This window comes from Aquimarina sp. 2-A2 (assembly GCF_045505135.1).
GTDB classification, from domain to species: Bacteria; Bacteroidota; Bacteroidia; order Flavobacteriales; family Flavobacteriaceae; genus Aquimarina; species Aquimarina intermedia.
This window is the reverse complement of record NZ_JBJKFI010000005.1, coordinates 230,687-288,357: the sequence shown is the minus strand read 5'-3', so window position 1 is coordinate 288,357 and position 57,671 is coordinate 230,687. Positions and strand designations below refer to the sequence as shown.

The following is a 57,671-nucleotide window of genomic DNA, read 5'->3' as shown; positions in this document are numbered from 1 at the left end:
TTCTATGCTTTGATTATATGCTTCTTTATACTCTGCAAAAGATCGTAACTGTAATGTGTCTCTAACTTTCATAGTTTTAATATTATCAATTTATATTTTCAACGAGTCTAAATCGTATTACTCAGTTAATAAGGGCATCGACTTTTTTTACTAGTTTTTTTACTGAAAAAGGTTTGGTTACATACGCATTGACACCCATGGCTAAACCCTTCTCAATATCACTATTTTTATTTTTGGCTGTCAGGAAAATTACTTTAACCTCTTTATATGCTTCATTTGTCTTTACAAATTGTAACGTTTGATAACCATCAACTTTGGGCATCATAATATCCAATAATATAATGTCAGGTACTTCTGCTTTCAAAATAGCTATCGCCTCACTACCGTCTCTGGCAATAAAAACATCATACTTATGTTTTTTAAAAGTGTATTCTAATGACATTACAATATTAGGCTCATCATCTACTATTAAAATTTTTTTACTCATGCAATCAAATTCTTAAAATATACGGCTACGCTCTGTTAGTATTACATTTATTTACAAGGCAATTTAATATTAAATCGTGCACCAGTAATTACTTCTTCATCTACCCATATCTTTCCTTTATGGTTTTCAACAATATGTTTGCTTATGGCTAATCCAAAACCACTTCCAACTGGTTTTTGCAAATTTTGGTTTTTTGATTGGTAAAATTTGTCAAAAATATGAGGGACATCCTCTTTGGGAATACCTTTACCGTTATCTTCTATTTGAATTAAAACGTTATTAGCACCACGCTTATACTGTATAGATATCTCCCCCTTTTCCTCTTCTACAAATTTTATTGCATTTGATAAGATATTAGTAAAAACCTGAAGCATCCGATCCTCATCATAGTGACTTTTGATTATGTGAATCTCTTTTGACACCTTTATCCGAACCTGCTTTTCTTTAGCTATCGGAAGTATGCCCTTTACCGCGCGATCAATGGTTTTCTGCAGATTATGTTCTTTTTTATCGAATATTTCTCTGCCGGATGCTAATTTTTCTAGATCCAGAATATTATTTATCAGTTTAGACAATCGCTTAGAATCGTGAAGAATATTACTTAAAAACTCCTGTTGTAACGAATCCGGCATATCCTCATTATCCTTCAACACCTCAGATGTTGCTCGAATAGCCGTAATCGGTGTTTTCAACTCATGAGCTACTGTATCCAGAAACTCGTCCTTTAACTTGTCCTGAAATTGTAATTGATGGTTAGCTTTTTTCAATTCCTCTGTAAGTTTAGTCAGCTCTTTTGATTTTTGAGTTAGTGTCTTATTACTGGAAATAGCTTTTTTATTTTCTTCTAATATTTCTAAAACCTCCACGAGACTCACCGGTTGCTCCTGAATGACACTGGCTATAAGAATTCGTGAAGAAGCGCCGCCCAAACTCCCGGTAAGCAATTTTTCTGAGAAGTTTATTAAGCGTGCATCTGCTCGTTCTGTCGTTAGCGGTATATCATATTTATTAAAAAACTGATGCAATGCATGATCCGTTTTTCTTCTTCCCAAAAAGGTATATAACATATTACGAATGTCTTGAACATACGCTTCGCCTTTCCATACAAAAGCATTTTCCTGCAGATAGTGTGCATTACTATGAACAAACATCTCTGCATAATTGCGCTCACGATAATTACCAACGCTCGCTAAAGACACTGCCAAATAGACCAGTACATTAAGAAACATACTCCAAAAAAATGCATGCGTGACCGGTGTTAAGAAATCAATGCCGAACAATTGATACGGTCGAAGTAAGCCGAAACCGAAAGGTCCATTTTCAATAAATGTTGCATTATCAAAAATAGAATCCAAAACAAAAGGTAAAATTAGTGTGTAGGTGGTAATTAGACTTCCACTAATTATAGAAAGTTTAGCAGCTCTGGCAGAACCCCGATTCCAAAACAATCCAATAAAAAAAGAAGGCGCCAACTGTGCAATGACTACAAATGATATCAATCCAATCGAAAATAGAGAGAGTTGTATATTAAAATTAATATAAAACAAATAAGCTCCTACAATAAGACTGAAGATTGCAATTCTTCGTATGTTTTTAATGTAATGGTCTATACGTTCCGGATGACTACGGCTAAATTTATCTAGAAATCCATAGGGAATGATCAGGTTGTTGCTAAGCATAGTTGAGAGTGCTAAAGTAGAAACCACAACCATGCTAATCACCGCTGAGAATCCTCCGAGAAAAACTAAAATTGCCAGAAATATATGCTCCTCTTTGAGAGGAAGAAGCAATGTATAATAATCCGGGTTTACATCACTCCCTAAAGATAAACTACCCCCCCATGCAATAAAAATAACAAAGACATTGAATAACAAAAGATATAACGGAAAAAGCCAAATTGCTTTTTTCAAGTGCTTTTCTGTCACGTTCTCTATCACTGAGACCTGGAATTGCCGCGGCAACAGAAAAATAGCAAAAAAGGACAGTGCTATCATAAAGTACCAATTAATTCCTGCTTCTAGAGAGGTTAAACTAATCAATGACTCAAAATTATCGGTTTTATTAATTTTACTAAAAATGTCAGAGGTCCCATCAAATAAATAAAAGGTAACATAGATGCCTATCGCTAAAAAGAAAACTAATTTCAAAACTGATTCGACTGCAACTGAAAAGATTATTCCTTGTCTCCTTCGTGCAGCATCCGCCGTTCGTGTACCAAAAAATGCAACAAAAGTTGCTAGTAGAATAGCAACATAGAATGTGGTGTCAGTAAAAACAGAACTTGTAGAAGCAGTTATGGGCGTCGAGGTCAGTATAGAGAAAGTTTCAGAAACTGCTTTCAGTTGTAAAGATATATAGGGAAGAATCCCGATTACGCAAACCACCGTTACTAAACCACCCAAAAAACGATTATTACCATATCGCAAGGAAATGAAATCAGCTATACTCGATATTTTGTGCTGTTTGGATATACGAATTACCTTTTTGAGTACTACAATCCATAAGGGTGCTGCTATTATAGGTCCCAAATAGGTTGTCAAGAAACTAACACCTGAGCGAGCTGCAATTCCAACACTTCCATAATATGTCCAGGCAGAACAATAAACTGCTAAAGAAAGTGTATAGACATACGCATTATTGACCCAACGCTTCTTAGCTTTTCTTTCTGCCCAATATGCTATACCAAATAAGACTAGCAAGTATAGTATAATGATGCTAATAACACTGTAACTATTCATGAAATCGTTTTAAAAGGTATGCCGAAATGAGAATTGAGATTAACCAGATTAAAAAGATAAAAAAATACAATAACGGAATTCCGCCAACATCCCCTGATTGATTAAAAATTAATAACAACGGAATGTTAAACAAAAAAAGGAGTACAAAAGATAGTACTAACAACTTCTGTTCGTGTCTTCTTTTCATTATATCATGGTATCATTAAGATCCCTATAAAGTTAAGAAATCGCTTTCTCAACTTTATAGCTAATCTTGTTTATTTAATTAATGAGTTGCCTGTCCCGCATTGTTGGGTAAACGAATGTGCTCTACAATCTCTTGTACATCTTGAGGAGGTGGGGCTGTAACATAGGAAACTGAAAGAGAAACAATAAAGTTTATAATCATAGCTACCGCTCCAAATCCTTCTGGAGAAATACCAAACCACCATTCACTTGGCGGTGGTAGAGTTTCATCAAACCAACCCAATTTGTATTTTATCATATACAAAAGCATACATAAAATCCCTACAATCATACCTGCTATGGCTCCCTCTTTGTTCATGCGTTTATAAAATATACCTAATACAATGGCCGGAAAAAAGGAAGCCGCGGCAAGACCAAATGCCAAGGCTACAACCGCCGCCACAAATCCTGGTGGGTTGATCCCAAAATAGCCAGCCACGCAGACTGCTGCAACAGCAGACAAACGCGCAGCAATCAGTTCTCCTTTTTCAGAAATACTAGGTTTGATCATTTTTTTAATTAAATCGTGAGAAACTGAAGAAGAAATCACAAGAAGAAGTCCCGCAGCCGTTGATAAAGCCGCTGCTAAACCTCCGGCAGCTACTAAAGCAATTACCCAGTTTGGTAATTTAGCAATCTCAGGATTTGCCAACACCATAATATCTCTATCTACAAAAAGTTCATTTTGAGTGGACGCGTTACTATTGGATATAACACGTTCTCCATTGCTCCCTCTGTTCTTACCATCAAATATAGGTTTGTTTTTGTTTCCTTCGACTGCACTTCCATTGCTGTATTGAACTTTACCATCATTGTTCTTGTCAACCCAACCTAGAAGACCGGTATCCTCCCAATTCTTAAACCATACCGGTAATTCCTGATAGGCTTTATTATTTACTGATTCTATAAGATTTGTTTTCGCAAACACAGCAACCGCTGGAGCAGTTGTATATAAAATTGCGATTAAGAACAAGGCATACCCTGCTGATTTTCTGGCATCCTTTACTCGTTTGACAGTAAAAAAACGAACAATTACATGAGGTAAACCTGCTGTACCCACCATTAAGGCTAAAGTTATCGCAAAAACGTCTAACATTGATTTTGAACCGTCGGTATATGCTGAAAACCCTAATTCCGTACTTAATCCATCTAATTTATCTAACAAATATACTCCGGACCCATCGGCTACCGTATCACCGAATCCAAGTTGCGGGATTGGATTACCAGTCATTTGTAAGGATATAAAAATTGCGGGAACCATAAAGGCAAAAATAAGCACACAATATTGTGCTACCTGTGTATATGTTATTCCTTTCATCCCACCTAAAACTGCGTAAAATAGCACGATAATCATTCCTATAATAACTCCCGTATTAATTTCTACTTCCAAAAAACGAGAGAAGACAATTCCCACGCCGCGCATTTGTCCGGCAACATAGGTAAAAGAAACTAATAGCGCACAAAATACCGCCACCGATCGTGCTGTTTTAGAATAGTATCGGTCACCGATAAAATCAGGAACCGTGAATTTTCCGAATTTTCTTAGGTAGGGAGCCAAGAGTAATGCTAAAAGTACATATCCCCCAGTCCATCCCATCAGATACACTGCCCCGTCATATCCGGCAAAAGCAATTATACCTGCCATGGAGATAAAGGAAGCTGCACTCATCCAATCGGCGGCGGTAGCCATTCCATTTGCAAGTGGAGATACGCCCCCACCAGCTACGTAAAACTCTTTGGTTGAACCTGCCCGAGACCAAATTGCAATTCCAATATATAATGCAAAGGTGACCCCTACCAAAATATAAGTCCATATTTGAACGCTCATAATTCTATCTTTAAGTTGTTAGTGAAAATTGTATTTATAAATCAATCCTTATCGTATCCATATTTTTTATCCAACTTGTTCATCAAACGAACATAGACAAATATCAAAATGACAAATACATAAATCGAACCTTGCTGAGCAAACCAAAAACCAAGTCTGAAGCCTCCCAAACGAATCTCATTTAAGGCATCTTTAAACAAAATACCTGCTCCGTAGGATACCAAGAACCATATAGTTAAAAGTATAAACAGGTATCTTACATTTTCTTTCCAATAGGCGGTAGCCTTTTTTTGTACATCTGACATAGTGGTATATTTTATAAATAAATCATTGCTTGAAGTGTGATCAGCCCTATAGCCTCTCCATCTCCGTACTTAGTATTCTTATATTCTAAAGTTAATTTTGAGTTATGACCATTCATATACATATTAGCTCCCAATCCAAACGTAGTAGCGTTATCATCGATACGATCTATAGTACGTAAACTGAGGGATGTGTAGGGTTGAAATTTTAGTTTCTTGTCTGTATTTGGGATCACATATCCAACATGTCCATACACCATGGATCCGGTTTCATAAGTTTGTCCCAGCGTATAGTTATCACCGTAATTGTTGTTTTGATAGGTAGCATAGGCAGTCAGCGCAGAACCATTATCCCCAAGAGGTGCATCATAAAATGCATCAACTGCGAATATTGCCACATTTTCCCCGGTTAATGACCCATCAGCTTCAGCCGAAACACTTCCATCAGGATGGTAAAAAAAACCTGCTCCGAGAGAAAAGACTTTTTTGGTTCCCAGATAAGAGCCTACTTTGTACGGTAAGAAATTAGATTCCTGATCAAGAAACTGATATTCAAAATAACCGGCAAAATTTTTACCCGCATCTTTGGATCCCAGTAACCTTCTTCCAGCATAAATTGGGGTTTCTCCGGCTTCGGGAACCGCTTGATCCTGTAAATTATTAGTAATCGCCTCATTAACTGATACACGATACTGTAGTTTCCCAAAAGAACCTTTGAAGAAAATACCTATATGGCGGGCAAATTGATCAGAAAGGCCGATAGTAGCCCAGGATTGTCTATTATTATCCAGCGTAAGAAGGTTTAAGGTACCTTGATTATTGAGTCTGGATATTCCATTCCAATAATGCAAACCTCCACCTATAGCATGATCTGCTCCCAAGCTATATTGAAGATACACATCATGAAAAAACAACTGTGAACTTTCCCCTAAGCCTGTAGGACTTTGGTTGTTCGCATTTAAACTATTAAGTCCAAAATGTGTTAAGATCAGAAAATCTTTACTTATTTGAGAATACATCAAAACACGTGCACGGCGTATACTAAAATTTGTAGTACTTACATCATCGGGAACATCCTCATTATATTGAGCCCAAAACTGTGCCCATGATAAGATTCTAAAATATTTTGTTCCTTCTTCATTTAATTTCACCTTGAGCCCTCCTGTATAATCAGCGGATCCTTGAGAAAAATTTTGGAGAGGAATTAAGCAACAAAGTATGCAAAAGTAAACCAGATTTTTTTTCATGACTAGTAAGATTTGATTTAGCGTGTGAGTTGTAAATCAACATGATATACAGGATTAAAAGTCATGAAATCTAAATACTAAAAAAAAATCAATATAGTTTTTTGCTAAATGGGATAGTTATTCTTTAAAACGCTCCCATTTAATTAGCATAAATTTATCACCAAGTTCGGTAACAATAACACCTGCTCCCTTGATATTTTCCGGGTTAGTAAAGTATTTGGATAATTCTGAAGGGTTCAGAATCTTATAGGTAGGATGATATTCTGATTTGTACGGTCTTTTAATGCCATACTTTTTCACCCAATTCATGATACTTACGTGAGACACTCCCAAAATTCGTTCTATTTCACGATAGGATAAGCCTTCAAGATATAACTGCAATGCCTTGTTTACATAATATTCGTCAATTCTTTTACCAAGCTTGTTTACCGTAAAGTAATATTTGCACGCTTTACAGCGGTAGCGCTGCCTGTCCTTGACAATTCCGCTTTTTACAAAACTAAGGGATCCACAATTAGGACAGTTTTCAACAATCATATATACCTATTTTGCATAAATATACCAATTTAGCAATATAATATTTTCAAAGAGTTTATTAATTTAATTGACTATCATTAAAAAACACCTTAAAACATTAAACTATACATGCAAGGATTGAGAAATTACAGCGTTCTTACTAAGTGCTATCTTAAAAGCTATTTATACTACCATTCAATTTAAATAATTACTACAATGAACTGCGTATATCCATTTTGTGATAGATACTTTTTATAGAAGAATAAGAATAATAGTATAAAATCACTTTGAAGTATAACTGTTAATCTGAGAGGTCTCCGTAAATCGACTCCTAAGTTAAATTTATACTAAACTATAAGGTTTTCAACGGTTTTTAAAGAGATTCTATAGTAATTTGTATAAAAAATTTACAAAAAATAAACTATATGAATTATTTAAATTTAGATGCAGATAAGACTTCAGAAACGGTAAAAGAACTAAATACCCTGTTGGCTGATTATCATTTATACTATCAAAAATTAAGAAATTTTCATTGGAATATTCTGGGGAAAAATTTCTTTGATCTTCATGTGCAGTTTGAAGCTATGTATGACGATGCTAAAATAAAGGTTGATGAGATTGCAGAGCGTATCCTTACACTTAGATATCAACCTGTGAGTAATTATTCAGAGTATTTAAAGCAATCCAATTTAAAAGAATCTAGTTCTGATTTAAGTGATGAAAAAATGATTTCTACACTACTAGAAGATCATGGTGCAATTCTCAAACAAATGAGCAAAGTTGTAAAAACTGCCGATGATGCGAGTGATGAAGGTACTATAGATCTAGTGGGTGGTTATATTAGAGAACTGGAAAAAACCAGTTGGATGCTGGATGCATGGAGAATGAAAACCGGTGATACTATGCAAGTTTCAAAATAGAATAGACAAAATAGAACATGATATTACTACAAGAAGAAGAAAACACTTCAGCTACATTCAAAATTAGTGATTCAATTGAGAATCTGACTGATAAGTTAGAGGGTTGGTTAGACGGTTTAATTCTCATTCTACCCAATTTAATTTTGGCCATTCTAGTTTTTCTTTTATTTCTTTTGGCAGCCAAATATCTTGGAAGATTGTTACGTAATGTCATTTTAAGCAAAATACGTCAAGAATCCATAAAAAGCATTGCGGTTAGGGTGATAAAAAGTATTGTCATCCTAATCGGCTTTTTTATAGCACTTGGTTTATTAAACCTTGATAAAGTACTGACCTCAGTGCTTGCAGGAGCAGGTGTGATTGGTTTGGCTATCGGTTTAGCCTTACAAGGAACTCTAAACAACACTTTTTCTGGTGTTATTCTCAGTTTTTTACCGAGAATTGAACTTGGCGACTGGGTAGAAACCAATGGCTTTGCAGGTAAGGTAGAGGATATTAATTTGAGGAGTATTGTAATTCGACAAGCGGATAACAATTTTGTTATGATACCTAATGCAAAGATAATCGAAGAGCCGTTTGTTAACTACTCTCAAACTAGTCGATCTCGGGTTATCATTTCTTGTGGAGTGGCGTATTCAAGTGATTTGGAAAGGGTGGCTCAATTAACTACAGAAACTATTGACAACCTTTTTAAACAAAACAAAAACGAAGAAGTAGAGTTTTTCTTTCAAGAATTTGGTGATAGCTCTATTAATTTTATCGTTAGATTTTGGACAGATATTAGGAATAAGAAAGAAGTATTAGCTGCTCAACATTTAGGAATTATTGCTATAAAACGCGCATTTGATACAGAGGGTATTAATATTCCGTTCCCGATTAGAACCATTGATTTTTCAAATAAACTTTCACTTACGCCAACAAACAATGATCAGTAAGAAGATGAACCGATTAAAAACCACAGTACTTTTTATATTTATTGCCATTGTTGGTAGTTGTCAAAAATATGGAGACTTAGTTAAGATTAACCAATTATCTACTACTATACAGGAGATTTCAGGGATTGCAAAAATACCTCAGGATGATTATATATACGCGATTAATGATTCTGGTAACGACAATATTTTATATGCCTTGGACGAAACCGGGGATGTGGTAAAAGAAATTAAACTTGTTAATACTGTTAATATAGACTGGGAGGCAATGGCTTCCGACAAAGATGGAAATGTCTATATCGGGGATTTTGGAAACAATAGAAATGATCGAAAGGATCTGGCCATTTATAAAGTTTCTCATGTGTTTGATCAACAGTCAGGAAATGCAACGGCGATAAAAACAACCTTTTCTTTTGAGGATCAAAAAAAATTTCCTCCTAAAAAGGATAAGAGAAATTTTGATGTAGAAGCCTTTTTCTATTTTAATCAGAATTTCTATTTATTTACAAAGAACAGAGCAAAGAAGTTTGATGGTATCACAAAACTATACAAAGTTCCGGCAACAGAAGGAGCGTATGAAGCAAAATTAATCGGAACGTATGAAACGTGTAATGATGACAATGATTGCTTTGTTACGGGTGCTGCAATAAACCCCGAGAATGACACCGTGGTACTTCTCACCTATGACAAACTTTTCTTTTTCAAAAACTTCGAAGGTGACAATTTTCTTGAAGGTGACGTAGAGAAAATTCAGTTGGAACATCGGTCACAAAAGGAAGGTGTTTGTTTTAAAAATAAAACTACTCTATTTATAATTGACGAGGGGCGTGGTCGATCAGGAGGAAATCTGTATGAGTATCCTCTCAAGTAAGCCATATACAATCTTAGACAAATAAAAGAGCTCTGATTACTTATCAGCGCTCTTTTTTTATAGTGTTTACTTGCCATTCTTCTCTCAGTAAGCCATAATCATATCCATCAGACCAGCCTGATTTCAGCGGTAGTACTTTTCTTTTTCTTCCTTCTCTCACAAATCCAGACTTTTCTAAAACTCGTATTGAACCTATATTATCACAGGCACATCCTGCTTCGATACGATGTAAGTTGAGTTTTGCGAAACCAAATCTTATGATTTCCTGAGTTACTTCGGTTCCGAATCCTTTTCTCCATTGTTCCGGCATCAATTTATACCATACTTCTCCCCTTTTGAATTTTGAATTACCAAGTTGTAGCCCAATAATGCCTATAAACTCTTTTGTGATTATATTTTCAATAATAAAACCATGAAACTCTCTATCATCAATTTTTTTAATCCAACTTGAAAGAACATCCACTGTTGTCTCTAAAGACTCCGGAATACCAAGCGTATTATATCGATCAACTTCTTCTAGAATGTGCAACTTATGAACCGCTTTAACATCATATTGTATCATCAACCTTAAATTGCATCGCTTAGTGTTTAGCATATCTTTTAAAATGTAAATCCAAAACCAAAAGAAAAGCGTAAACCATCCTCCCCAGTAAAGAAATTGAAAGTACCGCTTAAGGAATCGGCACTGTTGATCCAAAAACCTCCTCCGTAATCATTGTGCCACAAGGTTGAGTTGTCGTTATCACTTAACCAGACTCTACCTAAATCAAAACCGCCAAATATCCCAATCTGTATTGGCAATACACCTGTTTTAAATTGATTAAAACTATAGCGTAAATCTGCGCTCGTTGCAAAGGATCGTTTACCGGAAAAACGTTGATTACGATAACCTCGTAGTCCAGTATTCTGTCCTAATTGCGCTGATTGATAGAACTCATAATCATCTCCTAGATTGATCTGTGCTTGTGCCGACGTTTTAAGAACTAATTTACGGCTTGTAATTAAGGAATTATAAAAGCCCAAATATGGATTGATGTACCCGAAGGTTCGATCAAAATCTTCTGCATTAGCAGTAATACCTCCATTAATTTCAAATTTCATCCCATTGGTAGGATTGACATCTACATCGTAGCTCTCATAACGATACGTGGCATCCGCAGTAACAAAATACTTTCTTTTAAAGAACTCAGGATCAACTGATTCAAAGACAGGGTTTCCAATAAAACGATCACTATCTTTATCCACCTGGATACCTTCAAATCTTGCTTTGTAATCGAAGTAACTACCAAATCGACCAAATTTTGCAGCTCCAATATCTACACCAATATGACTAATTCTAACCCTGTTAAAATCTAATCCTAAATCATCATCATTATTTACTGTTTCATTACCAAAACCAAAGAAGTTTTCACTAAAATTTGGGCTCGTAAATTTTGCGCCGACCATCAGATTGAAATTTTTTAGCACTCCGGCAAATTCACCCTTATACTTTACATCAAAACCATTTGTTGCAAAATAAAATCCAGCTGTCAAAGTATGTTTACTGGTAAATGGATTTCTATTAAAACCATTTACCCGATAGACATTTTTGATCCCTATTTTGAAGCCATCATCCGGATTGTACGCAACTGCCGGAATTAGTGAGTTTTTGGTCACTATCTCCTTGTTTTTATCAAAAGAATTGACCTCATACGTATCGGTAAATCGAACTTTTGCATTGCCTTTACGAATGATGGTATTGGGCTTAGATTTATAATCATAAATCGTAACTCTGCGTCCTTTTTCAATATTGAACTTATCATGATCCTGTCCGCCGATAATTCTAATATAAATTGGATTATCTCCTTTACCTCTTACATTGAAATAATCATCATCATCCAAACCGTATAGCCAAATTTCCTTGGTGTTTTTTCTATCATATAATTTCTCACTGACCACATCAGCCTTTTCACCACCTTTAATTCTTGAGATCGTAATCTTTGTTTTGCCATTCTCCATGCGCTCCACTTCGATGTAATCATCCTTATCGGTTCCCGTGACAATGGCAAGTTCTGCCAAATATGAATAATACCTTTCAGCTATCTTTACTAAATTATCACGTCTCCCTTTTAACTTTGCTTTGATTTCATTAGATGAATCTCCTTTTACTGCATCGGGTAATTTGGTAAATGCTGTTTCAATTACTTCATCTGTCAAATTATCTTGTATGAACTTTGCTTGCTTTTTCCACTCATCTTTGCCACTACTCTGGATAAATGTTCTATCGAGTTTCAGCCCGGCAATATTAAACCACTTAATACTTTTAAGGGTTTTATCATATACCTGAAATTTATTTGTTACCCCAATGAGACCTCGAAGTGTCCCCAAAAATGCGCCATCAAAATTTGAAAATGCCTGATCTCTATCTCTAGGTATTGGTCTAAAAATATGATCGCCATTTTCTTTCTCAAATTCTGCCCAACGCCATTGATCCTGATGTCGATCCCAGTCCCCAATTAGCATATCAAACATACGCGCTCTTATAAAAGCAGCTTCGTCAATCTTGTATTTTTCATCTCTACGCAAGCGCTCATATACATCTGCAGTGCTTTCAATATCATCGGGTTGCCCAAAGGTAATCTGGTTCACATGATGTTCCTCCGGTCGTTCTTCGATCATATAGAGTTCATCTCCATATTCGGCATTATATTTACCTAACGTTTTTTGCTTTGGTACATAAAATACTTTAGGATTGGTATGATAAATTCCTACAGCATCAGAGAGATCAGGAATCACTGTAAATATATAAGGATGTGCAGCTGTGTAGAAATCCTGAAGAATATCTTCTGAAATGGTATTTTCCAGATCATCGGCTACATAATTATTCTTAAAAGCATTGGCCTGTAAAAACTGTACGCCACTTTTTCTCAAAGCTCTTAAATTAAATTCTTTACCATCTTTATCTTTTACACGTAATGACCTTGTTTGCTGACCTCCTCCTTTACGAATGACTGTTAATCCCCCGTAGAGTGTATCCAAATCAGCAACGGGAGCTTGAATTTTTTTTCCGTATAAATCACGGTAATGATCACCCCAAATGCTTTCATAAACTTCTGTTCGATCAGTCTCTTCGTATTCATATACTGATGCTTCTACGGTTTGATCAAAAGAATCCGGAAGTGAAGAAAAATCATAATCCTTCCGTTTTGGATGTACTTCGGTTTCAAATAGTAAAGTAGGTTCGTTATTTTCGCTTCCAAAGTAAGAAGCTCTTGAGGATCCGTCCTTTAAAATATCCAAGCGTACAAATCCTTGTCCGCCATAGGCAAAAATCCCATCATTCGCTAAGGTAGCATAAGACGCTTTTGCTCCTGATCCCGAAACGATTTGTTTGATACTATCATTAACAATGTACTGAATAGAATGTTCGTGGCCTGATGCAAAAATAACACGTTCACCTCCAGAGGCGATTGTCGACATACGACGCACCAATGATTTATATTGCTTGTTCTGAATATCTTGGCTGGATACCCCGCCGCTAGTTCTAATCATCATAGCTAATGATCCCAAAACCGGTAAAGGTATTTTTCTTTGGCTTGGATACAAGTGTTTTACAGGAGCATACTTACCTCCATGTACTCCATTTGAAAATAAAGGATGATGTAATGCTACTAAATTTGTTTTATCCTGTCCTTTTTTCAAAGCACTTTGAAATTCTAGAAAGAAAGTTTCTCTGGATTTAATCTGCGGACAATTATCGTTGATTGTTGGGTGCTTGTCCCAATCTTCTAAATACCATTGTGAATCGACCAGTATCAATTGTATATTATCAGATATATCAATAGTTTCTATCGGACATCCCTTGGCCGGACGAAATACCTTTCGGTCCTTTAACTTACTTTCAAAATAATTTTCTTCACGCTTTAAGCCTTTGAGACCTTCATTGTACCAGTCATGGTTACCCGGAATAAAAATCACCTGTCCATCAAAGCTATTAACCGATTCAATTTGAGCGTCCAATCGATGCTCTGCTAAGGGGCGATCAACAGCATCCTTTTCAGGCATCCCATCGGGATAAATATTATCCCCTAAAAAAATCGCATAATTCCCTTGCTGTGGATGCGCTTTTAGGTATTTTTCAAAAGCCAGTAAGCCGGGAGTACTCTCCCCTAAGGATGCATAACCCGCATCTCCAATTAAATAAAATGTTTTTTCAATCTGGTCAGCATTTGTAACCGTATAGCTCGTTTTTTTATCACGGTACTGAGGTTCATAAAGTGCACAATTCGATAATAGTAAAAAGCTTAATATTGTTAGAATTATGTTATATTTTTTCATACGAATAGGACGGTAATTTTAATATATTGTACTTTGGTGTTAAATTTAATACGAATCTATGTCAACACTAGTAGAGAAAGCAGATAAGTTTGTTTTAGAATTATTTAAAAATGAACTTCCTGAAACTTTCGTTTATCATAATTATATTCACACACAACGCGTCGTTAAAAGTACTAACGAAATAATAGAAAATTCTGAAATTGGTGTTAAAGATGCAGAGATACTAAGGCTGGCAGCTTGGCTTCATGATACCGGATACACTAAAAGTATTGATAATCATGAAGAAGAAAGTATTGTTATAGCTAAGCAATTTTTGAACGAACATAATGCCGATACTGATGTTATTGAAAAAGTAACTGCATGTATCTTGGCTACCAAATTTAATTCTGAACCTAACTCCTTTTTGGAAGAAGTAATCAGGGATGCTGATAGCTCACATTTCGCAAAAAAATACTTTGAAGAAACCAGTGAATTCTTACGACAAGAACTTCGTCTCCACAATATAAAAGAATTCACAACCAAAGAATGGATTCAGGAGAATATTGAGATGTTTACTCAAAAACATAAATATTATACAAATTATGCATTGAGAAATTGGGTCAAGAAAAAAGACGAAAATCTCCTGAAGCTTATTGAAAAACAAAAAAAGAGAAAGAAAAAGAATAAAAAAGAGGCGTTAAAGGCACAGTTAAAAGCAAAGTACAAAAACGAAAGTCCTGAACGGGGTATTCAGACACTGTTTAGGGTAACGCTTAGAAATCACATCAAATTGAGTGACATTGCTGATACTAAAGCCAACATTTTACTTTCAGTAAATGCAATTATCATTTCGCTGGCGCTTGCTAATTTGATACCAAAACTGGATTCTGTAAGCAATCAACATTTATTATTTCCCAGTTTGATATTAGTATTGTTTAGTGTTGCATCCATCATTTTATCAATAATGTCTACCCGACCCAATGTTACTACGGGTGAGTTTACCAAAGAACAAGTTCAAAATAAAGAGATTAATGTTCTCTTTTTCGGTAATTTTCATAAAATGCCATATCAGGAGTATAAATGGGCCATTCAAGAAATCATTAAGGATAAAGAGTATGTTTATGAATCACTTACCAAAGATTTATATTTTCTGGGTATAGTGTTAAATCGTAAATATAAATTATTGCGATTAACGTATACTGTATTTATGATTGGAATTATCGTTTCTGTTATCGCATTTATAGTAGCATTCTACTATTTATAGCACTTCAATAAACAATATCCATAAAAAAACGCAACTACTTTTCAAGCAGTTGCGTTTTTCATTTTTATAGTATTAAAATTATGCTAGTTCTTTCATGAGATCCTCATAATTATAAAACTCTTTTTTAGTTTTATCAGGATGGTACAAAATATTAATTCGCAGTGCCTTTAAACCTGTTACGCCCTGTAAATCTTCAAGCTCCAGTATTTCTACTTCTTTACCCAAATATTTTTTGGACTGCAAAAACTTTACATATCTCAAATACTCCAGTTCATCAGAACGTTGTGAATATACAATAGTAAGTTTGCCTTCTTTTGTAATACGTTCTTCAGTACCTTTAATATTAGCTTTATCTACACGTTTTTTAACGACCTCATATCTTGCATTATAAGTACCATCTACATCAAATCGTTTTTCATCCATTCTAAAACGGACGGAAAGTGAGGAGTTAAATACCAGAATCATAGAAGCAACATCTAATTTTGCCGGAAGATCTTGTTTCAACTGGTAATATGCATTTTCCATTTCGCACATTACCTGTAACTGCCATAATCTAAGATTTTTGAGGTATATCTTATTAAAGCTATCTTCCTTGGTAATAGATTCTCCAATGTACATGTTGTGTTCTACCCCATCAGTTTTGAAACGCTCAAAATAATGTGGATAGAGCTGTTGAGCTTCTACTTGTTTGGTATCCAATAGATCTGCCATTTTCTTATTAATAAGCATCACAGACTCATCGTAGTTCTTACGATGTTTATATACCATTTTAAATTCAACATCTAATTGATCATAATATTGATTAATCAAAATTTCAAGATCACTATATTTCTTTTTTAGATGTTCGAATAGCGGTATGATGTCTTTCTTAATAAAACTAAGAATTTTTTGTTCACTATCAACCTCTAATTGATTGGTGACTTCATCAATAAATTTATCAATTCTAAATTTTAATTGCTCATATATAGGTAAGCAATCAGACTCTATACCGCGATCCAGTATTTTAGATATTTCGCTTAATTGTAATTTCAAATCCTTTTGTATAGCCGCATTTCTAGCTTCAGAAGAACCTTTGATATCAATCTGACCGTATAGCGGGTAGACATTATCAAAAACTATTTCTCTAAACGATGCAGGCATTCCCTCAACCTTAGCCCTCATAAAGCGTTTAGCTTCCTGTCTAAATTTCCAATACACGCTCCCGTGAATCGAAGTGCATTCTTCCTGAATGATAAGCTCCAACTCATTTTCTGACTTTACTTTTGAGCGCAACACAGAGTCCACTAAGTACGGCATTACATCTTGTAACTTATGCGCATTTATACTATTAAGCTCTCTCTTATTAGGAGATACGATTTCTAATACACCCAGTAACTTACCTTCACCCTCTATCGGCGCAATAATTGCACTTTGTATACCTTGATGTTCTAAATTTTGATAAAATTTTTCATCAGGCATCATTGTCTGGTACTTTTCAACATCCGAAATGGTGAAATAAGTGGATTTACCGAATAGATTCTCATAAGAACCACAGCAAAGAGCTTCTTTACATTCCTCAGAAAAGCGATCATTCAAAATATAACTATCAATATCTTTGAACGGTACACGTTCAAACACCTGATCTTCTTCATTATAATTAGAGAATCCAATGCGTATTTCGGGCAAATTAAAAATAGCTCTAAAAATATCCTGAAAGCGTTCTATAAAATTACTTTGAGTCTTATCATATTGCAGTAGACTGGTCTTAAACTCTGATAAAGAAACATCAGTAGTAGCATCAAACATATTAGCAATTACAACTCCTTTAAAAATGTAGCTATTAGGTGGGAAGTATTTTTTCCAAACTGTAATGTCCTCAAAACTATCCAGTAATTCACCAACTTCGTCATCGGTAATATCCAGCGCTAGGTCTGTTTTCTCTATTTGTACAAAATCGGCGTTGTATAAAATTCTGTAATACCGCATAATTCCTGAAGCATCAGGAATATTGTAATGGAAAGGTCTTTTAAAATCTATACTGTAGCCATAATAATGATTTAGAATGATACTACATCCCATGATGTAATATTGATCTTCTTCTAAATTTGTAATTGCAGGAGTAAACGTTTCACCAGCTGCTTTAACGATATTTCTAAATCGCTGGGTTGATTGTAAAACTAAATTTCCAAAGGGAATCGTAGCTATTTTGATTTCATTTTTCTGCAGAATTTCAGAAAACAGATCTTCCAATACCAAGTCAATCTGAGGCATTAGTTCATCAAGCTCCTTTTTAGATTGCAAACCCGTTTCAAGTGTTGGATGAGCCTCAGCGATTTCTAAAATTTTAAGCGCTCTTTCTCGCAAAAGCAAATTATCACTTTTGGCAAATTCTCTATATCTATCAAAGAAAGATGAAAAACTTATCCAGATATCCATCGGGAAATCTTGATCGAACGTCTCCATAATACCGCTACTTTATCTTAAAGATGGCAAAAATACTACAATTAACAAAGCTTTGGCCCGTGGATTAACAATTAATTATATTATAAAGTTAATTATTCTTTTATACCGTTCTGATTCTTTATTTTTACGTCCCTAATTATGTATGTTATGACAAGAATTTTTCTGCTATTACTAGCGATTAGTATTACCCTGAGCTGTCAAAATGAAAAAAAAGACAGTTATATAATTTATGGCTCGACTTCTGGTTTTGAAAACGGAACCTCAGTATATGTAAATGCTTTAAGTCAATCCAATCGCCCTGCGGTTATCGATTCTACAACTATCCAAGATGGTAAATTCGAAATTGAGTTACCAAGTGTTGAACAAATGGACTTCAACTATTTGACATTTAACAAAGTTCCGGGTAACGTATTATATCTCGCAGAGAATAATCCAATTGAAATGACTATTTATAAAGATAGTTTGCGTTCCTCAAAAATTGACGGTGGTTCTGAGAATGATTTATTTTTTGAATATTTAATCAAAGTTCAGGATTACAATAAAAAGCGAATCGAACTCAATAACCAATATCAGATCGCTTCCAAACTAAAAGAAACTGAGAAAGCTCAAAATCTTGCAACGCAACTGTCCGATATGTTTAATCAGGAAAAAGCATATAGAACTGAGATTGCTAAAAACAATCCAAACTCAATAGTTTCTGTAATGGCACTAACCGATTTACTCAATTTAAAAGTAGTGCCTGCTCGACAAATTAAAGAATTATACACCACCGTGGATGATTCTTTAAAAAAGACACGTTTAGGTAAGAATTTAGATCAATTAATCCGTAATTCTGTAGGTCGTATTGATGTTGGTAGTGAAGCGGTAAGTTTTTCTGCTCCTTCTCCCGAAGGCACTACAGTATCACTAAAAGATGCCATGGGCAAGTTGACAATCATCGACTTTTGGGCATCTTGGTGCAAGCCTTGTAGAATAGAAAACCCTAACGTAGTACGTGTGTATAATAAGTACCATGACAAAGGACTCAATATCATTGGCGTTTCCCTTGATCGTGATAAGAAAAAATGGTTAGAAGCAATTGCTGCAGATGATCTTCAATGGAGTCACGTATCAAATTTACAGTTTTGGCAAGAACCAATTGCTAAGTTATATGGGGTGCGATCCATACCGGCCACATTCTTGTTAGATGAAAACGGAAAAATAATTGCAAAAAATCTAAGAGGTGCTGCTTTAGAAACTAAAATTGCTGAACTTTTAGACTAAAAAAATATGACACCCTGAACAAACAAAGGCGACCGATGGTCGCCTTTGTTTGTTTATAATTTCCCTAAACGTTGTAGAATAAAAAGAATAACAATGGGAATCGCAAGAATGCCAATCATCAATAAGTTTTGTTCAAAAAGCCATGGAGCCATGATTAAGGTTACCAGATATCCACCTACTGCACCTCCAAAATGAGCATCATGACCAATATTGTCACGTCTGTTTTTCATCCCGTAAATAGTATACAACAAATATCCGATACCAAAAATATATGCCGGTATAGGAATTGGTATAAGCATAAGATATAAACTCATATCCGGACGAAAAAGAATTGCTGAAAATATGATTCCGGATACTGCACCACTTGCTCCTATTGCACTGTAATGAGGCTCATTTTTGTGAAAAACAAAAGAGAATATATTACCTACCAGTAAACTTGCTATATAAATGATTAAGAACTTAAGTATTCCTACATAAATAATAACAACAGGTCCAAAAAAATATAAGGTGAACATATTGAAAAACAAATGCATCGAATCGGCATGTAAGAAACCCGAACTTAACATTCTAATTTGCTCTCCTCTTTGTATCCCTGCAATATTGAACTTATACCGTTCAAAAAATGAATACTCTTTAAAACCTTTTAATGAAAATAACACATTGGCAACAATCAGTAGTATCACTACAAGATTCGTCTCAGACATACAGTTCTTTTTTGTCAAAGATACAGATTTCTATAAGGAAAAATCAATAGAGAAACTTCTCATATTTCGGTTTAATAAATGATTAACTCATAAATAATCTTAAATTTGTCGGCTAGATATTTCTGACAATGCAATTACTCATTTATCGACTAGTTTATCCTATTCTATGGATAATATCTAAGCTTCCCTGGCGAATCTTCTATATGTTTTCTACAGGAATTTATATATTTATCTATCATATTGTCGGCTACCGTAAGCGAACGGTAACTGAGAATCTTACCTTGGTTTTTCCCGAAAAACCTATGGCCGAAATCTATAAGATTCGGAAAGCTTTTTATAAGCATATGTGTGATATGTTTTTAGAAATGATAAAATCCATATCGATTACCGATGAAGAGTTATTGGCGAGATTCAAAATTACCAATGTCGAAGAAATCAAAGCATTGGAAGCCAAAAATAAGAGCATTATCGTACTTATGGCACATTATGCTAGTTATGAATGGGCAACGGTTGCACAATTACTTATAAATTTTCCAACTGTAGGGATCTACAAACAAATAAAAAATAAATATTTTGATCGATTAGTTCATCGGATACGACAGCGTTATGAAGCAAGACTCATTCCCAGCTTTAATGCGATGCAAGAAATTACAAAAGACAAAGCGAACGGAAAGCTTTGCTCTTACGCTTTAGTTTCGGATCAGTCTCCTAAACTCAAAAATGCCCTGTATTGGACAGATTTTATGGGCATCAAAGTTCCTGCCTATTTGGGAGGTGAGGTGCTGGCAAGGCGATTGGATTTATCCGTTTCTTATCTTCATGTCGAAAAGATAAAACGTGGATATTATCAAGCAAAATTTATTACTATCACAGACGATATTTCAAAATGTGAGCAGTATCAAATCGTGGACACTTATTTACAGCTTTTAGAAAAGCAAATTCGACAGCGACCTGAATTATATCTCTGGACTCATAAACGATGGAAGCATCGGAACGAAGAAATCCCCAAGGGAGCTACCGTAAATTAAGTAAAACCTGTAATTTTTGCGTTTTTGAGTTGTGAATGTAAAACTATAAATTATAGCAGTGTACTGCACAAATTACAGTATATTTGATCACCTAAATTAAACTTATTTATGCAGTTATTGGTGTATCGAATAGCGTATCCCATTTTATGGTGTATCTCCAAACTTCCATTCTTCTTATTGTATTTTTTATCCGATCTATTGTATTATATAGTCTATTACGTAATACGATATCGTCGCACTACGGTTACCGATAACTTAACACTTGTTTTTCCCGAAAAATCTAAAAATGAAATTAAGGAAATTCGGAAAAAATTCTACCGCCATCTCTGTGATATGTTTTTGGAGATGATTAAATCTTTATCCATTACCAGAAAAGAGATTCTCGAACGTTACAAAGTTGTAAATCTCGATGAATTTCATAAGATGGAAAAAAGAGGAAAAAGTACAATCGGATTTATGGGACACTATGCAAGTTACGAATGGTCAAATGCCATTGACTTGGTTTCTCTGAACCCATGTGTCGGCATTTATAAGCAGGTTAAGAATAAATATTTTGATCAATTAGCCCATCGCATACGCGCAAGATTCGATTCGCGCCTCATTGCCAGTCATAAAGTACTGAAACAAATAATACGTGATAAGCAGCAAGGGGAGGTTTGTACCTATGGCATGATTTCGGATCAATCTCCTAAGATTGGTAATGCTAAATTCTGGACCAATTTTATGGGCATAAAGGTGCCAATCTTTTTGGGAGGGGAAGTATTAGCTACTAAACTAAACCTGACCTCTATCTATATGCATGTTGAAAAGGTCAAACGCGGACATTATGAAGTACGCGTCATTCCTATTGCCGAAAATAGCGGAGAAATGGATCAGTTTTATGTGGTTAAAGAATACCTGCGCCTACTGGAACATCAAATTCGCACAAAACCTGAATTTTATCTTTGGACGCATAAACGATGGAAGCATCGTAATGCTACAATTCCAACAGATGCTGTGGTACATTAATTATAAATAAAGAGGTACTATAATCATAGTACCTCTTTATTTATATCTTAAAAGCAAGATCGTAGTACTAAATTCCGGCAATCTCTTTTAAAACAGCAATAGTTTTTTCGGCTAGTTGATCGGCTTCTTCCTGACTCAGAGCTTCAGTATAAATCCTGATAATAGGTTCGGTATTACTTTTTCGCAAGTGTACCCAGTACTTTTCATAATCAACTTTGACTCCGTCGATAGTTGTTATAGTTTCCTCTTTATTTTTTTCCTGAAATTGGCTTAAAATTCCGTCAACATCCATCGTAGGTGTTAACTGAATTTTGTTCTTACTCATATAATAAGAAGGATAAGATTTCCTTAGAGCGCTTACTGTACTTTTTTTCTCAGCCAGATGTGTCAAGAATAAGGCTACCCCTACCAGTGAATCCCGTCCGTAGTGCAATTCTGGATAAATAATTCCTCCATTACCTTCTCCTCCAATAATTGCATTGTTGCTTTTCATTAATTCCACCACATTTACTTCGCCCACAGCACTGGCTTCATATGAGCCTCCGTGTTTTTCGGTAACATCGCGCAGTGCACGACTTGATGACAGATTAGACACTGTATTTCCTTTTTGCTTGCCTAACACATAATCTGCACAAGCAACCAAGGTATATTCTTCTCCAAACATCTCGCCATCTTCACTCATAAACGCAAGACGATCAACGTCCGGATCCACCACAATTCCTAAATCTGCTTTCTCCTTGATCACCAAGGCCGACAAATCAGTCAAATGTTCTTTTAATGGTTCTGGGTTATGCGGAAAATGTCCGTTAGGCTCGCAATATAGTTCAACCACTTCTACGCCCATTTTTCTAAGCAGTTTTGGAATAGCAATTCCTCCGGTAGAATTTACACCATCCACCACTACTTTAAATCCGGCAATACTTATGGCATCCACATCAACCAATTTAAGCTTCAATACCTCATCGATATGACGATCGATATACGTGTTATTTTTGGTAATACTACCCAAGTCATCTACTTCTGCAAAAAAATAATCATCATGCTCAGCGATTTTTAGAATTTTCTCGCCATTAGTAGCGTTTAGAAATTCACCTTTATTATTTAGAAGTTTTAGCGCGTTCCATTGTTTAGGATTATGACTTGCCGTTAAAATAATTCCTCCATCAGCCTCTTCTATAGGAACAGCTACCTCTACTGTAGGTGTGGTGGACAATCCAAGATCAATTACATGAATCCCTAAACCCACCAAACTATTCATTACCAATTGCTGTATCATAGCTCCCGATATACGTGCATCACGCCCGACTACGACTGTCGGATGCTGTTTTTTGGTTTCTCCCTTAAGCCAGGCACCATAGGCAGAAGCAAATTTTACAGCATCTATTGGAGTCAGATTCTCTCCCACCTTTCCGCCGATAGTTCCACGAATTCCAGAAATGGATTTTATTAACGTCATATACTTAATTTTTTGTTTTGTTTATCGATTTTAACAAATGTACAGGGTATGATAGTTTGTCACAACTTTACAACAAAAGTTTAATAAAAATATTACCGCATTTTAATTTATCGTATTTTCCCCTAATGAATTTTTTAGCACATATCTATCTGTCAGGAGATGATACAGAATTGAAAATCGGCAATTTTATAGCGGATTCTGTAAAAGGAAAAAAATTCGAACAATTTCCAAAAAGAATTCAGCAAGGAATTACACTACACCGCCAAATCGATTTTTATACGGATACACATCCCATTGTTCGGCAAAGTGTAGGGCGCTTGTTTCCTAAATATAGCCATTACAGTACAGTAATTGTAGATATTCTTTATGACCATTACCTCGCGGCAAACTGGCATAAGTATGAAGTTATTCCCCTACCAATATATGTAGCTTCTTTTTATGAAATTTTGCAAGACAATTACGGTCTGTTACCCAGACGCATCAAAGATTTCCTACCTCATATGATTAGAGATAATTGGTTGGCAAGCTACGCAACTATTGAGGGCATTGGTAAGATTCTTTATCAAATGAATCATCGTACCAAGAACAGGTCCAAAATGAACTTAGCTGTACGAGAACTGGAAGAACATTATGATGAATTTGAAGATGAGTTCACAACTTTTTTTGAAGAACTGAGAGGCTTTACTCAAAACGAAATTTCAAAAATTTAAAGAATAGTATATAATCACACTGTCTATCTTGAGTAGACAAATCAAAATTTTATAATAGATGATTCGATTAGCAAGTATTTTTTGTTTGTTGATATGTCTTAATTCTTGTAAGACACATCCCGTAGACGTATCAAAACCTACCTTTGGATTAATTGCGAACAAGGCAATGGTGGTCTCAGCTAGATCCGAAGCCTCGCGCATTGGTGTAGCTGTACTGAAAAAGGGAGGAAATGCTTTTGATGCGATGATGGCTACCGAGATGGCGCTTGCCGTGAGCTATCCTTTTGCCGGAAATTTAGGTGGTGGCGGATTCATGGTATACAGAATGGCTGATGGCACTGTTGGTGCTTTGGATTATAGAGAAAAAGCTCCAAAAGCAGCATTTAAAAATATGTATCTCGATGCTTCCGGAGAAGTACAACCCGAAAAAAGTCAGCTGGGTGCACTGGCCGTGGGTGTACCGGGAACCGTTGCCGGAATTTTTGAAGCGCATAAAAAGTTCGGAACTTTACCCATACAAGACATTCTATCGCCAGTAATTCATTTGGCACAAAAAGGATATGTAGTAACTGAAAAACAACAAAGACGGTTTACGAACTACCGGGAATTATTTTTAACTGTAAATAAGGATACCATTCCCTATGCAAAAGATATTATCGCAGGAGATACTATCAAAAACATAGCCCTGGCTACTACTTTACAGGCATTGATTGAAAAAGGCCGTGATGGCTTTTACAAAGGAGCTGTTGCCGAAAAATTAGTCAATCACCTACAGGAAAATGGTGGTATACTAACATTAGATGACTTGGCTAGTTACAACGCTGTTTGGAGAAAACCCGTTCAGTTTACGTATAAGGATCTCACAGTCATTTCTATGTCTCCTCCATCTAGCGGTGGTACTTGCCTTGCACAGATTATGAAAATGATCGAACCCTATGATATTAAACAATATGGACACAATCAAGAAAAAACAATTCAGTTACTTACCGAAGCTGAACGTCGGGCATATGCAGATCGAAGTTATTATTTAGGAGATCCTGATTTTGTAACTATTCCGTTGGATACGCTTATCAGTGCTGCCTATTTGGAGAAACGGATGCAAAATTTCAATTTTGATCAAGCTACGCCTTCAATAGAAGTTTCTCATGGCAAGTTACCTGGATATGAAAGTGATGAAACGACCCACTACTCTATTGTTGATCAATTTGGCAATGCGATTTCGGTCACCACCACACTTAATGGAGCTTACGGATCGAAATTATATAATACCGAACTGGGCTTTTTTCTCAATAATGAAATGGATGATTTTAGTTCTAAACCGGGAGTACCGAATATGTTTGGACTTATTGGTGCCGAAGCTAATGCCATTGCGCCAGAAAAACGAATGCTAAGTTCGATGACCCCAACTATTGTAGAAAAGAATGACAAACTATGGATGTCGGTAGGTACACCGGGAGGTTCGACAATCATCACCTCGGTATTACAGACGATTCTAAATGTAAGTGAATTTGATATGACGATGCAAGACGCAGTCAACGCGCCAAGATTTCATCATCAGTGGTTGCCGGATGTTGTTATTTTTGAACCCAATGCATTTGATCAACAGCTGCTAAAAAATTTAAAAGATAAAGGCTATACTATTGATCAACAGGACGCTCAAATCATAGGGAAAGTTGACGGAATTCTGGTTCGTGAGGACGGAACTTTAGAAGGCGGTGCCGATAAACGAGGAGATGATACTGCTATGGGGTTTTAGAATACATAGAATCATAAGAAATAAAAAATGCGCAGTGTTAACTGCGCATTTTTTTATAGATTATTACATCTGAATTATTTCACTTCTTCAAAGTCAACATCTTCAACATCACTACCTTCAGAGCTTCCTCCTTCTGGTTGTGCTCCTGCATCAGGTCCCGGTGCACCATTTTGTTGTGCATCAGCTTGCGCCTTATACATTTCTTCACTTGCTACTTTCCAAGCTTCGTTGATTTTATCAAGTGCTGGTTGAATCAATGCAAGATCTTTAGACTCATATGCTTTTTTCAACTCTTCTAAAGCTTCTTCGATTGGTTTCTTTTTATCATCAGATAATTTGTCTCCAAACTCAGTTAACTGCTTTTCTGTCTGAAAAATCATTCCGTCAGCTTCATTCAACTTTTCAGCTGTTTCTTTAGCTTTTTTGTCAGATTCTGCATTCGCTTCAGCCTCTTTCTTCATTTTCTCGATTTCTTCTTCTGTAAGTCCTGAAGAAGCCTCGATACGAATATCCTGAGTCTTATTAGTTGCTTTATCTGTTGCAGAAACTTTGATGATACCATTAGCATCAATATCAAAAGTTACTTCAATTTGCGGAGTTCCTCTTTGTGCTGGTGGAATGCCATCTAAGTGAAAACGTCCGATTGTTTTATTATCTGCAGCCATTGGTCGCTCTCCCTGTAATACGTGGATCTCAACAGATGGTTGATTATCAGCAGCTGTAGAGAATACCTGAGATTTTTTGGTAGGGATTGTAGTATTGGCTTCAATTAATTTGGTCATTACATTACCCATTGTCTCAATACCTAGAGAGAGTGGTGTTACATCTAATAACAATACATCTTTAACATCTCCGGTTAGTACTCCTCCTTGAATAGCCGCTCCAACAGCAACAACCTCATCAGGGTTTACACCTTTACTTGGTGCTTTTCCAAAGAAACTCTGCACTGCTTCCTGTACTGCAGGAATACGCGTAGAACCACCTACTAATATAATTTCATCGATATCGCTAGTAGATAAACCAGCAGCTTTAAGCGCTGTTCTACATGGCTCAATCGTACGTTTTACTAAATCATCGATCAATTGATCAAATTTTGAACGGCTCAAAGTACGCACAAGGTGTTTTGGTCCACTTGGAGTAGCTGTTACGTATGGCAAGTTGATCTCTGTCTGAGAAGAAGAAGATAATTCAATTTTAGCTTTTTCTGCTGCTTCTTTTAAACGCTGTAGCGCCATTGGATCCTTTCTTAAATCCATGTCCTCATCAGCCTTGAACTCTTCTGCCAACCAATCAATAATTTTTTGATCAACATCATCACCACCTAAGTGTGTATCCCCGTCAGTAGCTAATACTTCAAACACTCCATCTCCTAATTCAAGGATAGAAACATCATGTGTACCTCCACCAAAGTCAAATACAACTATTTTTTGATCTGTACCTTTTTTATCTAAACCATATGCTAAGGCAGCAGCTGTAGGCTCATTAATAATTCTTTCTACTTTAAGACCTGCAATCTCTCCGGCTTCTTTAGTCGCCTGACGTTGTGCATCGTTAAAATAAGCTGGTACAGTAATTACTGCTCTGCTTACATCCTGTCCCAAGTAATCCTCTGCCGTTTTCTTCATTTTCTGAAGCGTCATTGCAGACAATTCCTGTGGTGTATATAAACGACCATCGATATCTACTCTTGGTGTATCGTTGTCACCTTTTACAACTTTATAAGCTGCACGTTCTGCTTCTTTCGCAGATTCTGAAAACTTATTTCCCATAAATCGCTTTATAGAAGAAATAGTTTTTGTAGGATTAGTTACTGCCTGACGTTTTGCAGGGTCTCCTACTTTGATCTCTCCTCCATCTACAAATGCAATTACCGATGGAGTTGTTCTTTTTCCTTCAGCATTAGGGATAACTACTGGCTCATTACCTTCCATTACAGAAACACAAGAGTTGGTCGTCCCTAAGTCAATACCTATTATCTTACTCATATTATCGTTGTATAAATTGTTTAAGTGTTATTGCTTTTTTAATACACTTCTATTGTTTCAATGATTATGCCATGCCAAAAGATATGACATGATGTCACAAATGGTAGATAAATCTAGCAGAATTACAGGTGATGTATACAATTTCAGTAGCTTTTTTTGCTGCTACTATTTTTGCTCTTAGTTCTTGCTACTTTGTCCTAAACCTTTATATTTACCCGGTAATTGTAGACCCTATTATTATGGAATGTATCAGTATTTTTGACATGCTTAAAATCGGTGTTGGCCCTTCAAGTTCTCATACTTTTGGTCCATGGAGAGCAGGTCGCAGATTGATCGCAGAATTAAAAGAAAAGAATAAGTTTGATCAGGTGGTTGCAATTACTGTTGATTTGTACGGTTCTTTATCTCTAACGGGTAAAGGACATGCTACCGACATCGCTTCTATTTTGGGTTTGTGCGGTTATGATCCACAAACTATTGATGTACTCCAAATTGATACGATTATAAAGAGCATAAGTGATACTAAGCTATTACCGTTTAATCAAGAAATTGATATTGTATTTGACTGTAAAAAAGATATCGTCTTCAACAAAGAATTTAAAGAATTTCATCCTAATGGAATGACCTTTACTGTCCTGTTTAAAGATGGTAAAAAATATACTTCAACCTTTTATTCGATTGGTGGTGGGTTCGTAGTTAAAGAAGAACGCAAGCGCAAGGAAAAAAAGCTGGAAGCTTTTAAAGAATTTCCAATGCCTGTGCAAAAAGCAACTGACCTGTTAGCCTATTGCGCTGCCCAAAACAAAAAGATTTCAGATATTGTTCTGGAGAATGAAAGGTCATTGCATACCGATCAGGAAATTGACGAGCGTATTGCTCAAATATGGAAGGTCATGCTCGAATCTATGTATACCGGTTGCCATACAGAAGGAACCTTGCCTGGTGGTTTAAAGGTACGGCGTCGTGCTTACGATTCTCATAAAAATCTAATTGGTACTGCACAATACTCAAATCCAAACGAATGGATCGCTAGTATCCGCGATACTGAAGTAAAGTTTAGACAGATATTGAAATGGGTATCTTGTTTTGCGTTAGCCGTAAATGAAGTGAATGCCTCTCTTGGTCGTGTAGTAACTGCACCCACAAATGGTAGTGCCGGAGTGATACCTGCAGTGATGATGTATTATATGGTAATTGAGAATCACGATGCTAATTTTGAAGATATCAAGCAGTTTATGCTGGTAGCCGGCGAAATAGGAAGTTTGTTTAAGAAAGGTGCTACTATATCTGCAGCTATGGGTGGTTGTCAAGCAGAAATTGGTGTTTCATCTGCCATGGCCGCTGGAGCTTTAACCGAATTAATGGGAGGATCACCGGAACAAGTACTGATTGCCAGCGAAATTGCCATGGAACATCACTTAGGACTTACCTGTGATCCTATTGGTGGATTGGTTCAGATACCTTGTATTGAACGGAATGCTATGGGTGCAATTAAAGCAATTAATGCTTGCGAAATGGCACTGGACACAACCGCCGCCAACGCCAAGGTTCCCTTAGATAAAGTAATTGCCACTATGTGGGCGACTGCTCAGGACATGAATACAAAATATAAGGAAACCAGTGAAGGTGGACTAGCAATAGCTGTAAGTCTTAGTGACTGTTAATTAATCTTTTGTAGCGGTACAGCCTTCTTTATTTCGGGTATCAGCAATTGCGATAATTTTCCAGGAAGTACCGTTATTATATAATTGAAAACTATTAATTCCACAGTGACTTAGCGTGCCGTTCAGATAAAAATTATAAGGTGTCCAAACATGTGCAATGTTCTCTGTAGCTTCAATCTTAATATCCAATAATTCTTCTTTCCAATTTTCTGATTGCTGTTTGTTATGTATGGCCAAAACAAACATCTTAACATTACTCGTAGTAATCGTTCTTCCTCCTTCACTATCAGGAATAATAGTTTGTAGGGTCATGTTTTTTTCGATACTGTTGTAAATTTTTGTCGTGTCCCCGTTGTGGAAACCATCAAAGAATTCTACTATTGATTGTTTTACCTCTTTTTGGACATTTGCCATAGGATCTGCCTCATTCTTTGCTTGAGCAAAGGCTGCTAAATTTAAAAAAGATAAAACGATAGATAAGGAGTAAATAATTTTCATAGTATACTATTTTGGATCTAAAAATACTGCTTTTTTTGAAATGTTGTACAAACCGGGGGAATGGAGTCTATTTTCAACTTGTCACATCTTAGTAAATTAGTACTTTTGCATCATTCAAATTTTCAAGAGTATGTCCACAGCAAAAAAAGATTATAAGCGTATTACAGTGAAATCTCTAATAGAGATGAAAGCTAACCAGGAAAAAATATCTATGCTTACCGCATATGATTACACCATGGCAAAGATTGTGGATGGTGCCGGTGTTGATGTAATATTGGTTGGGGACTCTGCATCGAATGTAATGGCGGGCCATGAGACTACTTTACCTATTACTCTGGATCAAATGATTTATCATGCCTCTTCTGTGATTCGTGCTATAAACCGAGCCTTAGTTGTGGTAGATTTACCTTTCGGAAGCTATCAAAGTGATCCTAAAGAAGCGTTACGCTCTGCTATTCGTATAATGAAAGAATCCGGAGGGCATGCTGTTAAAATGGAAGGGGGAAAAGAAATTAAAGAATCCATCAAACGAATTCTTAATGCCGGAATCCCGGTAATGGGACATTTAGGACTTACGCCGCAATCCATATATAAATTCGGAACCTACACCGTTCGCGCAAAAGAGGAAGAAGAAGCACAAAAATTGAAGGAAGATGCTTTAATGCTTCAAAAAGCAGGATGTTTTGCTGTGGTTTTAGAAAAAGTTCCAGCCAAATTAGCTAAAGAAGTAGCACAAAGCCTTACGATTCCAGTAATTGGTATCGGAGCCGGTAACGGTGTTGACGGACAAGTTCTGGTTACCCATGATATGCTTGGAATGACACATGAGTTTCATCCAAGATTTTTGAGACGTTATTTGGATTTATATACTGAGATGACGAATGCCTTTACACAATATGTAACTGATGTAAAAGCAGTAGACTTTCCGAGTGATGAAGAACAGTACTAAAATACTTGATTGCATGCAACCCATTGCAGCAGCTATAGTATTCGCAGATATACTAATTCATGAATAAAGAGCTTTCTACCAAGGATAATCTTCAGGTGCTCTATGAGGACAATCATATTATTGTAGTAAATAAACGTCCAGGAGATATTGTACAAGGTGATAAAACGGGAGACCAACCGCTTAGCGAGGTAGTTAAGGAATACATCGCTCAAAAATATAATAAACCCGGAGCTGTGTATTTGGGTGTGGTTCACCGTCTTGATCGTCCTACTAGCGGTATCGTAGTTTTTGCGCGTACAAGCAAAGCATTGCCCCGACTTAATAAACTATTTGCAGAAAAAGAAGCCAAAAAAACCTACTGGGCAGTGGTCAAGGGATTACCTCCAAATGATAAGGACACGCTTACACATTGGTTAAAGCGCAACACAAAGCAGAATAAATCGTATGCCTACCCCAAGGAAATAGCAGAGAGTAAAAAGGCAGTCCTGGACTACCGACTTCTCAAAAAATTAGACCATTATTACCTACTGGAAATAGACTTGCATACCGGACGTCATCATCAGATACGGACACAGTTAGCCACAATTGGATGTATCATAAAAGGTGATCTTAAATACGGATCAGATCGCAGTAATAAAGATGGGAGTATTCATCTACATGCACGGGAATTAAAATTCATACATCCTGTTAAAAAAGAACCAATTCATATCACAGCGCCTCCACCAAAAGATCCTGTTTGGGAAGCGTGCAAAAAATAAGCCTTGCACAAATTGTGCAAGGCCTAAGATTATACATTTTGATAAATGCTTACTTCTGCACTTTAATATCTACTAGTAAGCGAGTTCTGTTTAAATTCTTTAATTTAATCGCGCCTTTTTTACCAGCTGCATTCTCAAAAAGAACAATTTTACCTTCATAATCATTCGGACTGATTGACTCATTATCATCCACAACAGTAAGTGTCTTTAACTTAGTATCATCTTCCATAGCATCAAATTCTGCAGCAGTCATACTCACGTTTGTATGTTGGAACTTTGTAACTGTACCACTTGGAACTGAAGTACTTTCACCAGATGGACTTATAAAAGCAATTAAAACTTGATCACTATCTCCAACAATATCAATAACCTTTACCGCATCAGCATCAATTTCACCTTCACTATACATCTTGTTCGTACTGGATGCATAAAAACGTGCTGAATCGTCAAATGAGAATTCTACATCACCACTGGATACTATGGTAGCTTCAGCTTCTCCACCGGTTGGTTCTCCACTATCGTCATCACTTGAACAGGACACGAATAACAAAGACATGATCAAAACACTGCTTAACAATTTAATTTTCATAATAAATAGATTTGGTTTTTAATATTTTAAAGATAGAAAAACCAGTTGAAAAACCAATTTTTTCTATCAACAACACAAAAAACGTACATTATAGAAATATATTGTAAGATAACGTAATGATATTCATGTAGATCTATAGGAACGTATACTTTCTACTACAACCGAACATAGAATGAGTCCGCCCCCGATAAAGGTATTCAATGCCGGAATTTCGCCTAAAAAGATAATCCCCAAAATAATTCCATAAATAGGCTGCATACTGCTGATAATACTTGCTGTAGTAATAGAAAATTGTTTAAAACTCTGTAAAAACAAGGTGTGCCCCACTGCGGTAGTCAGAAAAGCCAAAATCAACAAAAACTCCCATTGCTCTTTTATTTGTGAAAGTTCATAAAAATAAAAAGTAGGTAATAGAAAGATAAAAATTACCACCAACTGATACCACATAAGTACTGATCCATTGTAGGTACTCACTTTAGCTTTTAAGATTAAATTACGCAGCGCATAAAATAAAGCTGAGAGTATTCCTAAAATGACGGCTTGAGTAACGGAATTTTCCACATCCATTTCAGGTAACAAAAAATAAACACCAATCAATACGAGTGCTCCCAGAAATAAATGACTACGATCAAATTTTGTTTTCAGCAGCAAGGGTTCCAATAGTGCAGTGATTACAGGATAGGTAAAAAGGGATAACATTCCGATGGCTACATTGGATAATCGTAGCGCATAGAAATAAGTAATCCAGTGTAAGCCCATAAGCACACCCGTAAATAAAATAGATAATAGATCCTTACGCTCGATGCTAAAAGATATTTTTCTCCATCGACAGTATAAAAACAACAAGATGGCGGCAAATAGGGCTCTAATCCCTATAGTTACGGGCACGGGCAATTCAATATATCTTCCCAAGGCACCTGAGGTACTTATAAAAAGCATGGCAAGATTGAGTTCTAAGACATGTCGTAGGTGCGTAGTTTTATGCATTAAGTGCTTATCTAATTAAAACTTTTGATTTTTCCTGAATGATCTGAGCCACCGGCTTCCCTTCTATATTACTCTCTAACCAGGATAAAATATCCAAATATAAGAAGGCACGCTTCTCGTAAGGATGGTTTTCGTATTGTTTCAATGTTTTATGTAATTTCTTAAACTCATCCTTAATTTGATGCGGAAAGATATCTCCCAGATTCTTCAAAAATCGGATCATCGCTTTTTGCACTTCGTGCAGATCATCCATTTTAATTAAAAACTTATAGGTTTCCCGCAATTGAGATTCGAGATGGTAATCCATTCCGGCTTCATAATGCGCCACCAGACTCAATACTCTCGCAAAACACATTAAATCCTCCCGCATTCGCAAGGATTTATTATGTATAATTTTTGACAAATACTCAATACATTTACGATACTCATCCATTCCAAAATATAAACAACCGATCTTATAATAGAATACCATAATATGATGATCATCCATACGATCGCCATACGTTTTTATACCTTTTAGAATGGGTTGAACCAATCCTTCGCCTTCAGTAAAGGTACCTTCCAAAAAATGTACATTCAGCCGATTGTTATACACAAACTGAAATGATAACATTTCAATATTATCATCTACAGGAAACGTTTTGGAGGAAATTGTTTGCTCGAATTTAATTAAAGTACTTTTAAGTTGTGATTGATCTTTGATTAAATACAGGGATTCTAACAAGTAATGATTCCCCCGCATATAAAATACCGGATTAAGGGTAATCATTTTGGGATACTCATAAAACAGATCCACCCATTTTTTTGAATACTTATAACAACTTATAAAATCCTGTACTATAAAGCTATACCATAAATGCGCTTTATATAACCAGAGTTTTTCTCTAAAACCAAGTAAACTCCAATCATAGGTAGGTAACTTGTCATGAAAGTACTCGGTTATAATCTTATGTTCTGTATCATTTTTTACATAACCGGTTTTAAGCATAATACCGTATAACTGCAACGATAGATTAGACAACTTACTGGTCAGGACATTTTTCATGCTCAACTCCTTTGCCTGAATTGTCAATTCGTCGGCTCGGGTATGAATGCTACGCGTGATATATTGAGTTTCGATAATTTTTTCCAACTCCACTATCTCATAGGCGCTTGTATTTTCATCATTTTCAATCGCGAGGTTCTTAGCTTTTTCAAGAATTTTAAGGCTTTGCTTGTACAACCCTTTATGATAAAGAATGGTAGCAAAATCCATTTGTTCCCTAATCTGAGATCGTACATTTTGGTGCACTGGACTCAGTCGCATACTTACTAATATCTGTTTATATAGATGCGCCTTTAAGTTTGATAGCTGTAATTTGGTTACAATTCCCTTTTTGATAATCTCTTGTTCATCTAAGGATGCAGATTTATCCAAGTGATTAAATAGCGCCAAGAATTTTGCATCTGTATTACCTCCCAAGCGACCCACATATACTTTGAATTGTCGCTTTTCTGATTTTGAAAGTGATTTTACCAAAACGAATAACGGGTCTTTTTGATCATTAGTCATTGTAAGAAAAACTTAATTAAAATATTGGTTATTAGTTAATTATAAGACTAACCGATTATTTTGATATTGTAAAAGCTAATCAGAATTCTATCTCTTTAACATTCCCAAAATATAAATTCGTAAGACAAAAAAGAAATATACAAGGTAGTATTTTAAGAAAGTTTACTGCCACTATAACTTTAATAATAGATAATCCCATAAGACATATGAGTACTGATAAAGTTCAAATTTTTGATACCACCCTACGAGATGGCGAACAAGTACCGGGTTGTAAATTAGATACTGCTCAAAAACTGGTAATTGCACAACAATTAGATTCACTGGGAGTGGATGTTATTGAGGCAGGTTTTCCCGTATCGAGTCCCGGAGATTTTCAATCGGTATACGAAATCTCAAAACTGGTTAAAAATGCGACGGTTTGTGGACTTACACGGGCCGTAAAGAATGACATTAAAGTAGCGGCCGAAGCTTTACAATTAGCAAAACGACCCAGAATTCATACGGGTATCGGAACCTCGGATTCTCATATAAAATATAAGTTTAATGCTACACGGGAGCAAGTGATCGAACGTGGTATTGCCGCAGTCACCTACGCCAAATCTTTTGTTGAAGACGTTGAGTTCTATGCAGAAGATGCCGGACGTACCGATAATGAATTTCTTGCACGGGTTTGCGAAGCCATGATCAAAGCAGGCGCAACTGTACTCAACATTCCCGATACAACGGGTTATTGTTTACCCGAAGAATACGGACAAAAAATTAAGTATTTGAAAGAAAATGTCAAAGGAATTGATAAAGTCATTTTGTCGTGTCATTGCCATAATGATCTTGGATTAGCTACCGCAAATTCGATTGCGGGTGTCTTAAACGGCGCCCGACAAATTGAATGTACTATCAACGGTATTGGTGAGCGTGCCGGTAATACTTCGTTAGAGGAGGTTGTCATGATCATGAAACAACATCCATACCTGGATCTTAGTACCGGTATTAATTCTCAATTATTATATGCAACCAGTCAAATGGTTTCTGATCATATGGGAATGCCTGTACAACCAAACAAAGCTATCGTTGGAGCCAATGCCTTTGCGCATAGTTCGGGAATACATCAGGATGGTGTCATTAAAAATAGAGAAACCTACGAAATTATGGATCCTGCCGAGGTTGGAGTCACTGAATCCTCTATTGTGCTTACTGCTAGAAGCGGAAGGGCGGCACTCGCCTATCGTGCTAAAAAAGTGGGGTACGAATTAACAAAATTACAATTGGATGAAGTCTACTGTGAGTTTTTAAAGTTTGCAGATAAAAAGAAAGAAATTAAAGATAACGACCTACATCACATTATGAAGAGAACTAATGTTGCGATTGCTGCTGTAGCATAGTAATGTATATGTTATAAGAAAAATTATGAAAAAAACCTTATTTGATAAAGTATGGGATGCACATGTAGTCAAAGAAATAGAAGACGGTCCCCAAATTTTATATATTGACAAACACTTAATTCATGAAGTAACCAGTCCGCAAGCGTTCAACGAACTTGAACAGCGGTCTATTCCTGTGTTTAGACCTAAGCAAATTGTTGCGACTGCAGATCATAACACGCCAACCATCGATCAACATCTCCCTGTTAAGGACGAGATGTCTCGTAAACAATTGGCACAACTCGCTGTAAACTGTGAGAAAAATGACATTCCGTTGTATGGTTTAGGACATGAATATAATGGTATTGTCCATGTCATGGCCCCCGAATTGGGATTAACCCAACCGGGAATGACCATTGTCTGCGGAGATAGTCATACCTCTACGCACGGTGCTTTTGGGAGTATTGCATTTGGTATTGGTACCAGTCAGGTAGCTCAGGTCTTTGCCAGTCAATGTTTGCTATTACAAAAACCAAAGAGTCTACGTGTCAATGTTAATGGCACGCTACGTCCCGGAGTGTTACCCAAAGATGTGATTCTTTATATTATCTCCAAACTGGGTACCAATTCGGGTACCGGATACTTCTGCGAATATGCAGGTAACGTCTTCGAAGAAATGAGTATGGAAGGCAGAATGACGGTTTGTAACATGAGTATTGAGATGGGTGCTCGCGGCGGAATGATTGCGCCCGATGCAACTACCTTTGATTATGTAAAAGGACGACCATTTGCACCTCAGGGAGCAGCTTTTGATAAAAAAGTAGCTTATTGGAAAACCCTTGCTACAGATACCGATGCTATTTTTGATCAGGAATATCATTTTGATGCCGAAGATATCGCTCCGATGATTACATATGGAACCAATCCGGGGATGGGAATCAAAATTTCTGAATCTATTCCGCAGGATACATCAAAAACATTTGAGAAGTCCCTGGACTACATGAATTTCAAAAAAGGACAATCTCTGATTGATCAAGCTGTTAATTATGTATTTATAGGCAGTTGTACCAATAGTCGTATTGAAGATTTTAGAGTGGCTGCGCAGTATATCAAAGGCAAACAAAAGGCCTCCAATGTAACCGCCTGGTTAGTGCCCGGCTCACAACAAGTTGCCAAACAAATAAAGGAAGAAGGTCTTAACGAAATATTTGAAAGCTCAGGGTTTCAGCTACGTCAACCGGGTTGCTCTGCTTGTCTTGCCATGAATGATGATAAGATTCCCGAAGGAGAATATTGTGTCTCTACCTCAAACAGGAACTTTGAAGGACGTCAAGGGCAAGGTTCAAGAACCATTTTAGCGAGTCCGCTGGTGGCTGCCGCAACCGCAGTTCACGGAAAAATTATTGATATCACCAAACACCTCAACTAATATGGAGCCTTTTATAAAAATAACCTCGACAGCGATTCCCTTACCGATTCAAAATATCGATACGGATCAAATCATACCGGCGCGTTTCTTAAAAGCAACCACACGAGAGGGATTTGGTGAAAATTTATTTAGAGACTGGCGTTATGAAAAAGACGGAAGCGTAAATACAAGGTTTCCGCTTAATAACGATAACTATAGCGGTCAGATTTTGGTGGCCGGAGATAATTTTGGATGTGGTTCCAGTAGAGAACATGCTGCCTGGGCACTCCATGATTATGGATTTAAGGTCGTCATCTCTAGTTTTTTTGCAGATATCTTTAAAGGGAATGCTTTGAATAACGGGGTGTTACCGGTGCAGGTTTCGGCTGCATTTTTAGAAACCCTGTTACAGGCAATTGAGCAAGATCCTAATACCGTAATTGAGGTGGACCTTCAGCATGAAAAAGTAACATTAAAAGCTACCAATGCTTCCGAAAGCTTCGAAATCAACAGTTATAAAAAAACCTGTATGATTAATGGATACGATGATATCGATTTTCTGCTGAGCAATTTAGCCGCTATCGAAACTTTCGAAGAAACAAAAAATTGAAAAAAAATAGAAAAATTACAGCTTAGAGCTGCCTTGCGTACTTCTAAGCATAAAAAATTACGTTATGAAATTAGAAATTGCTGTACTTTCGGGCGACGGAATAGGTCCCGAAGTCACTACTCAAGCTATCAAAGCGCTTGAAGCCGTTGCACATAGTTACGATCACACTTTTTTGTTTAAAGAAGGGCTTGTCGGTGCTATTGCTATTGATAAAACAGGCGATGCGCTACCGCAGGAAACTTTGGATCTGTGTGCTCAAACCGATGCCGTATTATTTGGTGCTATCGGGGATCCTAAATATGATAACAATCCCAGTGCCAAGGTACGACCGGAACAAGGACTCTTAAAACTACGGAAAGAACTTGGATTGTACGCCAATATCAGACCTGTAAAGGCCTACCCTACCCTGCTGGAGCATTCGCCATTAAAACGACACATCATTGAAGGTACGGATATCGCGATATATCGTGAGCTTACCGGAGGTATATATTTTGGTAAGAAATCGCTTAATGATGAAGGTACGGTAGCTTCTGATCTGTGTGAATATTCAAAAGAAGAAATCGAGCGTATCGCACATTTGGCGTTTAAGGAAGCTCTGAAAAGAAGAAAAAAATTAACGCTGGTGGATAAAGCCAACGTACTGGAAAGTTCGCGACTATGGAGAAAGGTAGTTACCGAGTTGGCGAAGGAATATCCCGACGTCCAACTGGATTTTATGTTTGTGGATAATGCCGCTATGCAATTAATTTTAAATCCAAAAGCATTTGATGTGATCCTGACCGAAAATATGTTTGGCGACATCCTGTCCGACGAAGCGAGTGTGATTGGTGGATCCATCGGATTGCTGGCCTCTGCTTCTATCGGAGATAAATTTGCTATGTTTGAGCCGATTCACGGGTCCTATCCACAAGCTACAGGAAAAGGTATTGCCAATCCCATTGCAGCGATTTTGTCTGCGGCTATGTTGCTACGACATTTTAATTTGAATGAAGAAGCTGCGGTTATCGAGCAGGGTGTTGAAAAAGCATTGGAGTTACATATTACTACTCCCGATTTAAACAGTCACCAACCTTTGTCGACACAAAAAGTGGGTGATTTTATTGCCGATTATATTGCAAATCCTTTTGATACCAATGTGAATTTTGAAAATATACATGTGGGGCAATCCACGATAATTTAGTTTTTTATTACATCCATGTAATGTGTTTAGAAAAGCAGTCTTGTGTTACGTCAAGGCTGCTTTTTGTTTGAGGCAGCACCGTAAAGGAAATTCCTGCAAATTGAGTAAGTTTACTTTATAACTTTTAAAACAAATACCACGTTAAAAAACATTTTAGAATTCACGGGAGTACAACAACTTAATCGTAAGCAACAACTTTCTATTAATGGAGGTCGTAAACAATGTATTTTGCCCGGTACAAATGAGTGCTCAGAATACGGACAGCAATGTGCAGAAAGACAATGTGTATTTCAGCCTTTCTAAAACCAAACAATAGGTTAAGTGCTGTGTTGTAAAAACACGGAATTTAATTGACAAGTACCTAGGCCTTTCATTTATTTGAAAGGTCTTTTTTTTAATCAAGACCTTGGGCACATCTAATAATTGTATTTGATACTATCACATCCGGTTTGCAACTTAGTTATTTTCCCTTCCGGGGAAGAGAGTATGCGTTCCAGGAATCATTGCACTCACTCCGGTGACACCAAGTAGCCTCGCAGGGTCATACAAACTGCTTCCTGCGAGTTGTACGATCATTCCATGGTAATGATCTTACACTCCGGCCGCCATGGAAGCCTTATAATCCTCCCCGGAGCATGGTATACGTTCGCAGGAACGGTTCTCACGCTCCCCGGAAGCCATTAAACTGTCGCAGGACGGGTATACAGTTGCGCCGGAAACCCTCTAACCTTCGCAGGGCGAGCAAAAATAGCCCAAGGAAGCCTGAAAACACCCATGGATCACTAACTATAGGTTTTGGAAGAGTTTTGAAGTGTCCTCATCTTAGGTAAAGTTATTCTCCTTTGATATAGAAACAGGCATGGACTCAAATATTTTATGTAGTTTAGTAACATTAAAACCAAATCCCCACCCCAGTTGGTAACTATATGTTACCTTTTAGTATTGAGATTAGAGATATATAGTTACTAAAGGTGATTATATAACAGTTTTGTGTGTGATTAAAAATAGAAAGGTACGATCAATTCTGATTTAGCCTAAATTGAATAAAAGTCAATAATGGCAAAGAAAAGACATGTAAATCTTCCAATTAACAAGAGATTATTTCAATCTCCTAAAAACGCCCTTGCGATTATTAGCAGTCTCAAAGATCTATCATTTTCAGGATTTAAAAAAGAAATTAGAAAGGCCTACAAACATCCAATTACTAAAGCATATATTTTGGGTAAGCATAGACCTAAATCATACGCTGAATTAAGAGAATCAAGAGCAAGCTTTTTTTCTAATAACTTAGGAGGTGAAGTTGCTTGGGTTTTAGAGAGTATTTTACTTTCTAAAAATGAAATTCTGAATTTCTTAAACCTTGAAAGAGATCTTCAAAAAGAGTTACTATTAGGTAACAATGAAGATGCAGAAAAATTATTAGATGAAATTGATGAAACAATTTGCTTTTCATATTGGGGTCTGGAAATACGCTACTCCATAACTGAAAAACTGCATGGAACAGAGGGAAATTGGAAGTTCGCAAATCGGACCAATGCTTCTTCAGCTAATTCGTATACTCTTTTTTTTAATCAGATTTTCAGTAAAAAATCTGAACAGGCTATTTCATGCTCCGACTACCATCGCTCTTTGAATAATGAAATACGGTCCGCAAATCAATATGATTTCGAATACTTAAACTATAAGTTGTCTTACCATTTAATCTCAGATTATAAACAATACCCTTTTCTCATTTACGCTGATTCATCATCTTCAATTATAGATAGATATATTGCTTTACTCAATCTTTTAGCAGAACTACTTTCATCTAATGATTCAATTAATCAACAAGTAGCTATTGACACATTAGAGGAGTTGTCCGAAATTGAAGACAATAGAATTGATCGATTAAAAGAGTTTTGTGGAATAAAAGAAGTTACAATTGAATCCTCAAAGTACATTGAAATACTTGAACAATATTCAGGTGGAAATTACGAAAAATGCATTTATGAAATTCCCATTATCCTTGATGAATCCCCTAGCTTAGTGGAGTTATGGGAGATTTATGTGAAATCTCTTATCGAGAGTGCAAAACCATTTATTCCTACAAATATTTCAGAGCATTTTGATGAGCTCCTAAGAAAACTATTTGTGACATACAGCATAGAAGATGAGTCGGTTCAAAAAGCCGATGAGCTGCTTAAAATAATCATTTCAACTCCAAATTTATCATTTTCAAAACAACTGCTGGCCCTCATTGGTAGCACACTTGGAATTTACTCTCAAAAAAATCTAATACAGAACAATATTAGTTTTCATTCAAATTATCCAAATCCACTTATCCTATTACTATCAGATAATGTAAAGTGTGAATCAAACTTCGAAAATCTAACTACAAGTGATTGCGTCAAATTAATCGCAGGATATGATGTCGATGAGAAGGATTTAAGCGCAGTAATTAGCAAATTTAAATTCAGACTCTATCAACTAAGAAGGGCTTTCAAACAAAAAAACTTTTACGAATGCATTAGAATTGGAACAAAGTTTAATATAGAAGACATTAGAAACAACAGTTTTATTGAAGAGATAACTTTTGTTTTGTTTCATTCATATGCTAACACTGATAATTTTGATGAAGCCATTGGTTTATACATAGCGAGTTATTTTAATAACAAGAACTTAACTAAACGTATAAATACAGCAACACTCCTTGAAACAATCATAGAAAGGAACTATCCAATCTCTGGACATATCGATAGTGCGCTTTTTTTCTATCTGAATAATCTCGACAACTACCATTGTTTCGTCTCCATAGAAATGTGGTTGGAATCTCTCAACGTTAAGAAGCCATCCGAAACAAATCTACCAATTGATGAAATTGATTTGAAAAAACACTTATTTATTCTAGAGCACGGTTGTTCTATCGAAGTGTTAGAAAAATTCTACTACGACTATAATTCAAAGGAAGATGTCATTGAGGAGAGAAAAAAAATCTTATCAATCTTAATACAGAATGACCACTCAAACGCTGAAGATTTAATCAATGAGTTAACCTCTATAACACAAAAGGAAAAGGTTCAATCAATACTGCAAGAAGTTAATTCAGGAAGAATTCGACTAACATCTAGTATGTTAGAGTCTTCGAATGAGAATAATTTTCAGAATAGTTACCAGAGGTATCGATTACTGACAGAATTCTCTGAAAATTTTGATTTTGAAAGCTATGATTCGAAAACCTTATTGAAGAATTTTCTTGATGCTTTTGTCGACACCAAAAAATTAACTTCTAACCCATCCTTTCTTTCCTTTAAATCACTTGTTAATGAATTAATAGATGGGTTTCTATACAATAAGAAGAATGGATTAGACGGAGAGCTTAGTACAAGAATCAGGCACGGGGAACTTGAAAATCAAATTAGAAGTGTTTTTGATAAGAATCATCTCATTTCAAAAAAAGATGACTCTAACCAATATACTAGTCTAACCCATTGGAATGACCTGCTAAGTTTAAATCTTGATGAAAAACACATAAATCAGATTCAGCAAATTCTCAAGGATTTCTCAAGGAAAATCGACACAATTATTCAATTTCTTGTAGATGAGAACATTCAGGTGAAATCCGAAAATTATCCTAATAAAAAACATGGCTTTTTCAACTATCATTTTACAGATAGTTATTTCAAATTACTGTATGAAGAATCTCAAAGAGCAAACGATTCCTATGAAACATTTGTAGAATATATTTTCTCTATTTTGAAAGTATTGACGGAGTCCAATTTGAAGAGTGTCTCAGAACATCTTACAACTACTCTCAGGAAAAATATAGACGAAGAATTGGATAAGTTAGGAGAATCAATAGCATCGATATCAACCGATTTAGTTGAACTTAACCAGAATATCGTCGATGCTAAAGTTGAATTTCAAAATGAAATCCTAGATATCTCAAATTGGTTTGTAGTTGCTGACAGCACAATGGAAGCTGCAATGGATGTAAAGACCATTATAGAATGCAGCTTCGAGTCGAGTAATATTCAACATCCAAATACAACTATACAACCAATTATTAATGCAGATGAAAACCTCCTTATTTATAACTATAAACACTTCATATTCATTTTACTAAATCTGATAGAAAATATTCGACTTCACAGTAAATTATCCAATGATAAATTGGAAGTTGTTGTTTCGGTAAGGTATGACCAAAACAATCTAATATTTAGCGTTAGAAATAATTTCGATAAAGACTCAATTGACCCATTAGAACTCAATACTACTTTTGAAAATATAAAGGAAAAATGGAAGGATGAAGTTGATCAAGAATATGTAAATAAGGAACGTGGTAGCGGCTATGAAAAAATAAAAAAACTACTCGTTTACGACATCAAATCAAGAAAGAATTCATTTGACTTCAATATTCAAGAAAACACACTTGAAGTAATTTTCGGAGTTGAAATATCATTTAACTACCAAATAGATGCCTAAAAAAATATTATTTATAGAGGACAACCTTATCAAGATGGAGGCTGTATTAAAAGTGGTAAAAACCAATTTTCCGAATGCAGAGATTACTACAAAAGACTCTTTTAGATCTGGGCTTAGAGAACTTATAGGTAATTCCTATGATATTTTATTACTTGACATGAGCTTACCAACGTGGGATAGAGAGAATGTTAAGAAGCAGGAAGGTTTTGAACGGTTTGGAGGAGAAACGATTATGCGTGAGATGAGAAGGAAAGAAAGATTAATTCCAACCATAGTAATTACAATGTTCAGTGAATTTGGAATTGGCAAATCATTTATTGATTTAGTTGACCTAGATAAACATCTTAAATCAGAGTTTAAAGAGTTCTATAATGGTTTTGTGAAATATAGTTCTAGTGAAAAAAAATGGGAAGATGAACTAAAATCAGCATTAGAAAAATTATGAATGTTTTAATCGTAGACGATAGCATCCATAAGCTTTCTGATGTGTCAAAGGTTCTTATTGACACCAATCTAACTCTTAATATTGGAACGGTTGAGGATATCCAAAGTGCAATGGCCTTCCTAAAAGAGAATACCATTGACCTCCTAATTTTAGATCAATATTTACCTGAGAGAAAAGGAAAGAATGCGAAAATACTTACGGATGGTGGATTTCAACTTTTAAGTGAAATTAGTCGAAAGGCAAAGAAAATTAATACCCCAAAATATGTTATAGGCTTATCCCAGTATGCTAATAAATGTCCCGTATTCTCAGATATCTGGTGTCTTATCGAATATTCGCCAACACATACTAAGTGGCATAATCCTTTAATTAAAATTATAAATCACATTTCTGAGTCCAATGTTACCAGTACCTCTGATAATTTGACAAAAGAACTACTGCCGACTTTATTCGTTGAAGGTTTGACAGACGTTGATTTGTTTAATTTTGTCCTAAATCGTCATTTTATTGACGTTAAAGACAAGTTCATAATTACAAGTCAAAAAAATGCGGGGGCGAATTGGGTAGCTCAGCAATTAGTTATCTGGGGACATCAACTGAGTCGAAATTCAGAAAATGAATTAGTCAAGGCCATTGGTTTGTTTGATTCTGACGAAGCAGGTATTAAAGCCAAAAATGATGCAATAAAAAAGCTTAACTCTTCTAATCAACAAGAAGCTGTAAAAATTGGTGCTATTCAAGCAAAACACTCATTGAACATTCTTGAATTTTACAAAAGAGGCCTGCAAATTGAAATTGAAATAGAGAGTCTGTTACCAATCAAATTATTGAATTATGCTGATGAACAGGGTTGGTTAGAGTACAGAAATCCTTTGTTCATCGATTTGCCCAAAGACTGGGATCAAATGACTGAAACTTTAACAGATTATCTTAACAGAATCAATTTCCCTAATGACTTGAGAGTTTACCTTAAAAAGATAAAAATCTCAAAGAAGGAGCAATTCATAAAATTTGTGCTAAAAGAAGCTAATAAATCAATTGAAATACTTGACAACCTCAAATCACTATTGAGCGAGTTGATTAATAAACATATAACCAAAACGAGAAATTGAAAAAACCACACACAATCGGGTAGACGGCTCCGACTAAAATAGTCGGAGTTCGCCTCTCACACCACCGTAAATACGACTCTCGCCTGCCTGTCGGCAAAGGCAGATATACGGCGGTTCACCAGATTGAAATTTGTCCCTCATTTATTCAAACTTATAAAATCTTCCCTCTTAAACTGTCTTATAATAATAGAATTTGGAAAGTCTTTTTTAGAAATGTATTTTTAAGTTTCTTTGATGAGAGACATCGTAGAAATAAACAACAATTAACAAGGTTAGAAACTAATTTAGTGTAAAGTCTAATCTTTAAACTGTGTAAAGGATGTCCCTTAACGAACATTTAAACGAACTGTGATAATACGAAAGGAAATAAAAGACGACAATGAACTTTACTTGTATTTCAATGGAAAATTGATTTACAAAAGATGGCTGAATTTAGGTTACGGAAAAGTTTTTGACACTCACGCTTTCGGAAAATATACTGATTATAGCATTACAGATTTTGACCTTGATGAAACACCTGAATTGATTCACGTTAAAGCAAAATTAAAAATCATTTCGACAGAAAATGGCGGAAGAAAAACTGGGATAAAAAGCGGATACAGACCAAACCACGTTTTTGAATACCAAACTAATGGACAATTCAAATATGCATATATGGGAGATATTCAATTTGACCAAAATGAATGGATTATGCCTGGAGAAACTAAAGAAGTTTTAGTCCGATTTTTATCGAGACAACCGATTGATGAATATATGGATATCGGAAGAAAATGGTGGATTCACGAAGGACCAAATAAAATTGGAGAAGCGGAAATAATTGGAATTGAATTACCAAAATCTGAATAAAAAACTACCTACAACAATGTATCCTATGTTAAGCCTTTTTCTAAGTCATAGTCTAAAAATACGATATTTTATTATTTTAATTATCTCATAATAATGATTTGATATGGTTGGATTGTTGGCAACGCCATTAAAGCGTTGTCAATATTTCCAACGATAGCCTTTTAGTAATTCCGCATGCTTGTGTGACTGGTAGTGTAGGGACTTTCTCTCTTTCGAGCCTCATCCGTCGGAGGCAGGAGCATCATTATGATTATGATTGGCTAACAAGGGGACTTGCTATAAAATTTTATAATCCTAACTCCGAAAAGTCTCCTGACTTCTCGGGATAGTATCAATGTGTTAAAAGCTAAAGACCAAAAAAATATGTAGTTTAGTGATAATTAAAGTCAAAACCCCTCCCCGGTTAGTAACTATCTGTTACCTCTTACCATTGATATAAAAAAAAGCTAGTTGCCAAAGATTTTTATTTTACGGTATGTAGTTATCTTAAGGAATACTGTGGCGTACTCCTAGAGTATTCTTCAATTTTTCATATTAAACATGGTATAGTGATTTATTTTTATCTACCATGTATATACGTGTGATACCTTTTAATTTAACAACGTACTAGGTAGATACCCCAACTGTCTTTTGAAGGCAACTGTAAAATGTTGAGGGTTTTTATAGCCCACCTCATAGGAGGCTTGAGCAATCGTATATCCATGATTTAAGATCAGCTCTGTAGCTTTTTCGATCCTCAAAGAAGTTATATACTTAAATACCGGGATTCCATAAACTTGTTTAAAAACGGTTTTAAACTTGGAGGTATTAAAACCTGCTAATTGAGATAGTTTCTCAATGGTTAAGTCTTCCTTTAGATTTGTCCTAATATAATCTTCTATGCTACTTACACGCTCTTTATCTTCATCTCGTATTTTTTTACGCGAGCCCAACGATCGATTGGATGTTAAGGATACCAAAAGTAATTCTGCTAATTTAGATTCTATATAAGATTGTCGAATAATACTCTCAAACGAACAGGTAAGCAAATCTTTAATAATATTTCTAAGTTGATTATTAATCACTAAACCATCATCAAAAAAAGAGCAAGGCTGATCTTTTTTTAAAGCTTTTTGATATTTTTTCGAACTTTTTAATATACCTGTTCCCATTTTACTCTCTAAAAAAGACTCAGTAAAGTAAACGTTCAGCACTTGGCATTTATCGCTAGTATATTTATATACATAGGTGGATTTTGGAATATAAAATAGGGTATATAAATTTTTACCTAAAGTAAGCGCTGTCGATGCATCTTCATGTAAAGCAACATGTAATTCTCCTTCTAATACATATTGAAGTAAAAATACGGGTTGATTTTGAGCTACTTGTACAGTATGACTTTCAATATCTGTGGAAGTATAATCTTGAAAAAGTACAAACGTCTTATCTACGTGAATTTCTTTAACAGTGCCAGTGACACCACCTGTAAACTCTGAATGTTCACCCTCTGACAAAAAAGAAATTTTAAAATCTTTATTAAAGCTCTTCACCAATTCTTCACCAATACATGTTGAGCTTTTGAACCGAAATTCCATTTCTTCTGTTTACGTTATTATAAGTTCTTTTTGCGTTATTAAGAATAATTCTAAACAACATACATTTGCAAATATAAAATTATTTTTATTAAGTCTAAATAAGTGAATTTAAAATTACTCCTTTTCGCCTTTACAAGTACACTATTGGTATACTCACAAGGCAATCGCAATCGTGTCTCAGGTCAAATTTTTGATAGTTTAGGTCAACCCCTATTTGGAGCAACGGTTGTTCTTGATAAAAATACTAAAGCAACGGTCACCGATGATGATGGTTTTTATGTGTTTAACAATCTATCCCAAGGCACTCATGTTTTGAAAGCTTCTTTTATGGGATTTTTATCTAAATCAATAGAAATACGTTTTGAGGCAAATGAGGTAGATCAAGAGGTTACACAGAATTTTTATTTAAAAGAGAATGTTGAAGCACTGCAAGAAGTAAATATTCAAAGTAAAACAGAAAAGCGCAGAATAGAAGAAAAAGGATTTTCTGTTAATGTTTTAGAAACTAAGGAAGCCAGTCAAAGAAATATTCAAACTAACGAATTATTAAAAACTAGTGTGGGTATAAATATTCGTCAAAATGGAGGGTTGGGTTCAGATGTACAATATAGTTTAAATGGTTTATCCGGGAATGCTGTACGTATATTCATTGACGGAATTCCCATCTCATTATACGGTTCTTCTTTCAACTTAAATAGCATCCCTCCTGCTATGATTAAAAGAATTGAGGTGTATAAAGGTGTAGTTCCAGGATATTTGGCTGATGACGCTTTGGGCGGTGCTATTAATGTTATACTTCATAAAGGAACAAAAACCAACTTTAATGCTTCTGTTTCCTATGGATCCTTCAATACATTTACAACTAATATTAATGGATTGTATCGTTTTAAAGAATCTGGATTCACAGTAAAAGCTTCTGGGTTTTATAATTATTCTGATAATGATTACAAGGTTTCTGGTAGAAGCATCGTAGTAAATGGTTTAGGTGGTATACAAACTCCTATCACCGCTAGAAGATTTAATGACGCTTATAAATCAATTGGTGCAGTGGCTCAATTTGGTTTTACTAATGTAAAATGGGCGGATCAGTTTTTTATTGGTATAACGGGTTCAGACGATTATAAAGAGATTCAACATGGTGTCTTTATGACTACGATCCCTTATAAAGGTAGGTTTATGGAGTCTGATGCACTACTTACAAGCCTTACATACCAAAAGAAAAATATTTTTTTAGACGGCTTAGATTTTAATGTACATGGTTTGTATGGTAAGAGAAATCGTGTAGTAAATGATACCACCGCTCTAGCCTACAGTTGGAATGGAGAACGTGCTATTGATTTTAGAGGAAATGAATTTGAATATGCTTGGGGCTCTCAACAAGAAGGCGGACCAACATTAGCTAAAATAGAAAGAAATGTAGCCTCAGTTAGAACTGGTCTTTCATACGCAATTAATGAGCACAATAAAATTTTAGTCAATCATTTTTATAGCCAGATTGATCGCGAAGATAGTGATGCTCTTCAGTCTGTTTTAGAAAACACATTTGTCGGTACGAGAGACCTTCAAAAAAATATATTTTCTGCGACATACGAAGTGCAAGCACTTGAGGATAAACTAAAGGCAAATTTGTTTGGGAAATACTACCAACAAAAAACTATAAATATAGATCCGACTATTGTATCTGATGCAAATGGTAATAACCAAATAGTTGATGAAATCACCACCAGCAGCACAGCTAATAATGGATATGGTTTTGCTTTATCCTACACATTTTTACCCAACGTCACTTTAATAACTTCGGCAGAAAAAGCCATTCGCCTGCCTGATGAAACTGAAGTTTTTGGTAATGACGGAGATAACGTTGTAGCCAACCCTGGTATAAATCCTGAACAAAGTGATAATTATAATTTTGGGTTTAGATTTGGAAGGTTTGAAATAAAAAAACACGATTTCTCTATAGCTACCAACTTCTTTACCAGAAATATAAAAGATAGAATTGGTTTACCGATCGAAAACTCTTTAAATATAGATGATGAAACTATTTTGTATGTAAATCAAGGCAGTGGAACTTCAAAAGGTATAGAAGCACAAGTAAACTACATATATGATGCTAATTTTGGGTTCAATTTTAATGTTTCTCGTTTTGAATTAAAGGTAGTAAACAAGGGAATAGAGATAGATGTTCCTAACACTCCATTCTTTACAATGAATGCAGGTATGCGTTATTCGATTGAGAATTTTATCAAAAAACAAACGCATTTAAATCTTTTTTACAATGCATACTTTACAGAAGCGTTTTCCTTTTTGCCTCCTCAGGGAGAAAATACTTCGGGAGCTGAGTTTTTCGAAGTTCCGCAACAATTAGCACAAGATATAGGTGTCAGCTATACATTTCCTAAAAACAATTTTGTACTAAGCTTTGATGTTAAAAACATCTTTAATGCTTCCCTATACGATAATTTATCTGTGCAAAAGCCAGGTAGAGCATATTACCTAAAACTGAATTATTTTATAAATAAATTTTAAAAACAATCATATTATGAAAATTAAATTTTTCAACCTCAGAACGATATCCGTAGCTTTAAGTACACTAGTCCTTACCGCTAGTTGTAGTGATGATGATTTAAATGCTACAGAAGAAGAGAAAAAAGAAAATAGTAGATGGATAACCGTTGCTGCCGCAAGTATGGGAGATAATCCAGGAGACGGGAACGGAGGAACTTTAATATATGCATTGAATAGTGAAGATGCTAAGGATCCTACAAAATCTATTACTCCTTTCGATAATGGATTAATAGTGCCCTCAAATAGAACAGCTAGATTGCAATCATCCGAAGATGGTAATACTATCTTTAATATTAGCTACGCAGGAGATACAGGTGGTAACTACACGAAGTATGAAGTTAACGGTGGGAATGAATTTACACGCGTTGGTTCTGAAATAAATATTTCTCAATATGTAGGATCTGCACCAAGATGGGTGAAATTATTTGATGGAGATAAAACGGGTGCTGCTGTATATGTCTCTACAGAGAATATAATTGATGATAAAGGCACTGATGATGTCACTGATGATACCTATGTACGTACAAATGCAAAAATTGGAATTGTTACATTAGATTTGGAAAATTCCTTAATCAAAGAATTTCAAGAGCACGATGTGGCTTTAAGTCCAGAGGAAGAAGCTGCTGGGTATTATATCTCAAGGATTGACATGCCTGTTTTGAATGAAGCGGGTAATAAACTGTATATAGGAGCACGTGTTAGCAAAGTAGATCCGTTAACTGCTGAGCGTGATACGGATTACGAGATTTTAGGTTCTAAAACTATTGTATTGGATTACCCTTCTTTATTAAACCCATCGGTAATTACATCTACCGTAGGTATTGGCAATACAAATGGATACAGAAGTATTAATGCTTTTCTATACAATGGTAGCGTATATCAAGCAAATCAAGCCGATCCTAATGGTTCTCATATCTTAAAGATTGATTCAAACAATGAATATGACAACTCATATATTTTCAATCTTGACGAGGCTTTAGGAGTACAAGATGCTTATATTCTTGCATGGAGACCGGCATCTAATGGTAAAGCAGTAATTGCTTATCGTCATGCTGGATCTGCAGAAGGTGTTGCTGGTGCACAAGGATTTTTTGCTTTAGCTGACTTAAATGCTAAAACAGCACAAAAAATTGATTCCATACCTTATGATCCTGATTTTTACCTATTTCAATACCAAGGTTTTGTTGTAGATGGTACAGAAATCTATCTTACACAAGCTCCCGTAGGTAAGAATGGAAATATTTACGTTGTAGAGACCGAAACTGGCGAGGTAACCAAAGGTGCTGAGCTGGTAAATAAAGAGGGAAGCCACTTTATTGGAACTTTTTAAGTCCGTACCAAAATTTTAATTTATAAATTCCTTTCTATTCACAATTAGAAAGGAATTTATTCAATACTAAGCAATTATGAAAAAATCCCTTGTTCTGCTGCTGATAATTCCAGTATTTATCTTTGCGCAAAAACAACAAAGTACCAACGAACTTCACAACAGGTCGTTTTGGAAAACAAAGCCAGATGTAACAGCTGTGAAACAAAAAATTGAAGAAGGCAATGATCCAGTAACACTTAATGCAGCTGCTTTTGATGCTATTTGTTTTGCGATTAGATCAAAAGCTCCTGTAGCAACGGTCAAATATTTACTATCCATACCGGGAAACGACGTAAATAAACCTACGCATGATGGAAGAAGCTATTTGATGTGGGCAGGTGCTGCCGGGGATATTGACATGATGAAATTATTGATTGAAAAAGGTGCCGATACAAAGATTGTGGGTAGCCATGGTTTTAATTGGTTTACGTTTACTGTAAATGCAGGTCATGATACGATCGAAATCTATGATCTAATGGTATCCAATAATGTAGATTTAAAACAAACTAACCGTGCTGGAGCCAATGGGCTTTTACTAATTGCACCGCATGCTAAAGATGATAAAATCATCAAATATTTTCAAGATAAAGGCTTAGACATCAACGCTACCGACAAATTTGGAAATAACATACTTTTTTATGCTGCCAAAGGAGGAAACACCACACTTATTAAAACCTATATTGCTCAAGGTATTGATTACAAAAAAGAAAATACACTTGGAGAGAACTTGGCACTATTTGCAAGTCAAGGACTTAGAGGTTACAGCAATCCATTAGGAGTTTTTAAATTCCTTGACAGCTTGGGTCTTGATATGACTAAGACCAATAACCAAGGAGAGAATGCATTACATAATATCGCATCTAATACTAAGGATGCTAATATTATAGCTTTTTTTATGGAAAAAGGGGTAAATGTTCATCAAAAGGATAAAGAAGGTAATACCGCTTTTCTAAATGCGGCTAGAGGAAACAATCTCTTAGTTTTAAAAAAAATAACCCCAATCATTAAGGATATCAATCATCAAAATGTAAAAGGACATGCTGCCATTACCTTTGCAACGCAACGCATGAATGTTGATACTTTCGAATTTCTAAAAGCAAAGGGAGCAAATTTAAATAATACAGATACCGAGGGTAATAACTTATACTATCATTTATTTAATGCGTATAACAAAAGAAACAGTAAACATTTTGAAACGTTTGCAAAGGCTTTAACTGATGCTGGAGTTTCATTTAAAAATGCTTCTAAGAAAGAGCAGCCGTTACATATCGCTATTGCCAAAAGAGAAAACAAATTGATTAAAAAAGCGATAGCGTTGGGCGCAGATGTAAATCAACAAAATAGTGATGGTTTAACTCCTCTACACTTAGCAGCTATGAAAGCAAATGACATCCAGGTTTTACAACTTCTTATCAGTAAAGGTGCAGATACTAAAGCACTTACTGATTTTGATGAAAGCGCTTATGATTTAGCTTTAGAAAACGAACTACTCAAGAATAAGGATATTACTTTTTTAAAATAATTTAAAATAATACAGGAACATGAAATTTTACAAATATATATTTTTCGTAGTTTTCTTATCATGCATGGCATTCACTACCATAGAAAACACAGCACCAAAACCAAAATACAAATGTATGGTTCAGTTAAAAAACTATGAAGGTGAAGGTGCTTATGTTGTGGTTTCAGTGATAGATAAGGATAATAAGTACATAAAAACATTACAGATTTTAGGTGATGATAAAAAATGGTATCCAGATCTTCCTACATGGTGGTCCTTTTTTGAAACAGTTAAGGATACCACCGTAGATGCTACTACAGGTGCAACCATTGCAGGTGGAGAACGTTCTATATTTACCTTTGAACTAAACGAAGATGATTTACAAGCTGGTAATAAATTAAGATTTGAAACCGCTGTAGAGCATCAGGAATACTATGAGAAGGATTTAGAAGTTTTGTTAGAAAACAATAACTTAAAAAATAAATTCGAAGGAACAGGATACATTCGCTACGTTAGAATTATACCAAACTAATCAAACATATGCTTAGCAAGTTATGGAGATACAGTCATCTAGGTTTGACTGTATCTTCTTTTTTATTTTTATTACTGGCAACCATAACCGGTTCTTTTCTGGCATTTGAGCCCATTCATGATAAACTACAGCCTTATCATATTAAAAATGGTGAACATGTCACCATATCCCAATTATTAGAAAACCTACACCACAAATACGATGAGGTTTTAACTATTGAAGTTGACAAAAATTACTTTGTAAAAGCTAGTGTATTCAGTATGGATGAAGCTGGAAGTGGTGAATTTTACATCAATCCGTTTGATGGAAACAAAATTGCCGATATTCCTCCTAAAAAGCCATTCTTTGAGTTCTTAACCAATTTTCATCGCTCTTTATTTTTAAAAACCCCAGGAAGAGTTTTTGTGGGTATTACTTGTTTTTTTCTGTTTTTAATTGCTATTACAGGTTTAGGTTTAGCCATAAAAAGACAAGGAGGCTTACTAAAACTTTACTCAAAAATTATTAATGATAAGTCCATACAATATAATCACGTAGCACTTGGGAGATTCCTGCTGATTCCCATTATTGTTATTGCCTTATCAGGCACGTATTTATCAATGGATAGATTTTCATTGCTACCCAAGGTAAAAGAAATTGCTAATCAACATACGCTGACTACTAAGGATGTCCTCCCCTTTTTCGAGTTTCCAATTTTTAAAAACACATTATTAAGAGATATCGAGAAATTAGAATTTCCTTTCTCTACAGATGAAGAAGATTTTTTTATACTAAACCTACACGACAAAGAAATAAAAATCCACCAAAAAACTGGTGAAGTTGTTGAAAGAATTAATTATCCTATAACAAAAATAATCGCAATATTAAGTTTTGATCTCCATACAGGTGTTGGAAGTATCTTTTGGTCTTTAGTATTGTTTATAAGCTCACTTGCTATCCTATATTTTATATATTCTGGAGGTATTATTACATTTCAGAGATTACGATCTTCGATTAGCAATACCTTTACATGCAATCAAGCGAATATTATAATTCTTATAGGATCAGAAAACGGGAACACCAAACGTCTAGGGAAAATTTTACAACAATCACTGGTTAAGGCTGGCGAAAGAGCATTTTTGGATACATTAAACAATTATCGCCAATATGATACTATTGATCAGCTGCTAATTATAACGTCTACTTATGGACAGGGGGAGCCACCAAGTAACGCGAATTTATTTTTAAACAAACTACAACGCACTAAAATTGCTAAACCTTTTAGTTGTCATGTCATCGGATTAGGGTCTTATGCTTACCCTAAATTCTGCGAATTCGCTAAACAAATACATAACGAAGCTTTACTACATGATAAAATTAACATGCCTTCACCAAGTCCGCTTTTAATTCACAATCAAAACTATAAGCTGTTTAGAAGTTGGATTTTAGATTGGGCTTCGTCTTTAAAAATCAATCTGGAACTACCCATAGAGTTAACGGCTAAGAAAGATAAAGAAACTTTTTTCAAAGTTATAGCAAAACAAAATGTCATCGACCCCTATGATGAGACGTTTAGACTAACATTAACGACCAAAAAGCTTAAAAAAGTTATTCCTGGCGATTTGATAGGATTTACACCATTTGATGAAACGCAAGAACGTTTATATTCAGTTGGTAAATGCAGCAATGGGGATTTGTTATTAAGCGTAAAAAGACACCCTCGCGGCGTATGTTCTAACTTTCTAAATGACTTAAATATAGGTCAAGAGGTAAAAGGTACAATTAGGAAGAATGGAGATTTTTATCTCCCTACAAAGAGTTCACAAATAGTGTTGATTGCTAATGGAACCGGGATTGCACCTTTTCTAGGTATGATTCATCAAAAAATAGAGGCGCCCATACAATTATATTGGGGTACAAGAACCAAAAAAGCTGAAGAATTATACAAACCTCAAATTGACAACGCTTTAAAAAAGAATACATTGCAACAGTATCACGTAGCCTTTTCTAAAGAAGAGAATACTTATAAGTATGTTCAAGATCTAATTTTGAGAGACGAAAAAATGATGGCTACACTATTGTCAAGTGGAGGCACTATCATGATTTGTGGATCTATCATTATGCGTGATACTGTTTATACGCTCTTAGAAAAAATTTGTGAAAAATATGCACTTCAGTCCCTAGAGGTCTATGTAGGTAAAAAGCAAATTTTAACTGATTGTTATTAAACTGTGCTTTATTGAAATAATGCACATTACGTAACAGCCTCTACAAAATAGTGAGTATCTAGTGCTATGCAGAACGGGTATCGTCTTGCAAAAAAGTAAGCAAAGTTTATTTTGATATAACCCAAGTCTATTGAATTCGCATGACGGCCTCGGTACATTTAAACCACGGACTTAAATAAGTTATAAACCAGTAAATTCAAAAAAAATGTAAGGACTTGCTAATTGTATTAACCCAAAAACTTACCTAGCGAAGCAGGTTGCTGTAATAACCATCCGGTAAGGCTGTATCTTGGTTTGTTGGATGCCACCACACGATGCGGGACATCAGCACTCTTAAACATTACGCATCTTGCTTCAATAGGTTCGACAAGCAACGATGTGCCGTCTTTTAAAAATATCTCCAACTCACCCCCATCTCCTTTTTGCCAGCCTTTATTTAAGTACATGACCATACTAATCGTTCGATTGCTTCGGGTATTAAATTGATCTATGTGTTTTTCATAATAGCCACCTTTAGGATAATGTGCTAAATGGAACTCATATCCAGATAAACCAAGAAAACAATACCTGTTATAAATATGCAGGGTTTCATCAATCAAACTCCAGAATTCATTAACGTCAGTGTCTCTTTTTCGGTCAAGCCAATAAGTAAAGTCACCTCGTATATCCTGCCGTATGACATTCTCTCCCATTGCTCCTATTCCAGCCTTGTTAAACGCTTCAAGGTGAGATATAAAAAATGATCGAATGGTATTAAATCTATGTGGATCTAAAAAATTATCTACTATTACGAAATCATTATAGGAAAGCTCATCCATCCAGGAGAGCCAATCCTCTAGCTTGTGGTAATTGTTCAATGCATCAAAAAAGTACGTAAATATAGAGTATTATCAAATAGAAAAATCAAAAAGTGTATCTATCGCGATATCTATCTTATGTGAAGCTCTCTCCTGCGTTCTCAAATATGTTATTTTTTTTCAATTAAGTCATAGCAATGATTATATATTATGGAATTGCTAAATAAAGGCAAAGTCTCCTGACTTCGTGGTAAAGCATCAAAACATTAATAACTACAGCTACAAAAAAATATGTAATTTAGTGATAGTTCAAAACCAAATCCTATCCCACATGTCTTGGCAATGACCATCAAAAAGTAATGTGGTTTATGCTTACTCTCAAATTGAGATCTACAGATTGTGCATCAGCTAAAAAAATGAATAAAAGAAAGTCCAATGAACTACCAAACATTTGAGCCAAACAAAAACCTAAACACATTTATAAAATGCTATTGGACATTGGAAAGCTCAAAAGAAGAAAAAAACCATCGACAGACCATAGTTCCTGATGGCTGCATAGAGATGATTTTCCACTATGGTGATTTATACAGTCAATATCTGGAAAACGGAGATAGTACAACTCAACCAAGATGTTTTGTCATAGGACAACTTACTCGACCCCTTATAATTGAACCAACAGGCATAACAGGAATTTTTTCTGTTCGTTTTCATCCCGATGGTTTTTTGCCTTT

The 57,671-nt window shown here is 35.5% G+C and carries 45 protein-coding genes (2 of these 45 running past the window's edge); 26 read left to right on the top strand and 19 right to left on the bottom strand.

Going from position 1 to position 57,671, the window contains the following annotated elements:
* The 7 genes from acs to ACJRPK_RS13305 form a co-directional block, all read right to left on the bottom strand.
* A protein-coding gene (gene acs, locus ACJRPK_RS13335) for an acetate--CoA ligase (protein ID WP_407140620.1) crosses the window boundary here: on the bottom strand, positions 1–72 show its beginning. It extends 1,881 nt beyond the left edge of the window; the window shows 72 of its 1,953 coding nt (coding positions 1–72); it begins with the start codon at positions 70–72; its stop codon lies off the left edge, out of view.
* 49 nt (positions 73–121) lie between these two features.
* Positions 122–487: a response regulator transcription factor gene (locus ACJRPK_RS13330; protein WP_407140618.1), complete on the bottom strand. Its 366-nt coding sequence runs from the start codon at positions 485–487 to the stop codon at positions 122–124.
* Positions 488–534: 47 nt separating this feature from the next.
* The gene (locus ACJRPK_RS13325) at positions 535–3,225 is read right to left on the bottom strand and encodes an ATP-binding protein (RefSeq protein ID WP_407140616.1); all 2,691 of its coding nucleotides are present in this window, start codon (positions 3,223–3,225) and stop codon (positions 535–537) included.
* A 265-nt stretch (positions 3,226–3,490) separates the two neighbouring features.
* Entirely contained in the window at positions 3,491–5,278 is a 1,788-nt protein-coding gene (locus ACJRPK_RS13320) for a sodium:solute symporter family protein (protein WP_407140614.1), read from the bottom strand.
* 41 nt (positions 5,279–5,319) lie between these two features.
* Positions 5,320–5,583, bottom strand: a complete 264-nt coding sequence (locus ACJRPK_RS13315; RefSeq protein WP_148783780.1) for a DUF4212 domain-containing protein — start codon at positions 5,581–5,583, stop codon at positions 5,320–5,322.
* Positions 5,584–5,594: 11 nt separating this feature from the next.
* Positions 5,595–6,827, bottom strand: coding sequence for a hypothetical protein (locus ACJRPK_RS13310; RefSeq protein WP_407140611.1), 1,233 nt, complete (start codon positions 6,825–6,827; stop codon positions 5,595–5,597).
* 117 nt (positions 6,828–6,944) lie between these two features.
* Positions 6,945–7,364, bottom strand: coding sequence for a terminase gpP N-terminus-related DNA-binding protein (locus tag ACJRPK_RS13305; protein WP_407140610.1), 420 nt, complete (start codon positions 7,362–7,364; stop codon positions 6,945–6,947).
* Between the two features lie 404 nt (positions 7,365–7,768).
* Here ACJRPK_RS13305 and ACJRPK_RS13300 point away from each other — a divergent pair, with 404 nt between their 5' ends.
* From ACJRPK_RS13300 to ACJRPK_RS13290, 3 genes are read left to right on the top strand one after another with little or no spacing between them, the layout of a single operon-like run.
* Positions 7,769–8,263 carry a Dps family protein gene (locus ACJRPK_RS13300; protein WP_148783783.1) on the top strand — a complete coding sequence of 165 codons (495 nt, stop codon included), beginning with the start codon at positions 7,769–7,771 and terminating at the stop codon, positions 8,261–8,263.
* Positions 8,264–8,280: 17 nt separating this feature from the next.
* Positions 8,281–9,198, top strand: coding sequence for a mechanosensitive ion channel family protein (locus ACJRPK_RS13295; protein WP_407140609.1), 918 nt, complete (start codon positions 8,281–8,283; stop codon positions 9,196–9,198).
* A 4-nt stretch (positions 9,199–9,202) separates the two neighbouring features.
* The gene (locus ACJRPK_RS13290) at positions 9,203–10,066 is read left to right on the top strand and encodes a hypothetical protein (protein ID WP_407140607.1); all 864 of its coding nucleotides are present in this window, start codon (positions 9,203–9,205) and stop codon (positions 10,064–10,066) included.
* Positions 10,067–10,109: 43 nt separating this feature from the next.
* Here ACJRPK_RS13290 and ACJRPK_RS13285 read toward each other — a convergent pair whose 3' ends face one another.
* Together ACJRPK_RS13285 and ACJRPK_RS13280 are read right to left on the bottom strand one after the other, a co-directional pair.
* Positions 10,110–10,661, bottom strand: coding sequence for a GNAT family N-acetyltransferase (locus ACJRPK_RS13285; protein ID WP_407140605.1), 552 nt, complete (start codon positions 10,659–10,661; stop codon positions 10,110–10,112).
* Between the two features lie 5 nt (positions 10,662–10,666).
* Entirely contained in the window at positions 10,667–14,383 is a 3,717-nt protein-coding gene (locus tag ACJRPK_RS13280) for a metallophosphoesterase (RefSeq protein ID WP_407140603.1), read from the bottom strand.
* Between the two features lie 58 nt (positions 14,384–14,441).
* On the opposite strand from ACJRPK_RS13280, the gene ACJRPK_RS13275 reads away from it, so the two are divergent.
* Positions 14,442–15,626, top strand: a complete 1,185-nt coding sequence (locus tag ACJRPK_RS13275; RefSeq protein ID WP_148783787.1) for a Pycsar system effector family protein — start codon at positions 14,442–14,444, stop codon at positions 15,624–15,626.
* 78 nt (positions 15,627–15,704) lie between these two features.
* On the opposite strand, the gene ACJRPK_RS13270 is transcribed toward ACJRPK_RS13275, so the two are convergent.
* A complete protein-coding gene (locus ACJRPK_RS13270; RefSeq protein ID WP_407140601.1) occupies positions 15,705–18,068 on the bottom strand; it encodes a GAF domain-containing protein in 2,364 nt (787 codons plus the stop codon).
* A 147-nt stretch (positions 18,069–18,215) separates the two neighbouring features.
* On the opposite strand from ACJRPK_RS13270, the gene ACJRPK_RS13265 reads away from it, so the two are divergent.
* Positions 18,216–19,331 carry a redoxin domain-containing protein gene (locus ACJRPK_RS13265; protein ID WP_407140599.1) on the top strand — a complete coding sequence of 372 codons (1,116 nt, stop codon included), beginning with the start codon at positions 18,216–18,218 and terminating at the stop codon, positions 19,329–19,331.
* 53 nt (positions 19,332–19,384) lie between these two features.
* Here the strand turns inward: ACJRPK_RS13265 and ACJRPK_RS13260 are convergent, their stop codons facing one another.
* Entirely contained in the window at positions 19,385–20,035 is a 651-nt protein-coding gene (locus ACJRPK_RS13260; protein WP_407140597.1) for a rhomboid family intramembrane serine protease, read from the bottom strand.
* 128 nt (positions 20,036–20,163) lie between these two features.
* Between ACJRPK_RS13260 and ACJRPK_RS13255 the strand changes: the two genes are divergently transcribed.
* Positions 20,164–21,063, top strand: coding sequence for a lysophospholipid acyltransferase family protein (locus ACJRPK_RS13255; protein ID WP_407140595.1), 900 nt, complete (start codon positions 20,164–20,166; stop codon positions 21,061–21,063).
* 108 nt (positions 21,064–21,171) lie between these two features.
* On the top strand, positions 21,172–22,071 hold the full coding sequence (locus tag ACJRPK_RS13250) for a lysophospholipid acyltransferase family protein (protein ID WP_407140593.1): 900 nt from the start codon (positions 21,172–21,174) through the stop codon (positions 22,069–22,071).
* Positions 22,072–22,138: 67 nt separating this feature from the next.
* Here the strand turns inward: ACJRPK_RS13250 and glmM are convergent, their stop codons facing one another.
* A complete protein-coding gene (glmM, locus tag ACJRPK_RS13245) occupies positions 22,139–23,527 on the bottom strand; it encodes a phosphoglucosamine mutase (protein WP_407140591.1) in 1,389 nt (462 codons plus the stop codon).
* Positions 23,528–23,652: 125 nt separating this feature from the next.
* Between glmM and ACJRPK_RS13240 the strand changes: the two genes are divergently transcribed.
* Both ACJRPK_RS13240 and ggt read left to right on the top strand, forming a co-directional pair.
* Entirely contained in the window at positions 23,653–24,237 is a 585-nt protein-coding gene (locus tag ACJRPK_RS13240; protein WP_407140589.1) for an ACP phosphodiesterase, read from the top strand.
* A gap of 58 nt (positions 24,238–24,295) precedes the next feature.
* Positions 24,296–25,993, top strand: a complete 1,698-nt coding sequence (ggt, locus tag ACJRPK_RS13235; protein ID WP_407140587.1) for a gamma-glutamyltransferase — start codon at positions 24,296–24,298, stop codon at positions 25,991–25,993.
* A 74-nt stretch (positions 25,994–26,067) separates the two neighbouring features.
* Here ggt and dnaK read toward each other — a convergent pair whose 3' ends face one another.
* Positions 26,068–27,978, bottom strand: a complete 1,911-nt coding sequence (dnaK, locus tag ACJRPK_RS13230; protein ID WP_407140585.1) for a molecular chaperone DnaK — start codon at positions 27,976–27,978, stop codon at positions 26,068–26,070.
* A gap of 239 nt (positions 27,979–28,217) precedes the next feature.
* On the opposite strand from dnaK, the gene ACJRPK_RS13225 reads away from it, so the two are divergent.
* The gene (locus tag ACJRPK_RS13225; RefSeq protein WP_407140583.1) at positions 28,218–29,642 is read left to right on the top strand and encodes an L-serine ammonia-lyase; all 1,425 of its coding nucleotides are present in this window, start codon (positions 28,218–28,220) and stop codon (positions 29,640–29,642) included.
* Here ACJRPK_RS13225 and ACJRPK_RS13220 read toward each other — a convergent pair whose 3' ends face one another.
* Positions 29,643–30,140, bottom strand: coding sequence for a nuclear transport factor 2 family protein (locus tag ACJRPK_RS13220; RefSeq protein ID WP_407140581.1), 498 nt, complete (start codon positions 30,138–30,140; stop codon positions 29,643–29,645). It lies immediately after the preceding gene.
* A gap of 130 nt (positions 30,141–30,270) precedes the next feature.
* On the opposite strand from ACJRPK_RS13220, the gene panB reads away from it, so the two are divergent.
* Positions 30,271–31,089, top strand: coding sequence for a 3-methyl-2-oxobutanoate hydroxymethyltransferase (gene panB / locus ACJRPK_RS13215; RefSeq protein ID WP_407140579.1), 819 nt, complete (start codon positions 30,271–30,273; stop codon positions 31,087–31,089).
* 59 nt (positions 31,090–31,148) lie between these two features.
* Entirely contained in the window at positions 31,149–31,847 is a 699-nt protein-coding gene (locus ACJRPK_RS13210) for an RluA family pseudouridine synthase (protein WP_407140578.1), read from the top strand.
* Between the two features lie 49 nt (positions 31,848–31,896).
* Here the strand turns inward: ACJRPK_RS13210 and ACJRPK_RS13205 are convergent, their stop codons facing one another.
* The 3 genes from ACJRPK_RS13205 to ACJRPK_RS13195 all read right to left on the bottom strand — a co-directional run bounded on the left by ACJRPK_RS13205 (position 31,897) and on the right by ACJRPK_RS13195 (position 34,975).
* A complete protein-coding gene (locus tag ACJRPK_RS13205; RefSeq protein ID WP_407140576.1) occupies positions 31,897–32,436 on the bottom strand; it encodes a beta-barrel fold lipoprotein in 540 nt (179 codons plus the stop codon).
* A gap of 123 nt (positions 32,437–32,559) precedes the next feature.
* Positions 32,560–33,423, bottom strand: coding sequence for a DMT family transporter (locus ACJRPK_RS13200; protein ID WP_407140574.1), 864 nt, complete (start codon positions 33,421–33,423; stop codon positions 32,560–32,562).
* Between the two features lie 7 nt (positions 33,424–33,430).
* Positions 33,431–34,975, bottom strand: coding sequence for a hypothetical protein (locus ACJRPK_RS13195; RefSeq protein ID WP_407140572.1), 1,545 nt, complete (start codon positions 34,973–34,975; stop codon positions 33,431–33,433).
* 206 nt (positions 34,976–35,181) lie between these two features.
* On the opposite strand from ACJRPK_RS13195, the gene ACJRPK_RS13190 reads away from it, so the two are divergent.
* The 8 genes from ACJRPK_RS13190 (at position 35,182) to ACJRPK_RS13155 (ending at position 46,395) form a co-directional block, all read left to right on the top strand.
* The gene (locus ACJRPK_RS13190; protein ID WP_407140570.1) at positions 35,182–36,354 is read left to right on the top strand and encodes a 2-isopropylmalate synthase; all 1,173 of its coding nucleotides are present in this window, start codon (positions 35,182–35,184) and stop codon (positions 36,352–36,354) included.
* Between the two features lie 25 nt (positions 36,355–36,379).
* On the top strand, positions 36,380–37,762 hold the full coding sequence (gene leuC / locus ACJRPK_RS13185) for a 3-isopropylmalate dehydratase large subunit (protein WP_407140568.1): 1,383 nt from the start codon (positions 36,380–36,382) through the stop codon (positions 37,760–37,762).
* Between the two features lies 1 nt (position 37,763).
* Entirely contained in the window at positions 37,764–38,351 is a 588-nt protein-coding gene (gene leuD / locus ACJRPK_RS13180) for a 3-isopropylmalate dehydratase small subunit (RefSeq protein ID WP_407140566.1), read from the top strand.
* A gap of 64 nt (positions 38,352–38,415) precedes the next feature.
* Positions 38,416–39,531, top strand: a complete 1,116-nt coding sequence (gene leuB, locus ACJRPK_RS13175; RefSeq protein ID WP_407140564.1) for a 3-isopropylmalate dehydrogenase — start codon at positions 38,416–38,418, stop codon at positions 39,529–39,531.
* Positions 39,532–40,587: 1,056 nt separating this feature from the next.
* On the top strand, positions 40,588–43,992 hold the full coding sequence (locus ACJRPK_RS13170; RefSeq protein WP_407140562.1) for a hypothetical protein: 3,405 nt from the start codon (positions 40,588–40,590) through the stop codon (positions 43,990–43,992).
* Positions 43,985–44,437 (top strand): hypothetical protein, encoded by a 453-nt coding sequence (locus tag ACJRPK_RS13165; RefSeq protein ID WP_407140560.1) that lies wholly within the window; start codon positions 43,985–43,987, stop codon positions 44,435–44,437. The genes ACJRPK_RS13170 and ACJRPK_RS13165 overlap by 8 nt, the downstream gene beginning before the upstream one ends.
* Positions 44,434–45,549 (top strand): response regulator, encoded by a 1,116-nt coding sequence (locus ACJRPK_RS13160; RefSeq protein WP_407140559.1) that lies wholly within the window; start codon positions 44,434–44,436, stop codon positions 45,547–45,549. The genes ACJRPK_RS13165 and ACJRPK_RS13160 overlap by 4 nt, the downstream gene beginning before the upstream one ends.
* A 348-nt stretch (positions 45,550–45,897) precedes the next feature.
* On the top strand, positions 45,898–46,395 hold the full coding sequence (locus ACJRPK_RS13155; RefSeq protein ID WP_407140557.1) for a hypothetical protein: 498 nt from the start codon (positions 45,898–45,900) through the stop codon (positions 46,393–46,395).
* Positions 46,396–46,985: 590 nt separating this feature from the next.
* Here ACJRPK_RS13155 and ACJRPK_RS13150 read toward each other — a convergent pair.
* Positions 46,986–47,969, bottom strand: coding sequence for a helix-turn-helix domain-containing protein (locus tag ACJRPK_RS13150; protein WP_407140555.1), 984 nt, complete (start codon positions 47,967–47,969; stop codon positions 46,986–46,988).
* A 102-nt stretch (positions 47,970–48,071) separates the two neighbouring features.
* Here ACJRPK_RS13150 and ACJRPK_RS13145 point away from each other — a divergent pair, with 102 nt between their 5' ends.
* From ACJRPK_RS13145 to ACJRPK_RS13125, 5 genes are all read left to right on the top strand, one after another.
* The gene (locus ACJRPK_RS13145) at positions 48,072–50,495 is read left to right on the top strand and encodes a TonB-dependent receptor (protein WP_407140554.1); all 2,424 of its coding nucleotides are present in this window, start codon (positions 48,072–48,074) and stop codon (positions 50,493–50,495) included.
* Between the two features lie 13 nt (positions 50,496–50,508).
* Positions 50,509–51,864, top strand: coding sequence for a hypothetical protein (locus ACJRPK_RS13140; protein ID WP_407140552.1), 1,356 nt, complete (start codon positions 50,509–50,511; stop codon positions 51,862–51,864).
* 76 nt (positions 51,865–51,940) lie between these two features.
* Positions 51,941–53,425 carry an ankyrin repeat domain-containing protein gene (locus ACJRPK_RS13135; protein ID WP_407140550.1) on the top strand — a complete coding sequence of 495 codons (1,485 nt, stop codon included), beginning with the start codon at positions 51,941–51,943 and terminating at the stop codon, positions 53,423–53,425.
* Positions 53,426–53,540: 115 nt separating this feature from the next.
* Positions 53,541–53,936, top strand: a complete 396-nt coding sequence (locus tag ACJRPK_RS13130) for a DUF2271 domain-containing protein (protein WP_407140548.1) — start codon at positions 53,541–53,543, stop codon at positions 53,934–53,936.
* Positions 53,937–53,944: 8 nt separating this feature from the next.
* Positions 53,945–56,143, top strand: coding sequence for a PepSY domain-containing protein (locus tag ACJRPK_RS13125; RefSeq protein ID WP_407140547.1), 2,199 nt, complete (start codon positions 53,945–53,947; stop codon positions 56,141–56,143).
* Positions 56,144–56,370: 227 nt separating this feature from the next.
* Here the strand turns inward: ACJRPK_RS13125 and ACJRPK_RS13120 are convergent, their stop codons facing one another.
* On the bottom strand, positions 56,371–57,000 hold the full coding sequence (locus tag ACJRPK_RS13120; RefSeq protein ID WP_407140546.1) for a 2OG-Fe(II) oxygenase: 630 nt from the start codon (positions 56,998–57,000) through the stop codon (positions 56,371–56,373).
* A gap of 375 nt (positions 57,001–57,375) precedes the next feature.
* On the opposite strand from ACJRPK_RS13120, the gene ACJRPK_RS13115 reads away from it, so the two are divergent.
* On the top strand, positions 57,376–57,671 hold the start of the coding sequence (locus ACJRPK_RS13115) for a DUF6597 domain-containing transcriptional factor (RefSeq protein WP_407140545.1). 520 nt of this gene lie beyond the right edge of the window; 296 of the gene's 816 nt are visible here — the first part of the coding sequence; it begins with the start codon at positions 57,376–57,378; its stop codon lies beyond the right edge, outside the window.

Excerpts from the sequence above, each read along its gene's own strand:
- ACJRPK_RS13220 (WP_407140581.1), bottom strand. The coding sequence starts at position 30,140 with ATGAAAATTATTTACTCCTTATCTATCGTTTTATCTTTTTTAAATTTA.
- ACJRPK_RS13225 (WP_407140583.1), top strand. The coding sequence starts at position 28,218 with ATGGAATGTATCAGTATTTTTGACATGCTTAAAATCGGTGTTGGCCCT.
- ACJRPK_RS13305 (WP_407140610.1), bottom strand. The coding sequence starts at position 7,364 with ATGATTGTTGAAAACTGTCCTAATTGTGGATCCCTTAGTTTTGTAAAA.
- glmM (WP_407140591.1), bottom strand. The coding sequence starts at position 23,527 with ATGACGTTAATAAAATCCATTTCTGGAATTCGTGGAACTATCGGCGGA.
- ACJRPK_RS13195 (WP_407140572.1), bottom strand. The coding sequence starts at position 34,975 with ATGACTAATGATCAAAAAGACCCGTTATTCGTTTTGGTAAAATCACTT.
- ACJRPK_RS13330 (WP_407140618.1), bottom strand. The coding sequence starts at position 487 with ATGAGTAAAAAAATTTTAATAGTAGATGATGAGCCTAATATTGTAATG.
- ACJRPK_RS13160 (WP_407140559.1), top strand. The coding sequence starts at position 44,434 with ATGAATGTTTTAATCGTAGACGATAGCATCCATAAGCTTTCTGATGTG.
- ACJRPK_RS13290 (WP_407140607.1), top strand. The coding sequence starts at position 9,203 with ATGAACCGATTAAAAACCACAGTACTTTTTATATTTATTGCCATTGTT.
- ACJRPK_RS13315 (WP_148783780.1), bottom strand. The coding sequence starts at position 5,583 with ATGTCAGATGTACAAAAAAAGGCTACCGCCTATTGGAAAGAAAATGTA.
- dnaK (WP_407140585.1), bottom strand. The coding sequence starts at position 27,978 with ATGAGTAAGATAATAGGTATTGACTTAGGGACGACCAACTCTTGTGTT.
- ACJRPK_RS13320 (WP_407140614.1), bottom strand. The coding sequence starts at position 5,278 with ATGAGCGTTCAAATATGGACTTATATTTTGGTAGGGGTCACCTTTGCA.
- ACJRPK_RS13135 (WP_407140550.1), top strand. The coding sequence starts at position 51,941 with ATGAAAAAATCCCTTGTTCTGCTGCTGATAATTCCAGTATTTATCTTT.
- ACJRPK_RS13300 (WP_148783783.1), top strand. The coding sequence starts at position 7,769 with ATGAATTATTTAAATTTAGATGCAGATAAGACTTCAGAAACGGTAAAA.
- ACJRPK_RS13125 (WP_407140547.1), top strand. The coding sequence starts at position 53,945 with ATGCTTAGCAAGTTATGGAGATACAGTCATCTAGGTTTGACTGTATCT.
- ACJRPK_RS13140 (WP_407140552.1), top strand. The coding sequence starts at position 50,509 with ATGAAAATTAAATTTTTCAACCTCAGAACGATATCCGTAGCTTTAAGT.
- leuC (WP_407140568.1), top strand. The coding sequence starts at position 36,380 with ATGAAAAAAACCTTATTTGATAAAGTATGGGATGCACATGTAGTCAAA.
- ACJRPK_RS13250 (WP_407140593.1), top strand. The coding sequence starts at position 21,172 with ATGCAGTTATTGGTGTATCGAATAGCGTATCCCATTTTATGGTGTATC.
- ACJRPK_RS13325 (WP_407140616.1), bottom strand. The coding sequence starts at position 3,225 with ATGAATAGTTACAGTGTTATTAGCATCATTATACTATACTTGCTAGTC.
- ACJRPK_RS13275 (WP_148783787.1), top strand. The coding sequence starts at position 14,442 with ATGTCAACACTAGTAGAGAAAGCAGATAAGTTTGTTTTAGAATTATTT.
- leuD (WP_407140566.1), top strand. The coding sequence starts at position 37,764 with ATGGAGCCTTTTATAAAAATAACCTCGACAGCGATTCCCTTACCGATT.
- ACJRPK_RS13210 (WP_407140578.1), top strand. The coding sequence starts at position 31,149 with ATGAATAAAGAGCTTTCTACCAAGGATAATCTTCAGGTGCTCTATGAG.
- leuB (WP_407140564.1), top strand. The coding sequence starts at position 38,416 with ATGAAATTAGAAATTGCTGTACTTTCGGGCGACGGAATAGGTCCCGAA.
- ACJRPK_RS13130 (WP_407140548.1), top strand. The coding sequence starts at position 53,541 with ATGGTTCAGTTAAAAAACTATGAAGGTGAAGGTGCTTATGTTGTGGTT.
- ACJRPK_RS13295 (WP_407140609.1), top strand. The coding sequence starts at position 8,281 with ATGATATTACTACAAGAAGAAGAAAACACTTCAGCTACATTCAAAATT.
- ACJRPK_RS13170 (WP_407140562.1), top strand. The coding sequence starts at position 40,588 with ATGGCAAAGAAAAGACATGTAAATCTTCCAATTAACAAGAGATTATTT.
- ACJRPK_RS13310 (WP_407140611.1), bottom strand. The coding sequence starts at position 6,827 with ATGAAAAAAAATCTGGTTTACTTTTGCATACTTTGTTGCTTAATTCCT.
- ACJRPK_RS13270 (WP_407140601.1), bottom strand. The coding sequence starts at position 18,068 with ATGGAGACGTTCGATCAAGATTTCCCGATGGATATCTGGATAAGTTTT.
- panB (WP_407140579.1), top strand. The coding sequence starts at position 30,271 with ATGTCCACAGCAAAAAAAGATTATAAGCGTATTACAGTGAAATCTCTA.
- ACJRPK_RS13150 (WP_407140555.1), bottom strand. The coding sequence starts at position 47,969 with ATGGAATTTCGGTTCAAAAGCTCAACATGTATTGGTGAAGAATTGGTG.
- ACJRPK_RS13260 (WP_407140597.1), bottom strand. The coding sequence starts at position 20,035 with ATGTCTGAGACGAATCTTGTAGTGATACTACTGATTGTTGCCAATGTG.
- ACJRPK_RS13265 (WP_407140599.1), top strand. The coding sequence starts at position 18,216 with ATGACAAGAATTTTTCTGCTATTACTAGCGATTAGTATTACCCTGAGC.
- ACJRPK_RS13200 (WP_407140574.1), bottom strand. The coding sequence starts at position 33,423 with ATGCATAAAACTACGCACCTACGACATGTCTTAGAACTCAATCTTGCC.
- ACJRPK_RS13255 (WP_407140595.1), top strand. The coding sequence starts at position 20,164 with ATGCAATTACTCATTTATCGACTAGTTTATCCTATTCTATGGATAATA.
- ggt (WP_407140587.1), top strand. The coding sequence starts at position 24,296 with ATGATTCGATTAGCAAGTATTTTTTGTTTGTTGATATGTCTTAATTCT.
- ACJRPK_RS13190 (WP_407140570.1), top strand. The coding sequence starts at position 35,182 with ATGAGTACTGATAAAGTTCAAATTTTTGATACCACCCTACGAGATGGC.
- ACJRPK_RS13285 (WP_407140605.1), bottom strand. The coding sequence starts at position 10,661 with ATGCTAAACACTAAGCGATGCAATTTAAGGTTGATGATACAATATGAT.
- ACJRPK_RS13205 (WP_407140576.1), bottom strand. The coding sequence starts at position 32,436 with ATGAAAATTAAATTGTTAAGCAGTGTTTTGATCATGTCTTTGTTATTC.
- ACJRPK_RS13280 (WP_407140603.1), bottom strand. The coding sequence starts at position 14,383 with ATGAAAAAATATAACATAATTCTAACAATATTAAGCTTTTTACTATTA.
- ACJRPK_RS13165 (WP_407140560.1), top strand. The coding sequence starts at position 43,985 with ATGCCTAAAAAAATATTATTTATAGAGGACAACCTTATCAAGATGGAG.
- ACJRPK_RS13240 (WP_407140589.1), top strand. The coding sequence starts at position 23,653 with ATGAATTTTTTAGCACATATCTATCTGTCAGGAGATGATACAGAATTG.